This is a genomic window from Streptomyces sp. NPDC008313, assembly GCF_042956125.1.
GTDB lineage: Bacteria > Actinomycetota > Actinomycetes > Streptomycetales > Streptomycetaceae > Streptomyces.
Genome location: NZ_JBIBFR010000013.1, coordinates 1 through 57,671, shown reverse-complemented (window position 1 = coordinate 57,671; position 57,671 = coordinate 1). Strand labels below are relative to the sequence as shown.

General features: G+C 71.4%; 48 protein-coding genes (1 of these 48 running past the window's edge). 29 read left to right on the top strand and 19 right to left on the bottom strand.

Annotation, left to right across the window (positions count from 1 at the left end; all coding sequences use genetic code 11):
* Positions 1-171, bottom strand: the 5' portion of a protein-coding gene (locus tag ACFY93_RS18885; RefSeq protein ID WP_391360065.1) for an anthrone oxygenase family protein. It extends 309 nt beyond the left edge of the window; the window shows 171 of its 480 coding nt (coding positions 1-171); it begins with the start codon at positions 169-171; the stop codon falls past the left edge of the window.
* A gap of 185 nt (positions 172-356) precedes the next feature.
* Between ACFY93_RS18885 and ACFY93_RS18880 the strand changes: the two genes are divergently transcribed.
* Positions 357-998 (top strand): uridine kinase, encoded by a 642-nt coding sequence (locus tag ACFY93_RS18880; RefSeq protein WP_391360062.1) that lies wholly within the window; start codon positions 357-359, stop codon positions 996-998.
* Positions 999-1,084: 86 nt separating this feature from the next.
* On the opposite strand, the gene ACFY93_RS18875 is transcribed toward ACFY93_RS18880, so the two are convergent.
* From ACFY93_RS18875 to ACFY93_RS18865, 3 genes are all read right to left on the bottom strand, one after another.
* Positions 1,085-2,215 (bottom strand): CorA family divalent cation transporter, encoded by a 1,131-nt coding sequence (locus ACFY93_RS18875; RefSeq protein WP_391360059.1) that lies wholly within the window; start codon positions 2,213-2,215, stop codon positions 1,085-1,087.
* Between the two features lie 112 nt (positions 2,216-2,327).
* Positions 2,328-3,287 (bottom strand): PfkB family carbohydrate kinase, encoded by a 960-nt coding sequence (locus ACFY93_RS18870; protein WP_391360057.1) that lies wholly within the window; start codon positions 3,285-3,287, stop codon positions 2,328-2,330.
* Entirely contained in the window at positions 3,284-4,189 is a 906-nt protein-coding gene (locus tag ACFY93_RS18865) for a pseudouridine-5'-phosphate glycosidase (RefSeq protein ID WP_391360054.1), read from the bottom strand. Before ACFY93_RS18865 ends, ACFY93_RS18870 begins: the two co-directional genes overlap by 4 nt.
* A 103-nt stretch (positions 4,190-4,292) precedes the next feature.
* Here ACFY93_RS18865 and ACFY93_RS18860 point away from each other — a divergent pair, with 103 nt between their 5' ends.
* Complete coding sequence (locus tag ACFY93_RS18860; protein WP_391360051.1) at positions 4,293-4,721, top strand: VOC family protein; 429 nt, start codon at positions 4,293-4,295, stop codon at positions 4,719-4,721.
* Positions 4,722-4,761: 40 nt separating this feature from the next.
* Here ACFY93_RS18860 and ACFY93_RS18855 read toward each other — a convergent pair whose 3' ends face one another.
* Positions 4,762-5,322, bottom strand: a complete 561-nt coding sequence (locus ACFY93_RS18855) for a methylated-DNA--[protein]-cysteine S-methyltransferase (protein ID WP_391360049.1) — start codon at positions 5,320-5,322, stop codon at positions 4,762-4,764.
* Positions 5,323-5,417: 95 nt separating this feature from the next.
* The gene (locus tag ACFY93_RS18850; protein WP_391360045.1) at positions 5,418-6,320 is read right to left on the bottom strand and encodes a glycerophosphodiester phosphodiesterase family protein; all 903 of its coding nucleotides are present in this window, start codon (positions 6,318-6,320) and stop codon (positions 5,418-5,420) included.
* Positions 6,321-6,599: 279 nt separating this feature from the next.
* Between ACFY93_RS18850 and ACFY93_RS18845 the strand changes: the two genes are divergently transcribed.
* The 6 genes from ACFY93_RS18845 (at position 6,600) to ACFY93_RS18820 (ending at position 15,004) form a co-directional block, all read left to right on the top strand.
* Positions 6,600-7,496, top strand: coding sequence for an MHYT domain-containing protein (locus ACFY93_RS18845; RefSeq protein ID WP_391360042.1), 897 nt, complete (start codon positions 6,600-6,602; stop codon positions 7,494-7,496).
* Positions 7,497-7,555: 59 nt separating this feature from the next.
* The gene (uvrB, locus tag ACFY93_RS18840; protein ID WP_391360039.1) at positions 7,556-9,685 is read left to right on the top strand and encodes an excinuclease ABC subunit UvrB; all 2,130 of its coding nucleotides are present in this window, start codon (positions 7,556-7,558) and stop codon (positions 9,683-9,685) included.
* Positions 9,686-9,896: 211 nt separating this feature from the next.
* On the top strand, positions 9,897-10,475 hold the full coding sequence (locus tag ACFY93_RS18835; RefSeq protein ID WP_391360037.1) for a TerD family protein: 579 nt from the start codon (positions 9,897-9,899) through the stop codon (positions 10,473-10,475).
* A gap of 47 nt (positions 10,476-10,522) precedes the next feature.
* Positions 10,523-12,535, top strand: a complete 2,013-nt coding sequence (locus tag ACFY93_RS18830) for a TerD family protein (RefSeq protein ID WP_391360034.1) — start codon at positions 10,523-10,525, stop codon at positions 12,533-12,535.
* Positions 12,536-12,863: 328 nt separating this feature from the next.
* On the top strand, positions 12,864-13,856 hold the full coding sequence (locus tag ACFY93_RS18825) for a TerC/Alx family metal homeostasis membrane protein (RefSeq protein ID WP_391360031.1): 993 nt from the start codon (positions 12,864-12,866) through the stop codon (positions 13,854-13,856).
* A gap of 47 nt (positions 13,857-13,903) precedes the next feature.
* A complete protein-coding gene (locus ACFY93_RS18820) occupies positions 13,904-15,004 on the top strand; it encodes a calcium:proton antiporter (RefSeq protein ID WP_391360028.1) in 1,101 nt (366 codons plus the stop codon).
* A gap of 43 nt (positions 15,005-15,047) precedes the next feature.
* Here ACFY93_RS18820 and ACFY93_RS18815 read toward each other — a convergent pair whose 3' ends face one another.
* Positions 15,048-16,094: an LD-carboxypeptidase gene (locus ACFY93_RS18815; protein WP_391360025.1), complete on the bottom strand. Its 1,047-nt coding sequence runs from the start codon at positions 16,092-16,094 to the stop codon at positions 15,048-15,050.
* Positions 16,095-16,213: 119 nt separating this feature from the next.
* On the opposite strand from ACFY93_RS18815, the gene aroQ reads away from it, so the two are divergent.
* Positions 16,214-16,687, top strand: a complete 474-nt coding sequence (gene aroQ / locus ACFY93_RS18810; RefSeq protein ID WP_391360023.1) for a type II 3-dehydroquinate dehydratase — start codon at positions 16,214-16,216, stop codon at positions 16,685-16,687.
* A gap of 76 nt (positions 16,688-16,763) precedes the next feature.
* On the opposite strand, the gene ACFY93_RS18805 is transcribed toward aroQ, so the two are convergent.
* Both ACFY93_RS18805 and ACFY93_RS18800 read right to left on the bottom strand, forming a co-directional pair.
* Positions 16,764-17,420, bottom strand: coding sequence for an MBL fold metallo-hydrolase (locus ACFY93_RS18805; RefSeq protein ID WP_391360020.1), 657 nt, complete (start codon positions 17,418-17,420; stop codon positions 16,764-16,766).
* Between the two features lie 9 nt (positions 17,421-17,429).
* The gene (locus ACFY93_RS18800; RefSeq protein WP_391360018.1) at positions 17,430-18,119 is read right to left on the bottom strand and encodes a maleylpyruvate isomerase family mycothiol-dependent enzyme; all 690 of its coding nucleotides are present in this window, start codon (positions 18,117-18,119) and stop codon (positions 17,430-17,432) included.
* 223 nt (positions 18,120-18,342) lie between these two features.
* On the opposite strand from ACFY93_RS18800, the gene uvrA reads away from it, so the two are divergent.
* Entirely contained in the window at positions 18,343-21,327 is a 2,985-nt protein-coding gene (gene uvrA / locus ACFY93_RS18795) for an excinuclease ABC subunit UvrA (RefSeq protein WP_391360015.1), read from the top strand.
* Positions 21,328-21,445: 118 nt separating this feature from the next.
* Here the strand turns inward: uvrA and ACFY93_RS18790 are convergent, their stop codons facing one another.
* Together ACFY93_RS18790 and ACFY93_RS18785 are read right to left on the bottom strand one after the other, a co-directional pair.
* Entirely contained in the window at positions 21,446-22,363 is a 918-nt protein-coding gene (locus tag ACFY93_RS18790) for a PfkB family carbohydrate kinase (RefSeq protein WP_391360012.1), read from the bottom strand.
* The gene (locus ACFY93_RS18785) at positions 22,360-23,415 is read right to left on the bottom strand and encodes a substrate-binding domain-containing protein (RefSeq protein ID WP_391360009.1); all 1,056 of its coding nucleotides are present in this window, start codon (positions 23,413-23,415) and stop codon (positions 22,360-22,362) included. Before ACFY93_RS18785 ends, ACFY93_RS18790 begins: the two co-directional genes overlap by 4 nt.
* Positions 23,416-23,687: 272 nt before the next feature.
* Between ACFY93_RS18785 and ACFY93_RS18780 the strand changes: the two genes are divergently transcribed.
* The 13 genes from ACFY93_RS18780 to pgi all read left to right on the top strand — a co-directional run bounded on the left by ACFY93_RS18780 (position 23,688) and on the right by pgi (position 39,008).
* Positions 23,688-24,113, top strand: a complete 426-nt coding sequence (locus ACFY93_RS18780; protein ID WP_391360006.1) for a Rieske 2Fe-2S domain-containing protein — start codon at positions 23,688-23,690, stop codon at positions 24,111-24,113.
* Between the two features lie 139 nt (positions 24,114-24,252).
* Positions 24,253-26,355, top strand: coding sequence for an excinuclease ABC subunit UvrC (uvrC, locus tag ACFY93_RS18775; RefSeq protein ID WP_391360003.1), 2,103 nt, complete (start codon positions 24,253-24,255; stop codon positions 26,353-26,355).
* Positions 26,356-26,394: 39 nt separating this feature from the next.
* A complete protein-coding gene (locus ACFY93_RS18770) occupies positions 26,395-26,553 on the top strand; it encodes a hypothetical protein (protein ID WP_391360000.1) in 159 nt (52 codons plus the stop codon).
* Positions 26,550-27,455: an RNase adapter RapZ gene (gene rapZ / locus ACFY93_RS18765; RefSeq protein WP_391359997.1), complete on the top strand. Its 906-nt coding sequence runs from the start codon at positions 26,550-26,552 to the stop codon at positions 27,453-27,455. The genes ACFY93_RS18770 and rapZ overlap by 4 nt, the downstream gene beginning before the upstream one ends.
* A complete protein-coding gene (gene yvcK, locus ACFY93_RS18760) occupies positions 27,452-28,519 on the top strand; it encodes a uridine diphosphate-N-acetylglucosamine-binding protein YvcK (protein WP_391359994.1) in 1,068 nt (355 codons plus the stop codon). The genes rapZ and yvcK overlap by 4 nt, the downstream gene beginning before the upstream one ends.
* Positions 28,510-29,499, top strand: a complete 990-nt coding sequence (whiA, locus tag ACFY93_RS18755) for a DNA-binding protein WhiA (protein ID WP_391359991.1) — start codon at positions 28,510-28,512, stop codon at positions 29,497-29,499. The genes yvcK and whiA overlap by 10 nt, the downstream gene beginning before the upstream one ends.
* 348 nt (positions 29,500-29,847) lie before the next feature.
* Positions 29,848-32,802, top strand: coding sequence for a M14 family zinc carboxypeptidase (locus ACFY93_RS18750; RefSeq protein ID WP_391359989.1), 2,955 nt, complete (start codon positions 29,848-29,850; stop codon positions 32,800-32,802).
* Between the two features lie 220 nt (positions 32,803-33,022).
* The gene (gene gap, locus ACFY93_RS18745; protein WP_391359986.1) at positions 33,023-34,033 is read left to right on the top strand and encodes a type I glyceraldehyde-3-phosphate dehydrogenase; all 1,011 of its coding nucleotides are present in this window, start codon (positions 33,023-33,025) and stop codon (positions 34,031-34,033) included.
* Positions 34,034-34,157: 124 nt separating this feature from the next.
* Positions 34,158-35,369, top strand: a complete 1,212-nt coding sequence (locus ACFY93_RS18740) for a phosphoglycerate kinase (protein ID WP_391359983.1) — start codon at positions 34,158-34,160, stop codon at positions 35,367-35,369.
* Positions 35,370-35,374: 5 nt separating this feature from the next.
* Positions 35,375-36,151, top strand: coding sequence for a triose-phosphate isomerase (gene tpiA / locus ACFY93_RS18735; RefSeq protein WP_391359981.1), 777 nt, complete (start codon positions 35,375-35,377; stop codon positions 36,149-36,151).
* Between the two features lie 131 nt (positions 36,152-36,282).
* Complete coding sequence (secG, locus tag ACFY93_RS18730; RefSeq protein WP_391359978.1) at positions 36,283-36,519, top strand: preprotein translocase subunit SecG; 237 nt, start codon at positions 36,283-36,285, stop codon at positions 36,517-36,519.
* Positions 36,520-36,718: 199 nt separating this feature from the next.
* Complete coding sequence (locus ACFY93_RS18725; RefSeq protein WP_360744526.1) at positions 36,719-37,054, top strand: RNA polymerase-binding protein RbpA; 336 nt, start codon at positions 36,719-36,721, stop codon at positions 37,052-37,054.
* Between the two features lie 298 nt (positions 37,055-37,352).
* Positions 37,353-39,008 carry a glucose-6-phosphate isomerase gene (gene pgi, locus ACFY93_RS18720; protein ID WP_391359975.1) on the top strand — a complete coding sequence of 552 codons (1,656 nt, stop codon included), beginning with the start codon at positions 37,353-37,355 and terminating at the stop codon, positions 39,006-39,008.
* A gap of 83 nt (positions 39,009-39,091) precedes the next feature.
* Here pgi and ACFY93_RS18715 read toward each other — a convergent pair whose 3' ends face one another.
* Genes ACFY93_RS18715 through ACFY93_RS18705 form a run of 3 tightly spaced genes read right to left on the bottom strand, consistent with a single transcriptional unit; the run spans position 39,092 to position 42,660 of the window.
* Positions 39,092-41,383 (bottom strand): FtsX-like permease family protein, encoded by a 2,292-nt coding sequence (locus tag ACFY93_RS18715; RefSeq protein ID WP_391359972.1) that lies wholly within the window; start codon positions 41,381-41,383, stop codon positions 39,092-39,094.
* 6 nt (positions 41,384-41,389) lie between these two features.
* Positions 41,390-42,148, bottom strand: a complete 759-nt coding sequence (locus ACFY93_RS18710; RefSeq protein WP_391359970.1) for an ATP-binding cassette domain-containing protein — start codon at positions 42,146-42,148, stop codon at positions 41,390-41,392.
* Positions 42,145-42,660, bottom strand: a complete 516-nt coding sequence (locus ACFY93_RS18705) for a helix-turn-helix transcriptional regulator (protein ID WP_391359967.1) — start codon at positions 42,658-42,660, stop codon at positions 42,145-42,147. Before ACFY93_RS18705 ends, ACFY93_RS18710 begins: the two co-directional genes overlap by 4 nt.
* A 151-nt stretch (positions 42,661-42,811) precedes the next feature.
* On the opposite strand from ACFY93_RS18705, the gene ACFY93_RS18700 reads away from it, so the two are divergent.
* The 5 genes from ACFY93_RS18700 to ACFY93_RS18680 all read left to right on the top strand — a co-directional run bounded on the left by ACFY93_RS18700 (position 42,812) and on the right by ACFY93_RS18680 (position 49,543).
* Positions 42,812-44,080, top strand: a complete 1,269-nt coding sequence (locus ACFY93_RS18700) for an extracellular solute-binding protein (protein WP_391359964.1) — start codon at positions 42,812-42,814, stop codon at positions 44,078-44,080.
* Positions 44,081-44,299: 219 nt separating this feature from the next.
* A complete protein-coding gene (locus ACFY93_RS18695; protein WP_391359960.1) occupies positions 44,300-45,937 on the top strand; it encodes an alpha-amylase family glycosyl hydrolase in 1,638 nt (545 codons plus the stop codon).
* 51 nt (positions 45,938-45,988) lie between these two features.
* Entirely contained in the window at positions 45,989-47,314 is a 1,326-nt protein-coding gene (locus ACFY93_RS18690) for an extracellular solute-binding protein (RefSeq protein ID WP_391359957.1), read from the top strand.
* A gap of 34 nt (positions 47,315-47,348) precedes the next feature.
* Complete coding sequence (locus tag ACFY93_RS18685; RefSeq protein WP_391359955.1) at positions 47,349-48,707, top strand: ABC transporter permease subunit; 1,359 nt, start codon at positions 47,349-47,351, stop codon at positions 48,705-48,707.
* On the top strand, positions 48,704-49,543 hold the full coding sequence (locus ACFY93_RS18680) for an ABC transporter permease subunit (protein ID WP_391359953.1): 840 nt from the start codon (positions 48,704-48,706) through the stop codon (positions 49,541-49,543). Before ACFY93_RS18685 ends, ACFY93_RS18680 begins: the two co-directional genes overlap by 4 nt.
* Before the next feature lie 82 nt (positions 49,544-49,625).
* Here the strand turns inward: ACFY93_RS18680 and pgl are convergent, their stop codons facing one another.
* The 5 genes from pgl to tkt are packed head-to-tail and all read right to left on the bottom strand — an operon-like array spanning position 49,626 to position 56,222.
* Complete coding sequence (gene pgl, locus ACFY93_RS18675) at positions 49,626-50,411, bottom strand: 6-phosphogluconolactonase (protein WP_391359950.1); 786 nt, start codon at positions 50,409-50,411, stop codon at positions 49,626-49,628.
* The gene (opcA, locus tag ACFY93_RS18670; protein ID WP_391359947.1) at positions 50,408-51,457 is read right to left on the bottom strand and encodes a glucose-6-phosphate dehydrogenase assembly protein OpcA; all 1,050 of its coding nucleotides are present in this window, start codon (positions 51,455-51,457) and stop codon (positions 50,408-50,410) included. The genes pgl and opcA overlap by 4 nt, the downstream gene beginning before the upstream one ends.
* The gene (gene zwf / locus ACFY93_RS18665) at positions 51,454-52,977 is read right to left on the bottom strand and encodes a glucose-6-phosphate dehydrogenase (protein WP_391359945.1); all 1,524 of its coding nucleotides are present in this window, start codon (positions 52,975-52,977) and stop codon (positions 51,454-51,456) included. The genes opcA and zwf overlap by 4 nt, the downstream gene beginning before the upstream one ends.
* 4 nt (positions 52,978-52,981) lie before the next feature.
* Positions 52,982-54,100, bottom strand: a complete 1,119-nt coding sequence (tal, locus tag ACFY93_RS18660) for a transaldolase (protein ID WP_391359942.1) — start codon at positions 54,098-54,100, stop codon at positions 52,982-52,984.
* Positions 54,101-54,134: 34 nt separating this feature from the next.
* A complete protein-coding gene (tkt, locus tag ACFY93_RS18655; protein ID WP_391359939.1) occupies positions 54,135-56,222 on the bottom strand; it encodes a transketolase in 2,088 nt (695 codons plus the stop codon).
* Positions 56,223-56,576: 354 nt separating this feature from the next.
* Between tkt and ACFY93_RS18650 the strand changes: the two genes are divergently transcribed.
* On the top strand, positions 56,577-57,527 hold the full coding sequence (locus tag ACFY93_RS18650) for a heme o synthase (protein WP_391360489.1): 951 nt from the start codon (positions 56,577-56,579) through the stop codon (positions 57,525-57,527).
* The last annotated feature ends 144 nt before the right edge of the window (positions 57,528-57,671 follow it).

Here is a 57,671-nt window from a genome sequence, read left to right as displayed (position 1 = left end):
CGGACGGACCGCGGCCACGTTGACCGCCTTCATCGCCGCCACCCCCTGCGCGGGCGGCAGCGTCGCCAGTCCTCGCATCACAAAGGCCGAGAACCCGCAGAACACCCCGGCCACCAGCCCGGTTCCGAGCACCCCCAGCAGTGTGAGGACGAAGTACGGTCCCTCGATCATGCCCACCCGACTCCCGTCGTGATCAGCCGGGCCGGGGCCCGGGGCGTCTTCCGCCGTCCCACCAGTGAAGCCCGGCGCGGGGGCGGCGACCATGGCCAGGACGTGCGCCCGCATACGCGGCCGTCCAGCACCCGCCCCCTGCGACGGCCTCCGGTTTCGCGGGCCGCGCGCGGCGGCGCGGCATCATGGGCTCTGTGCGACTCGAAGCGATCACCTGGGAACGGCTCGGCGACCTGCTCGCCGAGCGGCTGCTCGCGCTGGAACCCGGCGACGGCGGCTCCTGGCCGAGGATCGCCTTCGACGGCGCTCCGGCCGCGCGCCCCGGGGACCTCGCACACCGTGTGTCCGAGGCACTCCGTGTGCACGGGAGGCCGTCGCTCGTCGTCGGGACCGAGGGCTTCCTGCGCCCCGCGTCGCTGCGGTTCGAGTACGGCCACGAGGACATCGACGCCTACTACGACGGCTGGTTCGACACCCGTGCCCTGTGGCGGGAGGTCTTCGGCCCCCTCGAACCGGGTGGCGACGGACGGGTGCTGCCCGACCTCTGGGACCCCGCCACCGACCGAGCCACCCGCAGTCCCTACGTGCGGCTGCCGCCCGGCGGGCTGCTCCTGCTGCACGGGCCCCTCCTCCTGCGCCACTGGTTCCCGTTCGACCTCAGCGTCCACGTCCGGCTCTCGCCGGGCGCCCTGCGCCGCCGTACCCCGCAGGCCGAACAGTGGAGCCTGCCCGCCTTCGAGCGCTACGAGGACGAGACGGACCCCGGCGGCACGGCCGACGTGCTGGTGCGGGCCGACGACCCGCGCCACCCGGCGTGGAACGGCTGACCGGTCCCGAACGCGGCCGAGCGGTGCCGTGCGGGCGGCCGAGCTGAGCCTGGCGTCCGGTGCGGAGCGGAGCGGGTGTCCGGTCCTCACAGCCAGTTGTTGCGCCGGAAGCCCCGGTGGAGGACGAAGCACGCGGCGGCGATCACACCGAGGACCATGGCGTAGCCGTACCGCCAGTGCAGCTCGGGCATGTGCTCGAAGTTCATGCCGTACACACCGCAGACCATCGTCGGCACGGCGATGACCGCCGCCCACGCCGTGATCTTCCGCATGTCCTCGTTCTGTGCCACCGTCACCTGGGCGAGGTGCGCCTGCAGGATCGAGTTGAGCAGTTCGTCGAAGGCGGCTATCTGCTCGGTGGCCCGCAGCAGATGGTCGGAGACGTCCCGGAAGTAGGCCTGTATCTCCGGGTCCACCACCCGGACCGGACGCGTGGCGAGATCCAGGACGGGACGCCCGAGCGGGACCACCGCCCGCTTCAGTTCGAGCAGTTCACGCTTGAGCTGATAGATGCGGCCCGGGTCGGCCCGCGCACCGTCCTGTGCGAACACGTCCGTCTCGACCTGGTCGATGTCCGCCTGCACGGCCTCCGTCACGTGCAGATACTCGTCGACCACATGATCCGCGATCGCGTGCAGCACGGCCGCCGGGCCCTTGGCGAGCTGCGCGGCGTCGGCCTCCAGTTCCTCGCGCAGCGGCCCCAGGGAGCCGTGCCGGCCGTGGCGGACCGTGATGACGAAGTCGTGGCCGACGAAGACCATGATCTCGCCGGTGTCGACCACCTCGCTGGTCGCCGTGAGCTCCTGGTGCTCGACGTAGCAGACCGTCTTGAACACCGCGAACAGCGTCTCGTCGTAGCGCTCCACCTTCGGGCGCTGGTGCGCGTGGACCGCGTCCTCCACGGCGAGGGGGTGGAGATCGAAGAGGTCCGCGATGTCCGCGAACTCCTCGTCGGTCGGCTCGTGCAGGCCCAGCCAGACGAACCCCTCGTCGCTCCGGCGGATCCGCCGCACGGTGTCGACGAGATCACGGCCGCCGGGGACCCGTTCCCCGTCCTGGTACGACACGCAGTTCACGACCGCGCTGCCGAGCGGGGACCGGGCCGGGTGACTCAGGTCGACACGGTCGCGCCGCCCGGTCAGCCGCGCGACCCCGCCGCGGAGCCGGCCGGCCTTGCCGAGCCCCGTGACCCTCCGCAGATTCCCTGCCATGGACATCTGGATCTCCTCGCCCGAGTCCTCTCGCGCCGTGCTCCGCGCCTTGGCGGGAAGTCTGCCAGTCCGCGGCGATCGCCGAACAAGCCTGTGGGAACGGAATGTTCCGTTTCGCTCATGGGCTGGTCGGACGTCCTCCCGGAGGTCTTCCGCCCACCCCTCGCACCGCCGACGCGCCCGCCTGGCATCCGTGCGCCGCCGCCTCCTCGGGTGCCGCCCCCGAGAGAAGCGCGGCCAGGAACGCCCCGGTGAACGCGTCACCGGCACCCGTGGTGTCGCGGGCCCTCGCGGGGACGGCGGGGACACGGGCCAGGACCGAGCCCGACCCGGCCACCAGAGCTCCGTCCGCACCCTGCTTGGCGACGACCAGCGGGATCCGTCGGCTCAACTCGGCCGCCGCGTCCGCCGGATCCGGCAGCCCCGTCAGAAGGGCCGCCTCGGCACGGCTCGGCAGCAGGATGTCGACGCCCTCGGCCAGGGCGAGGAACCGGTCCACGCCGAGGTCTCGGAGAAACCCCTCCGACGCCGGATCCACGCTCACCGGCACGCCGCGCGCGCGGGCCGACTCCACAGCCGCCGTCACCAGGTCCCGGCCCGGAGCGGAGAAGAACAGATAGCCGGACAGATGCAGCCGTCCGACACCGTCGAGCAGGTCCGGCGACCAGTCGTCCGGCCCCAGCCGCAACGCTGCCCCGCTGTCCGTGAGGAACGTGCGCTCGGCCGACGAACCCCCGTCGACGAGACAGATCACCGTCCCGGTCGGCATCAGCGGATCGGCGACGAGCAGGGGGCGTACGCCGCACGCCGTCAGCTGCCGCCGGTGCCAGGCCGCCGAGTCCGTGCCCACCCGGCCGAGCAGCCGCACGTCCACCGCGCCGCGATGCGCCGCCCAGCAGGCGACATTGGCGCCGGCGCCGCCCGGCACGGTCCGGATGGTCGCGACCGTGTCGGTGCCCGACGCGAGCGGCCCCCGGTGCAGAGCGACGACGTCGGTGACGACGTCACCGACGACCAGCAGTGCCCCGTCGTCCGGCCGCGTACCGGAGCCGGTCCCGCCGCGCCCCGTATCGCTCACCCCCGGGCCCACGCCGCGGAGATCCGGCCGGCGAGCCGCACGTTGCCGCGCACCGCCGCCAGATTGGCCTCCAGAGAGGCGCCGTCGGTGTGCCGCACCAGATGGTCGAGCAGGAACGGCGTCACGGCCTGCCCCGTCACGCCCTCGGCCGCGCACGCGCGCAGCGCCTCGTCGAGCACGCGCGCGTGCAGTACGGGATCGAGCTGCTCGTCCTCGGGTACGGGGTTAACGACGATCAGCGCCGACTCCGGCCCCGCCAGGGCGTCCTGGGCGCGCATCACCCGGGCCACCTGTTCCGGTGACGACAGCGTCCAGTCCACCGGATGCCCCGAGTCCGACAGATAGAAGCCGGGGAAACGTGCCGTGCCGTAACCGGCCACGGTGACGCCCAGGGTCTCCAGGCGCTGAAGGGTGGCCGGGACGTCGAGGATCGACTTCACGCCCGCGCACACCACCGTGATCCCCGTGCGCGCCAGCAGCCCCAGGTCGGCGGACTCGTCCTGGGTGGCCGTCCACTCCCGGTGCACCCCGCCGAGCCCCCCCGTCGCGAACACCCGCAGTCCCGCGCCGGCGGCGAGCCGAGCCGTGGCGGACACGGTCGTCGCCCCGCTCGCGCCCGCCGCCACCGCCGGTGCCAGGTCGCGGTGCCCGAGCTTGCGGATCCCGTCCTCGTTCGCGACCCTTTCCAGCTGCTCGCCGTCCAGACCGATGTGCGGCCGTCCGTCGAGGACGGCGATCGTCGCAGGCACGGCGCCCTCGTCCCGTACGGCCTCCTCCAGCTCGAGAGCCACCTGGAGATTGCGTGGACGTGGCAGGCCGTGAGCGATGATCGTCGATTCCAGGGCCACCACCGGGCGGCGCGCTGCGAGCGCCTCCCGTACTTCCTCGGACACCACCAGCACGTGCCTGCCTCCCGTCAGTCGCGTATCCCTGATCTCTGGCGGGCCGCGGGCCCGGCCAAACCAAACCCTTGCCCTGCGCCCTGTGGAGCACCAGCCTGGAGGCATGACGGACAACACGACACGTCTCGACCACGTCGTCCTCTGGGTGCGTGACCCGGTCGCCGCGGCGGGCTTCTACGAGAAGACGCTGGGCCTGGAGCCCCTGCGCATCACCGAGTACACGGAAGGGAAGGTGTCCTTCCCCTCCGTGCGTCTCAACGAGGAGACGATCTTCGACCTCGCGCCGCTCACCCTGGTCGAGGGCATGAACATGCTGCCCGGGGCGGGCGACAGTGCGGGTCATCCCGTCAACCACGTGTGCCTCTCGCTCGGCGAGGAGGGCTTCGACACGCTGCGGGCCCGCCTCGAGGACCAGGGCGTCCCCCTGTCGGACTTCTCCTACGACTCCTTCGGTGCCAGGGGCGAGGCCAGGCGCAGCTTCTACTTCCGTGACCCGGACGGCAACGTCTTCGAGGCCAGGCACTACGCGTAGCGGAGCGCGCGTCCGGGGAGGAACGGCGCGACGGGCGGGCTCAGAACAGCGGTTGCGGCAGCACGCCCTCCAGGGTGAGCAGCTTCCGCTTGGTCTCGAGTCCGCCCCCGAACCCGCCGATGCCGCCGTCGCTCTCGACGACCCGGTGGCACGGCACGATCACGGGCAGCGGGTTCGCGCCCATGGCCATCCCCACGGCCTGCGCCGCCCCGGGCCGGCCCACCCGGTCGGCGAGGTCGCCGTAACCGACGACCGTGCCGAACGGCACGCCGGACGCCAGCTCGCGCAGCACCTGGCGGTTGAACCCGGATATCAGCGACCAGTCCAGCGGCAGCTCGAAGGCCCGCCGCCCGCCCGCGAAGTACGCCTCCAGCTGCCGGGTTGCCTCGGCCAGCAGGGCGTGGTCCGGCGCCTCGACGGGGTGCGAGCCGAGCGAGGACGCGAGGCGGTCGAGTGCCCGTTCGCGCACTGTGCCCGCGGCGTGAAAGACCACACTGACCAGCCCGGCGGGTGTCGCGGCCGGCATCAGCGGCCCGATGTCCGTGTCGAGGACGGTGTACACGACCCGCTGCCCGTCCCGGCCCTGCCCGTGGTTGTCCATACGCCCACCGTAGGGGGCGGCACTGACATCGCCCGTGGGCCAGACGCGTCGCCGCGCCGGCGCCACGGGCGGGGGGCCGCCTTCCAGGTGCCGGGTCAGTGGCCGCGTACGGCCCCGCGGACCACGTCCGGCTTGTTCGTGATGACGCCGTCCACTCCGTAGCCGTGGACGCGCCGGGCGGTGGCCGCGTCGTTCACCGTCCAGGTGAGGACTTTCAGCGGCCTGCCGTGCGGCCCGTCGATCGCGTGGACCGCGGCAACGTAGCGGGTCGACAGCGTCGCGTAGGAGGGGTTGATCCGGTCGGCGAAGCGTGCGTACGCGGGCAGCTCCGAGGTCTTCGGCGTCCCGAGGAAGGCCGTCGTGACGCCGGGCCGCAGTGTGTGGACCGTCCGGACGGCGTCCGCGCTGAAACTCTGGACGATCAGTTTGTGTTCGACGTGGGCCCGGTCGAGCCACCCCTCGTTGCTCAGCACCTTGAGGGTCTGCTTCTCGATGCCCGGGTAGAGCTCGGGGTTCTTGATCTCCAGGACGAGTTTCTGGTGGTTGCGGGTGACACGGCGCATGTACTGCTCCAGCGTCGGCACGCGCGCGCCCGCGTACCGGGAGCCGAACCAGCTGCCCGCGTCCAGACGGGAGATCTCCGCAGCCGTGAAGTCCGCGACCCGCCAGGGGACGCGGCCCGGGTACCGCTGCTCGGCGTCGGTCGTGCGGGCCAGGGTGGCGTCGTGGATGACGACGAGTTCGCCGTCCTTGGTGCGCTGGACGTCGTTCTCGACCCAGCTGAAGCCCAGGTCGGCGGCTTTGTCGATGGAGGCCAGGGTGTTCTCGGGCGCGTAGCCGGAGGCTCCGCGGTGCGAGATGATCATTGGACCGGGGGCGGCGGCCGGAGCGGCGGGGACGTGGGGCACCGTCTCGGCCGGAGCGGCGGATACGTGGGGCACCGTCAGCGCGGTGCCCCCCATGAGCGCCGCGGTGATGGCGGCGACACGCGCGTACATGCGTTCTCCTCGCGTCGATCGATCACGGACCGCTTCAGGTTGACAGCGGACGGTCAACGCGAGGGGGGCTGGGGATGGCCGCGAATTGAATGGAGGCGCCCTAATCCGTGCACGGCCACCGCACAAGTGCGGCGAAGACGTGATTCTTTGCCGGAAAATCGTTCGACCGTTCCGGCGGGAGTCATACTCTCTGCCTCGACCCCGACCGCTGCGGCGGCCCCGAGGGTAGGGGGCATTTCAGGGATTTCCGGGAGTAACAGGGCGGAAGGGCGGCCGCAGATGCAGGGAACGGTCGACGGATTCAGCTACGGTCTCGTCACGCCGCTGGTGGCCTATCTCATGGCCTGCCTGGGTGGCGCGCTGGGACTGCGCTGCACCACCAGGTCCATGCTCGTCGCCCGCTCCTGGCGGTCCGGCTGGCTCGCCCTCGGCTCGGCGGCGATCGGCTCCGGCATCTGGACCATGCACTTCGTCGCGATGATGGGGTTCACGGTCGAGGAGACCCCCGTCCACTACGACAAGCCGCTGACCTTCGCGAGCCTGGGCGTGGCCATCGTCATGGTGGGCGTCGGGATCTTCATCGTCGGCCACCGCGGAGCGTCCGGAGCCGCCCTCTTCACCGGAGGCACCATCACCGGTCTCGGCGTCGCCTCGATGCACTACCTGGGGATGGCCGGAATGCGCCTCAACGGGGACCTCACGTACAACACCCTGACCGTCTCCGCCTCGGTCGTCATCGCGATGGCCGCCGCGACCGCCGCCCTCTGGGCTGCCGGGCAGGTCCGCGGGTTCCTGTGGAGTGTCGGCGCCAGCCTGGTCATGGGGCTCGCCGTCAGCGGAATGCACTACACGGGCATGGCGGCCCTCAGCGTCCATCTGCACGGCGCCACCGGCGCCACCCCGCCCGGTGACTCGCCGGCGACCCTCCTCGCGCCGCTGCTCGTCGGCCCGCTGGCCTTCCTGCTCCTCGCGGGCGTCGTGGTCATGTTCGATCCGCTGATGGTGATGGGCCGACCCGACTGGACCCCGGCCGAGACCAAGCCCGGCGTCCCGGCCCGCGGTGTCCCGCCGCACACCGTGCGCCACCCCGCGCCCCACCCCGGCCGGCGCCCGGGCCGCCGCGACCACCACGAGCACCACAGCCACCGTGATCACCGCACACCGCAGAGCCGCTGATCCGGCCCCGAGGCGCTGATCGCGCCCCGTTGTCAGTGCGGGGTCGTACGGTGGATTGCATGCGGCCCGTATCCAAGATCGAACGTTCGGTGGCGCCCTTCGAGGTCGTCAGTCCCTACCAGCCGAGCGGTGACCAGCCCGCGGCCATCGCCGACCTGGACAGGCGTGTCCGCGCAGGTGAGAAGGATGTCGTCCTGCTCGGCGCGACCGGCACCGGCAAGTCCGCCACCACGGCCTGGATGATCGAGAAGCTCCAGCGCCCGACGCTCGTCATGGCGCCGAACAAGACACTGGCAGCCCAGCTGGCCAACGAGTTCCGCGAGCTGCTGCCGAACAACGCGGTCGAGTACTTCGTCTCGTACTACGACTACTACCAGCCCGAGGCGTACGTTCCGCAGTCGGACACCTACATCGAGAAGGACTCCTCGATCAACGAGGAGGTCGAGCGCCTGCGCCACTCCGCGACCAACTCGCTGCTGACGCGCCGCGACGTGGTCGTGGTCGCCTCCGTCTCCTGCATCTACGGCCTGGGTACTCCCCAGGAGTACGTGGACCGGATGGTCAAGCTCAAGGTCGGCGACGAGATCGACCGCGACGACCTGCTGCGCCGCTTCGTCGACATCCAGTACACCCGCAACGACCTGGCCTTCACCCGGGGCACCTTCCGGGTCCGCGGCGACACCATCGAGATCTTCCCGGTCTACGAGGAGCTGGCCGTCCGCATCGAGATGTTCGGCGACGAGATCGAGGCCCTCTCCACGCTCCACCCCCTCACCGGCGAGGTGATCAGCGACGACAGCTCCCTGCACGTGTTCCCGGCGTCCCACTACGTGGCGGGGCCCGAGCGCATGGAGCGCGCCGTCAACGACATCGAGAAGGAGCTGGAGGGCCGGCTCGCCGAGCTGGAGAAGCAGGGCAAGCTGCTGGAGGCCCAGCGCCTGAGGATGCGGACGACCTACGACATCGAGATGCTCCGCCAGATCGGCTCCTGCTCCGGCGTGGAGAACTACTCGATGCACTTCGACGGCCGCGAGCCCGGCTCCCCGCCGAACACGCTGCTCGACTACTTTCCCGAGGACTTCCTGCTCGTCATCGACGAGTCGCACAACACCGTGCCGCAGATCGGCGCCATGTACGAGGGCGACGCCTCCCGCAAGCGCACCCTGGTCGACCACGGCTTCCGGCTGCCCTCCGCACTCGACAACCGCCCCCTGAAGTGGGAGGAGTTCCAGAAGCGGATCGGTCAGACCGTCTACCTCTCCGCGACCCCGGGCAAGTACGAGCTCTCCCGCGCCGACGGCTACGTGGAACAGATCATCCGCCCCACCGGCCTGATCGACCCCGAGGTCGTCGTCAAGCCCACCGAGGGCCAGATCGACGACCTGGTGCACGAGATCCGCACGCGCACCGAGAAGGACGAGCGCGTCCTGGTCACCACCCTCACCAAGAAGATGGCCGAGGACCTCACGGACTACTTCCTGGAGCTCGGCATCCAGGTGCGCTACCTGCACAGCGACGTCGACACGCTCCGCCGCATCGAGCTGCTGCGCGAACTGCGCGCGGGCGAGTTCGACGTCCTCGTCGGCATCAACCTCCTGCGCGAGGGCCTCGACCTGCCCGAGGTCTCCCTGGTGTCGATCCTCGACGCGGACAAGGAGGGCTTCCTGCGCTCGGGCACCTCCCTGATCCAGACGATCGGCCGCGCCGCGCGCAACGTCTCCGGGCAGGTCCACATGTACGCGGACCGGATCACCCCGGCGATGGAGAAGGCCATCGAGGAGACCAACCGCCGCCGCGAGAAGCAGATCGCGTACAACACGGAGCGGGGCATCGACCCGCAGCCCCTGCGCAAGAAGATCAACGACATCGTCGCGCAGATCGCCCGTGAGGACGTCGACACCGAGCAGCTGCTCGGCTCCGGTTACCGCAAGGCCAAGGACGGCAAGGGTGCCAAGGCCCCGGTGCCCTCGCTCGGCGGGAAGGCCGCCAAGTCCGCCAGGAGCAAGGGGAAGGAAGCGGTTCCGACCGACCGTCCGGCCGCCGCCCTGGCCGAGCAGATCGAGGAGCTGACGGAGCGGATGCGGGCCGCCGCGGCGGACCTGCAGTTCGAGGTCGCCGCCCGGCTGCGGGACGAGGTGTCCGAGATGAAGAAGGAGCTGCGGCAGATGAGAGAGGTCGGCCTCTCCTGACGAGCCTCATGAGCGCGGGACGGGCCGGTGAGCACGGCCGGGACGGGTGAGGCGTCCCGGCGGGCCCGGCCCGGCCGCCGCGGGGCGCCCCGTGTTGCAAGACCGACACAAAGTCCCTTCCAGGGTTCGGCACTGTCAGTGCCGCTGCGTAGTGTTCTGGTCATCCGCGGACTCCGCGGCAACAGGGGACAGTTCGAGAGGGGAACAGCGCGTGACGGTCAACATGACCAAGGGTCAGGCCATCAGTCTTCAGAAGAACGACGGGGGCACGCTGACCGCGGTGCGCATGGGGCTCGGCTGGCAGGCGGCCCCGCGGCGCGGGCTGTTCGGCTCGCGCACCCGGGAGATCGACCTCGACGCCTCCGCCGTGCTCTTCGCGGACAAGCAGCCCGTCGACGTCGTCTTCTTCCGTCACCTCGTCAGCGACGACGGCTCCGTGCGGCACACCGGCGACAACCTCGTCGGCGGAGTGGGCCAGGGCGGCGACGACGAGGCGATCCTCGTCGATCTGCAGCGCGTCCCGGTCCACATCGACCAGATCGTCTTCACCGTGAACTCCTTCACGGGCCAGACGTTCCAGGAGGTGCAGAACGCGTTCTGCCGCCTGGTCGACGAGACCAACGGCCAGGAACTCGCCCGTTACACGCTGGCCGGCGGCGGGCAGTACACCGCCCAGGTCATGGCCAAGGTGCACCGGGCGGGCACGGGATGGCAGATGACGGCCCTCGGCACGCCGGCCAACGGCCGCACGTTCCAGGACCTGATGCCGGCCATCCTGCCGCACCTGTAGGCGGATCCGGTCACACAGGACACGAAGCGACGTAGGGGGACAAGGCGATGACGGCCGAGCTGGTCCGGGGGCAGAACCATCCGCTCTCCCAGGTCCGACTTGAGGTCCGCGTCTCGGCCGGAAGGCCGATCGTGGCGGCGGCCGCGCTCAGCGACGAGCAGGGCAGGATCCGCGGCGTCGAGTGGGTGGCCCATCCGGGCGCGCCCACGCTGCCCGGCCTGGAGGTCTCCCGGCAGGCGGCGGCCGACCACCGCCTCGCCTTCGACCTGGACGCCCTGGCGGAGACCGTGCACCGGGTCAGCGTGCTGCTCGCGCTGCCGCCCGGTGTCGGCGGTCCGGTCCGGTTCGGCGCCGTCGCCGCCCCCTTCGTCGCGGTCACCGGCCTCGACGGCTCAGAGGTGGCCAGCTACACCATCACCGGCCTCGACACCGAGTCGGCCGTGGTCGCGCTGGAGCTCTACCGCAGGCAGAACGCCTGGAAGGTCCGCGCGGTCGGACAGGGCTACGCGGGCGGCCTGGCCGAGCTGCTCACCGACCAGGGCCTGGCCGAAGCCCCGCAGCTGGCGGGCAGCATCAACGAAGCGGTCGCGCAGGGCCTGGCCCGCTCGGTGGCGGCGCCCCCGCCCCGTTCCCCCGAGGGGGACCGCTCGCGGCAGACCGCCGCCTCGGCCGGCGGTCCCGACCAGGGCGGCCCGGCGGCCCAGGGGGCCCCCGGCGCCGTGCCGCCGCAGCAGGACCGCCCCGTCGGCCCTCCGCCCACCCACCCCTACGGCGTCGCCACCCCGCCGGGAGCCCCCGCGCCCGACGGCTCCGCCGTCCCCCAGCCGCCCGCGGCGGGCGGCCCGGTCGACTACAGCCACCCCGGCCGCCGCACCTCGGCGCCGCCTTCGCCCCCGCCGACCGCGCCTCCCGCTCCCCCCGGGCAGCCCGCCCGGCCCGTCGCCGGTGACGCGACCGGCTGGTCGCCGGAGGAGCGGCTGTACAACCAGGTGTGGGGCATGTTCGAGGACCTGGCCCGCAGCGCGGCGGCGTACCGCAGCGCCGTCGACTTCGCCGACTCGCGGATGGAGCAGGAGCTGGACAGGGTCCTGTCCGACCCTCGCAGCCGGATCGGCGGGCAGGGCGACGCCGCACGCGAGGCGGCCCGCGCCAAGCACGCCGAGCTCGTCGACCGGGCCAGGGAGGCCTTCGACCGGGACCTCGCCCAGCTCACCGCCGAGGCCGAGGTCGTGGAGCCCGCCCTGCCTCCGGCGTACGCCCGCTGGGACAACCCCGTCTGGCACGGGTACCGGGTGCCGATGGAGATGCCGATGGCCCTGCGGCTGGGCGATCTCCATCTGCCCGAGAGCGAGGGCCTGGGCATTCCCATGCTGGTCCGGCTGCCGTTGGAGCGCGGCCTGTGGATCGACAGCGGCCGTGGGTCGCTGGAGGATTCCCTCGCCGACTCGGACGAGGTGCGTCGGCTCGCCATGGTCACGGCGGTGGCGCACGCCGCCCGGCTGCTGGCGGTCCACCCCGCAGGTGAGTTCACGGTGCACGCCATCGACCCCGCCGGCTCCGGGGCCCCGGCCCTCGCTCCGCTGGTGCGGGCGGGCGTGCTGGCCGCTCAGCCCGCCGCGGGTGCCGCGGGCGTGGCCGACACCCTGGCCCGGCTCACCCAGCGCGTGGATCTCGTGCAGATGGCCGTGCGGGGCGGCGCCGCCGACTCCCTGCCGCCGGACCTCGACACCGCCGAGCAGTTGCTGATCGTCAACGACTTCCCGCACGGCTTCGACGACCGGGCCGTGACCCAGTTGCGGTATCTCGCCGACGAGGGCCCGGCCGTGGGCGTCCATCTCATGATGGTCGCCGACCGGGAGGACGCCGCGGCCTACGGACCGCTCCTGGACCCGCTCTGGCGTTCCCTGCTGCGCATCACCCCGGTGCCCGACGACCACCTCGCCGACCCCTGGGTCGGGCACGCCTGGACGTACGAGCCGTCGCTCGTCCCGGCGGGCAGCGACGTGCTCCGGCAGGTGCTCACCCAGGTCGCCGAGGCCCGCCGGGCCTGGAGGCGCTGACGGACCGCGGGCCCGGCGGTGGAGCCTCCTGGGCGTGAGCCCGCGCGGCCATGGTCAAGCAACAGTAAAGCCATCTGAGCTGGCCTTTTGGGTTTCCCTTTACCAAGCTCTTTACCTTTCCTTGGCGATTCGGGTACTGTTCTCCGTACGGAGGGGAGTACTCCCTACCTGCTGCGGCGTACCCGTCAATACGGATCAGGCCAGATCCCGGGGCGCCGGCCCGCACCGCCGGACGCATCACGCATCACGCGTCACGGCGGCGCCGGGTGGAAGAGACCTCCGGTGGCGACGACGCTGACATCTGCCGTTACCTACTGCCGGAGGCGCAATGAATGTCTCTCTGACCCTGTGGGTCCTGACCATCGTGGGTCTGGCCGCACTGATCGCGGTCGACTTCTTCATCGGGCGGAAGCCCCATGACGTGTCCATCAAGGAAGCCGGTATCTGGACGGTCGTCTGGATCGCGCTGGCGGGGCTCTTCGGCCTCGGGCTGTTCCTGTTCTCCGGGGGACAGCCCGCCGGAGAGTTCTTCGCCGGCTTCATCACCGAGAAGTCCCTGAGTGTCGACAACCTCTTCGTCTTCGTCCTGATCATGGCGAAGTTCGCGGTCCCCTCGCAGTACCAGCAGCGCGTCCTGCTCGTCGGCGTGCTCATAGCCCTGGTCCTGCGCGCGGTGTTCATCGCGGCGGGTGCGGCGATCCTCGCCAGCTTCGCGTGGGTGTTCTACATCTTCGGCGCGTTCCTGATCTACACCGCCTGGAAGCTGATCCAGGAGGCCCGTGCCGACGGGGACGACGAGGAGTTCGAGGAGAACCGGCTGCTCAAGGCCGCCGAGAAGCGCTTCGGAGTCGCCGACAGGTACCACGGCACCAAGCTGTGGATCCGGCAGAACGGCAAGCGCGTCATGACGCCGATGCTGGTCGTGATGCTCGCGATCGGCACCACGGACGTCCTCTTCGCCCTCGACTCGATCCCCGCGATCTTCGGCCTCACCCAGGACCCGTACATCGTGTTCACGGCGAACGCGTTCGCGCTGATGGGCCTGCGGCAGCTGTACTTCCTGATCGGCGGCCTGCTCAGGAAGCTCGTCCACCTCAGCTACGGCCTGTCGGTCATCCTTGGCTTCATCGGCGTCAAGCTGGTGCTGCACGCGCTGCACGAATCCGGTGTCCACGTCCCCGAGATCTCCATACCCGTCTCCCTGGGCGTGATCTGCTCGGTCCTCGTCGTCACCACGATCACCAGTCTGGCCGCGTCCCGGAAGGCGGCCCGGGACGGCTCGACGACGGACAGCGCGTCGAAGCACAGCATCGATGTCTGACGGCGTCACGGAGTGCGAGGCCGTGAGGTGACTGGGACGATCACTGCATGATCGCTCCGCTTCGGTCTCCCGTGACGCAGTGGACGGTCGTCGTGCCGGTGCTCGCGGTGGTCCTGCTCGCGTTCACCTGGGGCCGGGACCTGCCCGCGGCCGTCGTGGGGCTGGTGACGGTGGTGCTGGCGGGAGCCGTCCTCGCCGCCGTCCACCACGCCGAGGTCGTCGCACACCGCGTCGGTGAACCGTTCGGTTCCCTCGTCCTCGCGGTCGCCGTCACCGTCATCGAGGTGGCGCTCATCGTCACCCTGATGGCGGACGGCGGCGACAAGAGCGCGACCCTGGCCCGCGACACGGTGTTCGCCGCCGTGATGATCACGTGCAACGGCATCGCCGGTCTGAGCCTGCTCGTCGCCTCACTGCGCCACGGGACCGCCGTGTTCAACGCGGAGGGCACCGGCGCCGCCCTCGCCACCGTCGCGACCCTGTCCACACTCAGCCTCGTACTGCCCACCTTCACCACCAGCAAGCCCGGACCGGAGTTCTCCACGACACAGCTCACCTTCGCCGCGCTGTCCTCCCTGGTCCTCTACGGACTGTTCGTGACCACGCAGACCGTGCGGCACCGCGACTACTTCCTCCCGGTCACCCGGCAGGGCCAGGTGATCGACGCCGAGGGCCACGCGGACGCACCGTCCGCCCGGCACGCCCTCGCCAGCCTGCTGCTGCTCGGACTCGCGCTCGTCGGCGTCGTCGGCCTCGCCAAGGGCGTGTCGCCGACCATCGAGGCCGGCGTCGCGGCGGCCGACCTGCCGCACTCCGCGGTCGGTGTGGTCATCGCGCTGCTCGTGCTGCTCCCCGAGACCATCGCCGCGCTGCGCTCGGCCCGGCGCGACCGGGTGCAGACGAGCCTCAACCTCGCCCTCGGCTCGGCGATGGCCAGCATCGGCCTGACGATCCCCGCCGTGGCCCTGGCCTCCGTCTGGCTCTCCGGACCGCTCGAACTCGGGCTCGGCGCCACCCACATGGTGCTGCTCGCGCTGACCGTCGTGGTCAGCTCCCTGACGTTCGTCCCGGGGCGCGCCACTCCGCTGCAGGGTGGCGTCCACCTGGTGCTGCTGGCCGCCTACCTGGAACTGGCCGTCAACCCATAGGGCCGCGCGTCCGGGTCATGCCGGGGACCGGCCGGGGCCGCCGTCAGTAGGTGACCGTGACGCGCCGGGCCGGTCCGTCGACCCGGACGGTGCCGCCGTAGGGGATGACCAGCTGAGGATGGGTGTGCCCGAAGTCCACGTCGAGGACGACCATCATGTCCGGGGCGTACAGGGCGACGGCCCGGAGCACCGCCTCGTGCTGCTCGCGCGTGTAGCGGGCCTTCGCCCCGGCGTCGTTCGGCCGCTCGAAGGACCAGGCCTTGGGCCGGGCCATCAGCAGCGCCGGGAAGCGCCGGAGCAGTCCGCGCTCACCCATGTTGCGCAGGACGCGGAACACCTCGGTACCGCTGGGCAGCTCCTCCGAGGTCTCCAGGAAGAGCACGTGCCCGTCGTACACGGCGGGATCGCGCGCGATCTCCCGGTCCGCCATCAGCATCCAGGCGAGGATCTCGAGGTTGCCGCCCCAGGAGCGCGCCTCGACCACGCGGTCCGCGCGGTGCCAGGTCCAGCCGCCGCCCGGCTCGGTGGGCGGCTCGGACTCGAACGTCGCGGGATCGTCCCACCGGCCGCCGACGTCGCCGAAGCGGTCGGCGGGACGCAGCTCGTAGGGCCCGGAGGTGAACAGCGCGGCGCGCAGCGACTCGGCGGTCAGGGCGTCCATGGCGCCGGGGCGGCCGAGTTCGCACATCACCGACGCGCCGTGGTAGCCGACGATCCCGGTGTTCCACAGGTAGGCGAGGAGGTTCGTGTTGTCGCTGTACCCGAAGAACGGCTTCGGGTGGGCGCGGATCAGCTCCCGGTCCAGCAGCGGCAGCACCGTGATCTGGTCGTCGCCCCCGATCGACGCGATGACGGCCTTCACCGTCGGGTCGGCGAACGCCGCGTGCAGGTCGTCCGCCCGCTCCCGCGGCGTCGAGCCCATCCTGCGGGTCGCCGGATACTCGACCGGTTCCAGGCCGTACTCCTCGCGCAGCCGCCGCAGTCCCAGCTCGTAGGGGAGCGGGAAGAGCCCCGGCAGTCCCGCGGACGGTGAGAGGACGGCTATCCGGTCGCCGGGGGAGGGCTTGGCCGGGTACACGGGGATCGTCATGCCGGGAGGGTACGGGCCGTCGCCGCCGCGCCGCACCGTGATAGACCGGGTCCGGTCGCCGGTCCCGGACGGGCCCGCGGACCCGAGAGCCCCGACAGCCCCGACGGACCGGAGTAGCCGTGCCCCGCACCCTCGCCGACGCCCCCATCATGATCCTCAACGGCCCGAACCTGAACCTCCTGGGGCAGCGCCAGCCGGAGATCTACGGATCCGACACGCTCGCCGACGTGGAGGCCCTGTGCGTCAGGACGGCGGCCGCGCACGGAGCGACGGTGGACTTCCGCCAGTCCAACCACGAGGGCGAGCTGGTGGAGTGGATCCACGAGGCCCGGCTGCACCACGTCGGCATCGTGATCAACCCGGCCGCCTACTCCCACACGTCCGTCGCGATCCTGGACGCCCTCAACACCTGCGACGGCCTGCCGGTGGTGGAGGTCCACATCTCCAACATCCACCAGCGCGAGGAGTTCCGGCACCACTCGTACGTCTCCCGCCGTGCGGACGGGGTCATCGCGGGATGCGGGACGCAGGGGTACGCCTTCGGCGTGGACCGGGTCGCCGCGCTGGCCCGGCCGGGGCGGACCGAGGCCTGAGGGGAGGGCGGGCCGGGGCCGCCGGCCGGAGGACGGGGTCTCCCGGGGAGACGGTGTCCCCCCGGGGAGCCGGTGCTCACCAGCCCCGGGCGCGCCACTCCGGCAGATGCGGCCGCTCGGCGCCCAGCGAGGTGTCGTTACCGTGTCCCGGATAGACCCAGGTCTCGTCCGGCAGCTCGCCGAAGATCTTCGTCTCGACGTCGTGGAGGAGCGAGGCGAACGCCTCGGGATCCTTGAAGGTGTTGCCCACGCCGCCCGGGAACAGGCAGTCCCCGATGAACACGTGCGGGTGTCCGTGCGGGTCGTCGTAGACGAGGGCGACCGAACCGGGGGTGTGGCCCACGAGGTGGCGCGCGGTGAGCTCCACATGCCCCACCGCGACCGTGTCGCCGTCCCGCAGGCGGACGTCGGTGGGCACCGGGATGCCCTCGGCGTCGTCGTGGCCCGCGTAGGTGCGCGCGCCCGTCGCCTCCACGACCTCCGCGAGCGCCTGCCAGTGGTCGCCGTGCCGGTGCGTGGTGACCACGGAGGTGATGCCGTCGTCACCGATCAGCGTGAGCAGGGTGGAGGCGTCGCTCGCCGCGTCGATCAGCAACTGCTCGTCGGTGGCCCGGCAGCGCAGCAGATAGGCGTTGTTGTCCATGGGGCCGACGGCGACCTTCGAGATCATCAGGTCCTGCAGTTCGTGCACGTCCGCGGGTCCACCGACCCTCACCGTTCCGCTGTACGTCATGTCGGCAGCCTATAGCGGGGGGAGTGCCGGGAGCGGTCCGCCGGCACTGCTCAGGGCGGAGCCGTCGCGCCGCCCCGAGAGCCAGCCGAGCAGCGCGGGCGCGGGACCGGTCACGGTGACGTGGGGGCCGTCCTGCGACGCCCCTCCCGTGCTCCACGCGCGCGTGCCGTCCGTGATCCGGGTGTGCGGCACGTCGGAGCGCCCGGTGAAGCGGTCGGCGAGGAAGGCGATCTCCCGCTCCGTGAACTCGTCCGGCAGGTCCTCCAGCTCGTATCCGATGCCGAGGTCCACGTGGTGCAGTTCGACCTCGATCCACCGCCGGAACGGGATCCGGGAGGCGGAGTCCTTGACGCCGTTGCGCAGCTCCACCGTGCGGGACCAGTCCGCCGGCGCGGCGCCCGCCTCCTGGAAGCGGGCCGCGCTCTCGCGCAGGTCGGCGAGCTGGGCGTCGAGGGGCCGGGGCGCGTCCCGCTCGATGTCGGAGTCCCTGGCCTCGCCGGACTCGTACATGGGCCGTCCGGCGAGGACGTTCACCAGGGCGTCGGCGTTGCGGGCGAGATGGGCGAGGACGTGGCCGCGGCTCCACCCGGGAAGGCGTGACAGCCCGCCCACGGCGGCGTTGTCCAGTGCGGCGGCCGCGCTCAGCAGGCGGTCGGTCGCGTCCCGCAGGGACGCCAGGTCGCGCTCATGATCGATCATGCGGCCGACTCTAGCCGCGCCACACGTACGGGTGAAGGTGGTCGGACCCGGCCGCAAATCGAATGCACGTGCTATAAGCTCGGCACCGGCATCGGGCATTCCTGGCCGTCCGGGTTTGTTACCCCTCAAGGAATCAGACCGGCGCTGTCAGTGGCTCCCCCTAGTCTGAGAAGGACGGGGGCCCCGGCCCCTGTCACTTCTCTCAAGAAAGGTGCGGACCGGCGTGGCCGACCGTCTCATCGTCCGTGGAGCGCGCGAGCACAACCTGAAGAATGTCTCGCTCGACCTCCCGCGTGACTCGCTCATCGTCTTCACGGGCCTGTCGGGTTCGGGCAAGTCCTCCCTCGCCTTCGACACGATCTTCGCCGAGGGGCAGCGCCGGTACGTGGAGTCGCTCTCCTCGTACGCCCGGCAGTTCCTCGGTCAGATGGACAAGCCTGACGTCGACTTCATCGAGGGCCTTTCCCCCGCGGTCTCGATCGACCAGAAGTCGACCTCGCGCAACCCGCGCTCGACGGTCGGCACCATCACCGAGGTCTACGACTACCTGCGTCTCCTCTTCGCGCGCATCGGCAAGCCGCACTGTCCCGAGTGCGGCCGCCCCATCTCGCGCCAGTCGCCGCAGGCCATCGTCGACAGGGTGCTGGAGCTGCCGGAGGGCAGCCGTTTCCAGGTCCTGTCGCCGCTGGTGCGCGAGCGCAAGGGCGAGTTCGTGGACCTCTTCTCCGATCTCCAGACCAAGGGGTACAGCCGGGCGCGGGTCGACGGCGAGACGGTCCAGCTCACCGAACCGCCCAAGCTGAAGAAGCAGGAGAAGCACACCATCGAGGTGGTCGTCGACCGCCTCACGGTCAAGGAGGGCGCCAAGCGCCGCCTCACCGACTCCGTAGAGACCGCCCTCGGGCTGTCCGGCGGCATGGTCGTGCTCGACTTCGTCGACCTTCCCGAGGACGACCCGGAGCGCGAGCGCATGTTCTCCGAGCACCTCTACTGCCCGTACGACGACCTCTCCTTCGAGGAGCTGGAGCCGCGCACCTTCTCCTTCAACTCGCCCTTCGGCGCCTGCCCCGACTGCACCGGCATCGGTACGCGCATGGAGGTCGACCCCGAGCTGATCATCCCGGACGAGGAGAAGTCCCTCGACGAGGGCGCCATCCACGCCTGGTCGCACGGGCACACGAAGGACTACTTCGGGCGTCTCGTCGGCGCTCTCGCGGACGCGCTGGGCTTCCGGACCGACATCCCCTTCGCCGGGCTCCCGCAGCGCGCCCGGAAGGCCCTCCTGCACGGTCACAAGACGCAGATCGAGGTCCGCTACCGCAACCGGTACGGACGCGAGCGCGTCTACACGACCCCCTTCGAAGGCGCCGTCCCGTACGTGAAGCGGCGGCACAGCGAGGCGGAGAGCGACTCGAGCCGTGAGCGCTTCGAGGGCTACATGCGCGAGGTGCCCTGCCCCACCTGTGAGGGCACACGCCTCAAGCCGATCGTCCTGGCCGTCACGGTCATGGGGAAGTCGATCGCCGAGGTCTCGGCGATGTCCATCAGCGACTGCGCCGACTTCCTGGGCGAACTCAGGCTCAGCGCCCGTGACAAGAAGATCGCCGAGCGCGTCCTGAAGGAGGTCAACGAGCGGCTGCGGTTCCTCGTCGACGTCGGCCTCGACTACCTCTCGCTGAACCGCGCGGCCGGCACCCTCTCCGGCGGCGAGGCCCAGCGCATCCGCCTGGCGACCCAGATCGGCTCCGGTCTCGTCGGCGTGCTGTACGTCCTCGACGAGCCGTCCATCGGCCTGCACCAGCGCGACAACCACCGCCTGATCGAGACCCTGGTCCGGCTGCGCGACATGGGAAACACGCTCATCGTCGTCGAGCACGACGAGGACACCATCAAGGTCGCCGACTGGGTCGTGGACATCGGCCCCGGCGCGGGCGAGCACGGCGGCAAGGTCGTGCACAGCGGTTCCCTGAAGGAACTGATGGCGAACGACGAGTCGATGACCGGCCTGTACCTGTCCGGCAGGAGGTCGATCCCGCTCCCGGACATCCGCCGCCCCACCGACCCGGGCCGTCGCCTCACGGTGCACGGCGCCCGCGAGAACAACCTCCAGGACATCGACGTGTCCTTCCCGCTCGGTGTGCTCACGGCCGTCACCGGAGTGTCCGGATCGGGCAAGTCGACGCTGGTCAACGACATCCTGTACACCCACCTCGCCCGCGAACTGAACGGCGCGCGGAACGTGCCGGGACGCCACACGCGGGTGGACGGCGACGACCTCGTCGACAAGGTCGTGCACGTCGACCAGTCGCCCATCGGCCGCACCCCCCGCTCCAACCCGGCGACGTACACCGGGGTCTTCGACCACGTGCGCAGACTGTTCGCCGAGACGACCGAGGCGAAGGTGCGGGGCTACATGCCCGGCCGCTTCTCCTTCAACGTCAAGGGCGGCCGCTGCGAGAACTGCTCCGGCGACGGCACCATCAAGATCGAGATGAACTTCCTGCCGGACGTGTACGTCCCCTGCGAGGTCTGCCACGGGGCGCGCTACAACCGGGAGACCCTGGAGGTCTACTACAAGGGCAAGTCCATCTCCGAGGTCCTCGACATGCCGATCGAGGAGGCCCTCGACTTCTTCGAGGCCGTACCCGCGATCGCCCGTCACCTGAGGACCCTCAACGACGTCGGTCTCGGATACGTCCGGCTCGGTCAGTCCGCGCCGACGCTGTCCGGCGGTGAGGCGCAGCGCGTCAAGCTCGCCAGCGAACTGCAGAAGCGCTCCACCGGCCGCACGGTGTACGTCCTCGACGAGCCGACCACCGGTCTGCACTTCGAGGACATCAGCAAGCTGATCTCCGTGCTCTCCGGCCTGGTCGACAAGGGCAACACGGTCATCGTCATCGAGCACAACCTCGACGTCATCAAGACGGCCGACTGGGTCGTCGACATGGGCCCCGAGGGCGGCAGCGGCGGTGGCCTGGTCATCGCCGAGGGCACACCCGAGCAGGTCGCCGGGGTCCCGGCCAGCCACACCGGCAAGTTCCTGCGCGACATCCTCGGCGCCGACCGGATCAGCGACGCCGAGCCGGTGAAAGGCTCGCGCCGTGCGCCGGCCCGGAAGACGGCGGTGGCGACGAAGACGACGGCGGCGACGAAGACGGCCGTCAAGAAGGCCACCGCGGCCAGGACCACGCGGGCCCGTAAGGCCTGACCGGCAGAGCCTGATCAGGGCCCGACGGACACAGGGCCTGATCGGCACAGGGTGTGACCGCCCGCGGGCGGACGCACCGGCGCCCCACGAGCACCGCTCGTGGGGCGCCGGCGTGCTGTCAGGCGGTGAGCTCGGCCGCGTACGGAGGTTCCGCACCGGCACGGGAACAGGTGACCGCCGCCGCACGCGCCGCGAAGCGCAGCAGCGCCGTCCAGCCCGTGGCACCGAGGCCCGCCAGGGCGTCGGGGGACAGCGCGTCCCGGACGGCCAGACCGTGCAGGAGCGCGGCGTTCACGGTGTCGCCCGCGCCGATGGTGTCGACGACCGTGACCGTCTCGCCCGGCACGGAGTACTCGCCGTACCCCGCGCCGTCACGGGTGAACGCGGTCAGACCGGCGCCGCCCCGGGTGATCACGACGGCCGACGGCCCGGACGCCAGCCACTCGCGGGGCGTGCCGCCGAGCCAGTGCGCGTCCTCCTCGGAGAGCTTGAGCAGCGTCACGTACGGCAGCCAGCTCTTGAACCGGGCGCGGTAGGCGTCCGCGTCGGGGATCAGCCCGGCCCTGATGTTCGGGTCGAGCGCGGTGAAGACGCCCCGGCGGGCCGTCGCCCGCAGCAACTCCTCGTAGGCGCTCGCTCCGGGCTCCAGGACCAGCGAGCAGGTCCCGAAGGACACGGCCCTCGTACCCTTCGGAAGCAGTGCGGGAGCTGTGAACAGGCGGTCCGCGGTGCCCTCGACGTAGAAGGAGTACGTCGCCGAGCCGTCCTCGCCCACCGTGGCGGCGGCCAGCGTCGTCGGCTCCCCGCCGCGCCGCACGGACGACACGTCGACACCCGCGTCGCGCAGGCCGTCCAGGAGCGCCTCGCCGAAGGCGTCGCGGGAGACCCGGGAGCAGAAGGCGGTCGGGGAGCCGAGCCGGCCGAGCGCCACGGCCGTGTTGTACGGGCCGCCGCCGCGCGCCGGTTTCAGCGCGGCGAGCGCGCCCGTGCCCTGGGGCACCAGATCGATCAGGGCCTCACCGGCGACGACGATCACGAGACGGGTCCTTTCCGGGGGTTTCGCGCGGGCTCGGGGCAGCCGCACGAGGTGCGGTGGACGAAGGTGCTGGGCAGCCGCACGGTACGGCCGGGCCGCCCGGGTGAGGCCAGCCGCTCCAGGAGCAGCCGGACGGCCCGGGCCCCGATCTCCTTGCTGGGCTGGGAGATCGCGGTGAGGCGGGGTGAGAAGAGGTCCGCCCAGGGGAAGTCGTCGAAACAGCACAGCGCGAGATCGCCTGGCACCGACAGGCCACGTTCGCGCAGGGCGCGCAGGGCGCCGATGGTCATCGCGTTGTTGGCGGTCACCAGGGCGGTGGGCGGCACGCCGAGGGCGAGCAGGGCCCGCGTGGCGCGTTCACCGCCCTCGGCCGCGGAGTCGCCGTGCACCACGAGCCGTTCGTCGTAGGGCAGTCCGGCGGCGGCGAGCCCGTGGCGGTACCCGGTGATCCGTTCCGTGGTGGTGCTGAGGCCGGGCAGGCCGGCGACCAGGCCCACCCGCTTGTGGCCGAGCCCGGTGAGATGGCCGACCAGTCGCGTCGTCGGCTCGGTGCTCTCGGCGCAGACCTGGTCGAAACGGGCCGGATCGCCGGGGGCGGCGGCAGGGTCGACCAGCCGGTCCAGGAAGACGGCCGGCACGGCGTGCCGCAGGAGGTGGCCGACGAGTTCTCCCGGACCGGCCGAGGGGGCGATGATCACGCCGTCGACGCGGCGCTCGTGCAGCAGCCGGACGGCCTTCAGCTCGTGCACGGGGTCGTCGTGCGGATCGGCGATGAGCAGGCTGTAGCCGTGTTCCAGTGCGGCGGCCTCCACGCCCTGGAGGATCTCCGTGAAGTACGGGTTGCTGATCGCCGAGACCGCCAGGCCGATGGACCGCGTCCGCGAAGTCACCAGGGAGCGGGCCAGCGTGTTGGGCGTGTAGCCGAGCTCGTCGATGGCGTCCAGGACCGCCTGGCGGGTGCGGGGCCGCACCGGGCGGGTGTCGTTGAGCACGTGGGAGACGGTCGCCACCGACACACCGGCGTGGCGCGCCACGTCGACCATCGTCGCCAAGGCCCTGCCCCCTCTCGTTCACTCCCGTCGGGAGCGCTCCGGCGGGACCGTACCGCATGGACGGGGTGCACGTAAACGTTCGCGTAAGCGTTTACGTCTGCCGGGGTGCTCACGCCCCGGCCCGCCCCGCGTTCGCCGGCCGCGGCGCCTGAGCCCCCGCCCCCGGGGACACCCGGCGAGCCCCCGCCCCCCGAGGGCACCCGGCGAGCCCCCGCACTCGGCGGCCCCGCCGCCCGCCGGTATCGTCGACACCCCCGACCAGTGGAGATGCCATGCCCGCCCGCCCGTCCGCGAGCCGCCGTACCGTCCTGCGAGGAGCGGCCGCCGTGCCGGTGGCCGGGGCGGCACTCGCCGCCTGCTCACCCGGGGACGACGGGGAGGCGTCGGCGGGACCCACCGCGCCGGTCGAGCTCGGCCCCGAGAGCGAGGTCGCCAAGGGGGGCGCCAAGCTCTACGAGGACGAGAAGGTCGTGGTCAGCCGGGCCGAGGACGGCTCCCTGAAGGCGTACAGCTCGATCTGTACGCACGCCGGGTGCCCCATCAACAAGCTGGAGGGCACCACGCTCACGTGCCCGTGCCACGGCAGCGAGTTCGACGCCACGACCGGCAAGGTGGTGCACGCGCCGGCCACCGAGCCGCTGTTCGCGCTGTCGGTGAAGGTCGAGGGCGGCAGGATGGTGGCGTCGCCGGACGCCTGAGCGCGCTCCTCCCGGACGGACCCGCCCGCCCACGGGCAACGGCGGCGCCGGCCCGTGCACAGAGGCAGACGGCGCCCGACCGTCCACAGGGGCGGCCGGAGCCGTCACGGTGTCAGCGCTCGCCAGTAGGGTGTCTGACATGGCCGACCCCTCCAGCTACCGCCCCAGGCCGGGACAGATCCCGGACTCACCCGGGGTCTACAAATTCCGCGACGAGCACCGCCGGGTGATCTACGTCGGGAAGGCGAAAAGCCTGCGCCAGCGCCTGGCCAACTACTTCCAGGACCTGGCGGGCCTCCACCCCCGCACCCGCACCATGGTCACCACGGCCGCGTCCGTGGAGTGGACGGTGGTGTCGACGGAGGTCGAGGCGCTGCAGCTGGAGTACTCCTGGATCAAGGAGTTCGACCCCCGGTTCAACGTCAAGTACCGCGACGACAAGAGCTACCCGTACCTCGCCGTGACGATGAACGAGGAGTTCCCGCGCGTACAGGTGATGCGCGGCCACAAGCGCAAGGGCGTGCGCTACTTCGGCCCGTACGGGCACGCGTGGGCGATCCGTGACACGGTCGACCTGCTGCTGCGCGTCTTCCCCGTCCGCACCTGCTCGGCCGGAGTCTTCAAGAACGCCGCCCGCACCGGCCGCCCCTGTCTGCTGGGGTACATCGGCAAGTGCTCGGCCCCCTGCGTGGACCGGGTCTCCGCCGAGGAACACCGGGACCTGGCCGAGGAGTTCTGCGACTTCATGGCCGGCCGCACGGGGACGTACATCCGTCGCCTGGAGCGCCGGATGACGGACGCGGCCGAGGAGATGGAGTACGAGCGGGCGGCCCGTCTGCGCGATGACATCGGGGCCCTGAAGAAGGCCATGGAGAAGAGCGCCGTCGTGCTCGCGGACGCGACCGACGCCGACCTGATCGCCGTCGCCGAGGACGAGCTGGAAGCCGCCGTCCAGATCTTCCACGTGCGCGGCGGGCGCGTGCGCGGCCAGCGCGGCTGGGTGACGGACAAGGTGGAGGCGGTCACCACCGCCGGTCTCGTCGAGCACGCCCTGCAACAGCTCTACGGGGAGGAGACCGGCGACTCCGTGCCGAAGGAGGTCCTCGTCCCCGCGCTGCCCGAGCCCACGGAGCCGGTCCAGCAGTGGCTCACGGAGCGCCGGGGGTCGAACGTCTCACTGCGTATCCCGCAGCGCGGCGACAAGAAGGCCCTCATGGAGACAGTCCAGCGCAACGCCCTCCAGGCCCTCGGGCTGCACAAGACCAAGCGCGCCTCCGACCTCACCACCCGCTCGCGCGCCCTGGAGGAGATCGCCGACGCCCTCGAACTGGACAGCGCGCCCCTGCGCATCGAGTGCTACGACATCTCGCACCTCCAGGGCGACGACGTGGTGGCCTCGATGGTCGTCTTCGAGGACGGGCTGCAGCGCAAGGGCGAGTACCGGCGCTTCCAGATCAAGGGTTTCGAGGGGCAGGACGACGTCCGGTCCATGCACGAGGTGATCACGCGCCGCTTCCGGCGGTACATCGCCGAGAAGGAGAAGACAGGGGAGTGGGCCGACGGCGAGAGCCCGCTCACCGAGGAGGACGGACGCCCCAAGCGGTTCGCCTACCCGCCCCAGCTGGTCGTCGTCGACGGTGGCCGCCCCCAGGTCGCCGCCGCCAAGAGGGCCCTGGACGAGCTGGGCATCGACGACATCGCCGTCTGCGGGCTCGCCAAGCGCCTGGAGGAGGTCTGGGTGCCCCAGGACGAGGATCCGGTGGTCCTGCCGCGCAGCAGCGAGGGCCTGTATCTGCTCCAGCGCGTCCGTGACGAGGCCCACCGCTTCGCGATCACCTACCAGCGCACCAAGCGGGCGAAGCGCTTCAGGGCGAGCCCCCTCGACGAGGTGCCGGGGCTCGGGGACACCCGCAAGCAGGCGCTGATCAAGCACTTCGGTTCCCTGAAGCGGCTGCGGGCCGCGACGATCGACCAGATCTGCGAGGTGCCCGGCATAGGCCGCAAGACGGCCGAGTCGATCGCCGTCGCCCTCGCCCGGGCGGCCGCGCCCGCGCCCGCCGTGAACACGGCGACCGGAGAGATCATGGAGGACGAGGAGCGGGAGCCCGCGACGACGGGCTCGGTGACGGAGCCCTTCCCCGCGGACGAGGACTCCTCGCGGGAGCCCGGGCCGGCCGGGGACTCCACGGAGGAGCCCGTGACCGCGGGAGCCTCGGACGAGCGACGGGGGCAGGAGACATGAGCGACAGCGCAGGAAACGCACGACAAGAAGAGGCACGACGTGACGACGCACGACCCGAGGACGTGCGAACCGACGACGTACGGCGTGAAGACGCACGACAAGACGGCGCACGTCAAGACGGCGCACGTCAAGACGGCGCACGACAAGACGGCGCACGACAAGACGACGCACGAAACGGCGACGACGGAGCACAGGTGAGCAGCGGTACGCCCGGCGAGACGGCCACGACCCCGGAGCCGGCCATCCCCGAGCTGGTGATCATCTCCGGGATGTCCGGCGCGGGCAGGTCGACGGCGGCCAAGTGTCTGGAGGACCTCGGCTGGTTCGTCGTCGACAACCTGCCGCCCGCGCTGATCCCCACGATGGTGGAGCTCGGCGCCCGCTCCCAGGGCAACGTCGCCCGGATCGCGGTCGTCGTCGACGTCCGGGGGCGCCGCTTCTTCGACAACCTCCGCGAGTCCCTCGCCGACCTCGACGCCCGGCAGGTCACCCGGCGGATCGTCTTCCTGGAGTCCTCCGACGAGGCCCTGGTGCGCCGCTTCGAGTCCGTGCGCCGCCCGCACCCCCTCCAGGGCGACGGACGCATCGTCGACGGCATCGACGCGGAGCGCGAGCTGCTGCGCGAGCTGCGCGGCGACGCCGACCTCGTGATCGACACCTCCAGCCTGAACGTGCACGAGCTGCGCGCCAAGATGGACGCCCAGTTCGCGGGGGAGGAGGAGCCCGAGCTGCGGGCCACCGTCATGTCCTTCGGCTTCAAGTACGGCCTGCCGGTCGACGCCGACCTGGTCGTGGACATGCGCTTCCTGCCCAACCCGCACTGGGTCCCGGAGCTGCGCCAGTACACGGGGCTCAACGAGGACGTGGCCGCGTACGTCTTCAACCAGCCCGGGGCCAAGGAGTTCCTCGACCGGTACGCCGAGCTGCTGCACCTCATCGCCGCCGGGTACCGCCGCGAGGGCAAGCGCTACGTGACCATCGCGGTCGGCTGCACCGGAGGCAAGCACCGCTCGGTCGCCATGTCCGAGAAGCTCGCCGCCCGCCTGGCCGCCGAGGGAGTGGAGACGGTCGTCGTCCACCGGGACATGGGCCGCGAATGAGCGGACGTACTCCGCGGCTGAGCAGGCTGCGCCGGGCGAGCGCCGAGGGCCGCGGGGGCAGACCCGTCGAGGCGCGCGGCGCCAGGCCGCGCCGCCGCGGCACCCAGCCCAAAGTCGTCGCGCTCGGCGGCGGCATGGGCCTGTCCGCCTCGCTCGCCGCGCTGCGCCGGATCACCGGCGACCTGACCGCCGTCGTCACCGTGGCCGACGACGGCGGCTCCAGCGGGCGTCTGCGCGACGAGCTGGGCGTGCTGCCGCCCGGCGATCTGCGCAAGGCGCTGGCCGCCCTGTGCGGCGACGACGACTGGGGCCAGACCTGGTCCCGGGTGATCCAGCACCGCTTCCAGTCCCAGGGCGACCTGCACGAGCACGCGGTCGGCAATCTGCTGATCGTCGCCCTCTGGGAGCAGCTCGGCGACCACGTGCAGGCCCTGGACCTGGTCGGCAGGCTGCTGGGAGCGCACGGCAGGGTGCTGCCGATGTCGGCCGTGCCGCTGGAGCTCCAGGCGCTCGTCAAGGGGCACGACCCCGAGCGCCCCGACGACGTGGACACGGTCCGCGGGCAGGCCACCGTGGCCCTCACGCCGGGCGAGGTGCAGTCGGTGCATGTGGTGCCGCACGACCCGCCGGCCGTCCCCGAGGCCGTCGCGGCGGTGCTCGATGCCGACTGGGTGGTGCTGGGACCCGGTTCCTGGTTCTCCTCGGTGATCCCGCACCTGCTCGTGCCGGAACTGCTCGACGCCCTCGTCCGGACGAAGGCGCGCCGGGTGCTCTCCCTGAACCTCGCTCCGCAGCCCGGAGAAACCGAGGGCTTCTCCCCGCAGCGTCATTTGGAGGTTTTGGGACGACACGCCCCTAAACTCGCCCTGGACGTGGTGCTGGCCGACGAGGCCGCCGTGCCCGACCGTGACCTGCTCACCGACGCCGCCAAGGGGTTCGGGGCCGCGGTGGAGCTGGCGCCGGTGGCACGGACCGACGGATCTCCGCGGCACGACCCGGAGCTGTTGGCCGCCGCGTACGACCGTATTTTTCGGATGCATGGAAGGATCGGCCCATGGCGATGACGGCAGCGGTGAAGGATGAGATCTCCCGGCTTCCCGTCACCCGGACCTGCTGCAGAAAGGCGGAGGTGTCCGCCGTTCTGCGGTTCGCGGGCGGCCTCCACCTGGTGAGCGGCAGGATCGTGATCGAGGCCGAGCTGGACACCGCGATGGCGGCGCGCCGACTCAAGCGGGACATCCTGGAGATCTTCGGGCACAGCTCCGAGCTGATCGTGATGGCCCCGGGTGGTCTGCGGCGCGGCTCGCGCTATGTCGTACGCGTGGTCGCGGGCGGCGACCAGCTGGCCCGGCAGACGGGACTCGTCGACGGCCGGGGCCGGCCGATCCGCGGGCTGCCCCCGCAGGTGGTCTCGGGGGCCACCTGCGACGCCGAGGCCGCCTGGCGCGGTGCGTTCCTGGCGCACGGCTCGCTGACCGAGCCGGGACGCTCCTCCTCGCTGGAGGTGACCTGCCCCGGACCGGAGGCCGCGCTCGCGCTCGTCGGCGCCGCCCGCCGGCTGTCCATCGCGGCCAAGGCCCGCGAGGTGCGCGGCGTCGACCGGGTCGTCGTCCGTGACGGCGACGCCATCGGCGCCCTGCTCACCCGCCTCGGCGCCCACGAGTCGGTACTGGCCTGGGAGGAGCGGCGGATGCGCCGCGAGGTCCGGGCCACCGCCAACCGGCTCGCCAACTTCGACGACGCGAATCTCCGCCGCTCGGCGCGCGCGGCCGTGGCCGCCGGGGCCCGGGTGCAGCGCGCCCTGGAGATCCTCGCCGACGAGGTCCCGGAGCACCTCGCCGCCGCGGGACGGCTGCGCATGGAGCACAAGCAGGCCTCCCTGGAGGAACTGGGCGCGCTCGCCGACCCGCCGCTGACCAAGGACGCCGTCGCCGGACGGATCCGCCGGCTGCTCGCCATGGCCGACAAGCGGGCGCAGGACCTGGGCATTCCGGGCACGGAGTCGAACCTCACCGAGGAGATGGCCGACAACCTGGCCGGCTGACCTGCGGCTTCCCGGACGACCTCCCGGACGACCTGCTGGACGACCTCCCTGACGAGAGCCCGACCCCGGACCTCTCGCCGTGGCAGCCGGTGCACGGCCCGCACCGGCGGTCACCGCGGAGCCCGCACCGGCGGATTCACCCCAAGCCGCACCGGGGCGCCACCGCGGGCTCACGCCGCCGGTCCGCACCGCCGGGCCGGCACCGGCGGCTTCGCCGCATCCCGTCACCCGACCGCACGGCGTGCTCCGCCGTGCGGTCCGGCGGGAGCGGCCATATTGACATGATCATGAAGCGTGACGAGCCTGGCGTCCGCGCACAGACGTGCCTCACCACATCGAGGGGTGCTCATGAGACGAAGAGCGGGATCGATCCTCGCCGCGAGCGCGCTCCTGCTGGGTGGGCTGGGCCTCGCGCCCCAAGCCCTCGCGGCGGGAGCCGATCCGTCGGACCCGGGCGCGGACGCCGTGAAGGTGTTCCGCGCCGACGTCACGAAGGGGCAGTTACCGCTGCTCCTGGCGGAAGGGCAGGACGGCCACGAACTCAGCCGGCAGGCGTCCGGCGACGGCAGGGCCACGGTGGAGGTCTACCTCACCGACAAGCAGGCCACGCATCTGCGGAAGCAGGGCGTCCACCTGACCGAGCACCGCCTCGCGGCCAAGACCGCGGCCCGCGTGGACGCCGCCGGGGACGGCGTGTTCCGCCCGTACAGCGGGGCGGGCGGCCTGCGCGAGGAGATCGTCCGGACGGGGCAGGCCCACCCCGGACTCACCAAGGTCGAGTCCATCGGCAAGACCCTGAACGGCCAGGACATCCTCGCGCTCAAGCTGACCAGGAACGCCAGGAAGACCAGGGACGGCGCCAGACCCTCCGTGCTGTACATGTCCAACCAGCACGCCCGTGAGTGGATCACCCCCGAGATGACCCGGCGGCTGATGCACCACTACCTGGACAACTACGCGACGGACAAACGGATCAGGAAGATCGTCGACTCCACCGAGCTGTGGTTCGTCCTCTCCGCCAACCCCGACGGCTACGACTACACGTTCGAGTCGCCGGACAACCGCCAGTGGCGCAAGAACCTCCGGGACGTCAACGGCGACGGCGCCGTCACCACCGGCGACGGCGTCGACCTCAACCGCAACTTCGCCTACAAATGGGGCTACGACGACGAGGGCTCGTCCCCCAACCCCACCAGCGAGACCTACCGCGGCGCGAGCCCCGGCTCCGAACCCGAGACCAGGGCGCTCGACGCCCTGGAGAAGCGGGTCGGCTTCACCTACGGCATCAACTACCACTCCGCCGCCGAACTGCTCCTCTACGGGGTCGGCTGGCAGGTGGCGACACCGACCCCCGACGACGTGCTCTACCGGTCCCTCGCCGGCACCCCCGAGAACTCCGCGGTCCCCGGCTACCACCCCCAGGTCTCCTCCGAGCTGTACACCACCAACGGCGAGGCGGACGGGCACGCCGCCAACGTCAACGGCATGGGGATGTTCACCCCGGAGATGTCGACGTGCCAGACGGCGTCCGACCTCGACCCGGACGACGCCTGGAACGCCGCCGACTGCGAATCGGTCTTCACCTTCCCCGACGACGAGAAGCTCATCCAGCGGGAGTTCGCCAAGAACGTCCCGTTCGCGCTCTCCGTCGCCGAGACCGCCGCCCACCCCGACCGCCCGTCCTCCTCGGTCGGACTCGCGGCCCCCGACTTCACCCCGGCCGCGTTCACGGCCTCGTACGCGCGCGGCGGCGCCCAGGAGGTCTCCGTCGTCGCCCGCAGGTCGGTGCGCGACAAGGAACTCAGGTACCGCGTCGACGGCGGCCGCACGCACGCCGTGCCGCTCAGGCCCTGGAAGGGCGGGGAGACGTACGGCGGCGAGGACAACCTCTACTTCGACGAGTACCGCGCGAAGGCCGCGGGCCAGAAGCCCGGCGACAAGGTGGAGGTCTGGTTCACCGGCAGGGCCCGCAGCGGCGGGCGCACCTCCAGCGAGCACTTCACCTACACCGTGGCACAGCGGCCCCGCGCCGACGTGCTCGTCGTCGCCGAGGAGGGCGCGGCGGCCACCCAGGCGCAGGCCTACGTGGACGCACTGAAGGCGAACGGGCACCAGGCGGTCGTCTGGGACGTCGCCGCCCTCGGCGCCCCCGACGCGCTCGGCGTCCTCGGCCACTTCCGGACCGTCGTCCACTCCACCGGAGCGGCCCGGCCGGGCAACGCCACCCAGCTCCAGCTGCGCGCCTTCCTCAACGAGGGTGGCAAGCTGATCGAGGCGGGGGAGCAGGCGGGCGGCACCGTCGACCTCGGCGGCGGCAACCTCTCCAACGACTTCAGCCAGTACTACCTGGGCGCCTACTCGCGTACGTCCACACCGGGCGCCACCGGATTCACCGGATCGGGGAAGCTCGACGGGGTCACCGGGCCGCTCGGCGACGCGCCCGGCAACCCGCTGAACGCGGCGGGCACCTACGGCGTCACCTCCGACAGCCTGCCCGCCGACCAGTACCCGCGGTTCGCGAGCGCCGGGGCGGGGCAGTTCGCCGGAACCGTCAACCCGTACGGGCCCTACGAGGGCGCGTACATGGCCGCCGCCGTCCACACGGACGACTCCTGGAAGCGGCTCACCCGCACCATCGACCTCACCGGGGTGAGCGCCGCCGACCTGCCCGCGCTGCGGACGCGGCTGCTGTGGGACACCGAGCCCGGCTACGACCACGCCGTGCTGGAGATCCACACCACCGGCGCCGACGACTGGACCACGCTCCCGGAGGCCGGCGGCGCCACCACCGCCGACGTGCCCGCCGAGTGCGAGGCCGGGTTCCTGATCCAGGAGCACCCCGCCCTCAAGCGCTATCTGACCCCGGGCGCGGACGGCTGTTCCCGCACGGGGACGAGCGGCTCCTGGAACAGCTTCACCGGGGCCTCCAGCGGATGGCAGCAGGTCGCCTTCGACCTGAGCGCCTACGCCGGGAAGTCGGTCGAGGTGTCGCTGAGCTACATCACCGACCCCGGCTCCGGCGGCCACGGCGTCCTCGCCGACAACGCCTCCGTGGTCGTCGGCGGAACGGCGGCCGAGACCGAGGGCTTCGAGACGTCCCTCGGCGCCTGGAGCGTGGCCGGGCCGCCCGCGGGCAGCCCGGCGGTCCTCAAGGACTGGGCACGCACCGGACAGCTCTTCAGGACGTACGCGGCGGTCACCACCGGCGACACCGTGCTGCTCGGCTTCGGTCTGGAGCACGTCACCGCGGTCGCCGACCGCACGGCGCTGGTCGGGAAGGCGCTCGCGGCTCTGCGCGTCTGACCGGCCGGCCGGCGCCACCGGGAGCCCGGATCCCGCGTGACGGCGGGCCGGACGGCACGGCGGTCCGTACCCCTACTGGCGGGTACGGATCGCCGTGCCGTGTATGGGCGGGCTCGATGTCACCAGAGCCGCTTCCGGGAGGTAGGGTCGTAGGCGGTCGGGGACATCCCATACAACTCGCCGGCGTCGTAAGCCGGCGTACCAACGAGGAGATCGGTTCGTGACGATCCGCGTAGGCATCAACGGCTTTGGCCGCATCGGTCGTAACTACTTCCGCGCGCTGCTGGAGCAGGGTGCAGACATCGAGATCGTGGCTGTCAACGACCTGGGTGACACCGCGACCACTGCCCACCTTCTCAAGTACGACACCATCCTGGGCCGTCTCAAGGCCGAGGTGTCGCACACCGAGGACACCATCACCGTCGACAACCGCACCATCAAGGTGCTGTCGGAGCGCAACCCCGCCGACATCCCGTGGGGCGAGCTGGGCGTCGACATCGTGATCGAGTCGACCGGCATCTTCACCAAGAAGGCCGACGCCGAGAAGCACATCGCCGGCGGCGCCAAGAAGGTCCTCATCTCGGCTCCGGCCAAGGACGAGGACATCACCATCGTGATGGGCGTCAACCAGGACAAGTACGACGCGGCGAACCACCACGTCATCTCCAACGCCTCCTGCACCACCAACTGCGTGGCGCCGATGGCCAAGGTTCTCGACGAGAACTTCGGCATCGTCAAGGGCCTGATGACGACGGTCCACGCGTACACGAACGACCAGCGCATCCTGGACTTCCCGCACAAGGACCTGCGCCGCGCCCGTGCCGCCGCCGAGAACATCATCCCGACCACGACGGGTGCCGCCAAGGCCACCGCCCTGGTCCTGCCCCAGCTCAAGGGCAAGCTCGACGGCATCGCGATGCGCGTCCCGGTCCCGACCGGCTCGGCCACCGACCTGGTCGTGACCCTCCAGCGCGAAGTCACCAAGGACGAGGTCAACGCCGCGTTCAAGAAGGCCGCCGACGACGGCGACCTCAAGGGCTACCTCTTCTACACCGAGGACGAGATCGTGTCCTCGGACATCGTCAGCGACCCGGCCTCCTGCACCTTCGACTCGTCCATGACCATGGTCCAGGACGGCAACTCGGTGAAGGTCCTCGGCTGGTACGACAACGAGTGGGGCTACTCCAACCGCCTCGTCGACCTCACGGTCTTCGTCGGCGGCCAGCTCTAGGTCCCAGCAGGCACCTCGATGCAGCAGCAGGGCTCGGGCAGCGCAAGGTCGCGCTGCCCGAGCCCTGCTCTGCGTGACGATCGATCAGCCCTCCCGGATCATCAGAGCCCCTAGGAGCCCACTCATGAAGACGATCGACGAACTTCTCGCCGCGGGCGTGGACGGCCAGCGGGTCTTCGTCCGCGCCGACCTGAACGTGCCCATGGCCGACGGCCGCATCACCGACGACGGCCGCATCCGCGCCGTCCTGCCGACCGTCGAGGCACTCGCCGAGGCGGGCGCCAAGGTGATCGTCGCCTCGCACCTGGGCCGCCCCAAGGGCGCCCCGGACCCGGCGTTCTCGCTGCGGCCCGCCTCCGAGCGGCTCGGCGAACTCCTCGGCGCGCCCGTCGCCTTCGCCCAGGACACCGTCGGCCCCGCCGCCCAGGAGACCGTGGCCGGCCTCCGGTCCGGCCAGGTCGCGGTCATCGAGAACCTGCGGTTCAACGGCGGTGAGACGTCCAAGGACGACGCCGAGCGCGGCGCGTTCGCCGACCGGCTCGCGGCCCTGGCCGACGTCTACGTCGGCGACGGCTTCGGCGCCGTGCACCGCAAGCACGCCTCCGTCTACGACCTCCCGGCGCGCCTGCCGCACTACGCCGGCCACCTCATCGCCACCGAGGTCGGCGTCCTCAGGAAGCTCACCGAGGACGTGAGCCGCCCGTACGTCGTCGCGCTCGGCGGCGCCAAGGTGTCCGACAAGCTCGCCGTCATCGACCAGCTGCTCGGCAAGGCCGACCGCCTGCTGATCGGCGGCGGCATGGCCTACACCTTCCTGAAGGCCAAGGGGTACGAGGTCGGCATCTCCCTCCTCCAGGAGGACCAGGTCCCGGCCGTGAAGGAGTACATCGAGCGCGCCGAGAAGAACGGCGTGGAGCTCGTCCTCCCCGTCGACGTGCTCGTCTCCACCGAGTTCCCCGATCTGAAGACCAAGGCCCCGGCCAACCCCACCACTGTCGCCGCGGACGCCATCCCGGCCGACCAGGAGGGTCTCGACATCGGTCCTGAGACCCGCAAGCTGTACGCATCGAAGCTCGCCGACGCCGCCACCGTTTTCTGGAACGGCCCGATGGGCGTCTTCGAGCACCCGGACTACGCCGAGGGCACCAAAGCGGTCGCCCAGGCCCTTCTCGACTCCCCGGCCTTCACGGTCGTCGGCGGTGGCGACTCCGCCGCGGCCGTCCGCATCCTGGGATTCGACGAGACGGCATTCGGCCACATCTCGACCGGCGGCGGCGCCTCCCTCGAATATCTCGAGGGCAAGACGCTCCCCGGCCTCGCCGCACTGGAGGACTGACCTCAATGAGCACGCGCACGCCGCTGATGGCGGGCAACTGGAAGATGAACCTCAACCACCTCGAGGCCATCGCGCACGTCCAGAAGCTCGCCTTCGCCCTGGCCGACAAGGACTACGAGACCTGCGAGGTCGCCGTCCTGCCGCCCTTCACCGACCTGCGCTCCGTGCAGACCCTGGTCGACGGCGACAAGCTCCGGATCAAGTACGGCGCCCAGGACCTCTCGGCGCAGGACTCCGGCGCCTACACCGGAGAGATCTCCGGCTCGATGCTGGCCAAGCTCAAGTGCACGTACGTGGCCGTCGGCCACTCCGAGCGCCGCCAGTACCACGACGAGACCGACGAGGTCTGCAACGCCAAGGTCAAGGCCGCCTACAAGCACGGCCTCACCCCGATCCTGTGCGTCGGCGAGGGCCTCGACGTCCGCAAGGCCGGCAACCAGGTCGCGCACACCCTCGCGCAGGTCGACGGCGGCCTCAAGGACGTCCCGGCCGAGCAGGCCGAGTCCGTGGTGATCGCCTACGAACCGGTCTGGGCGATCGGCACCGGCGAGGTCGCCACCCCCGAGGACGCCCAGGAGGTCTGCGGGGCGATCCGCGGCCGTCTCGCCGAGCTGTACTCGCAGGAGCTGGCCGACAAGGTCCGCATCCAGTACGGCGGCTCCGTGAAGTCCGGCAACGTCGCCGCGATCATGGCCCAGCCCGACGTCGACGGCGCCCTGGTGGGCGGCGCGGCGCTCGACGCGGACGAGTTCGTCAAGATCGTCCGCTTCCGCGACCAGTGAGCCGGGGGCCGCGAAGGTGAACCGCGGGCCCGCGAGTATGCGCTAGCGGCGATCCGTCGTACTCTTGCGGGGTCCGGTGGCCTGCCACCGGACCCCGTCGTCCATCCAGTTCCGAGGAAGTTGGTCCAGCCGTGGTTTTGGGGTTCTCGATCGCCCTGATCGTCTTCAGCCTGCTGCTGATGCTGCTGGTGCTGATGCACAAGGGAAAGGGCGGCGGCCTCTCCGACATGTTCGGTGGCGGCATGCAGTCGTCCGTCGGCGGCTCCTCGGTCGCCGAGCGCAACCTCGACCGCATCACCGTGGTGCTCGGTCTGCTCTGGTTCGCGTGCATCATCGTGCTCGCCGTCCTCATGAAGATCAATCACTGACCGACGTCGGCACTTTCGCACGTAACGCCCCATGTCCGGTACGCGCCCGCCCGCGCGGCCTATCATGGGGCGTGCGTCTTGATACCGGGGTGTAACTCCCCTCACTGGACGCGCGTTGAGCCTTACGTAGACTGAGGCGCTCGCAGCGAAGCGTCACGCCGACTCGCTTCGCGGCACCATCACGCAGGGAGTTACGACCGTGGCAAGTGGCAACGCGATCCGAGGAAGCCGGGTCGGGGCGGGGCCGATGGGCGAGGCCGAGCGCGGCGAGTCCGCGCCGCGGCTGCGCGTCTCCTTCTGGTGCTCCAACGGGCACGAGACGCAGCCGAGCTTCGCCAGCGACGCGCAGGTCCCCGAAACCTGGGACTGCCCGCGCTGCGGCTTTCCGGCCGGACAGGACCAGGACAACCCCCCGGACCCACCGCGCACCGAGCCGTACAAGACGCATCTCGCGTACGTACGGGAGCGGCGCAGCGACGCGGACGGCGAGGCGATCCTCGCCGAGGCGCTCGCCAAACTCCGGGGCGAGATCTAGGACTTGCCGGCCGGCCGCGCCGTCCTGGCGTGGGTCCGGCAGGCCGTGGACCGCGGCGATGGCTGCCGCGGTTCGGCGACGCGCTGCCCGCTGCCCTCTGCGTGCAGCCTTCCCCTGTTCTCCTGTTCCTCGCGTCTTCCCACGTGTCGCTGACACCGGCGCCGCGGCCGGACGTATGCACTGACGACCCCGACGGCGGTGAGACGACAGCTCACGTCACGTCCTGATCAATTAGGTTGGGCAGGGCAGCGGGGCAAGGTACGCAGCAGGACAGGTAGGAAAGAGGGCTGAAGTCCGAATGAACGCAGACAGCCGTACCAGGCTCAATCAGACGCCCGAGTGGACCGCTCTGGCCAAGCATCGCGAGGAGCTCGGCGGGACGCATCTGCGCGAGCTGTTCGCCGCCGACCCGGGGCGTGGCACCGGATACACCCTGCGGGTCGGAGATCTGCACGTCGACTACTCCAAGCACCTGGTCACCGACGAGACGCTGCGGCTGCTGCGCGAGCTGGCCGCGGCGACCGGCGTGTTCGGCCTCAGGGACGCGATGTTCCGCGGGGAGCGGATCAACACCACGGAGGACCGCGCGGTCCTGCACACCGCGCTGCGCGCCCCGCGCGACGCCGTGATCGAGGTCGACGGCGAGAACGTCGTGCCGGGTGTGCACGCCGTGCTCGACCGGATGAGCGCCTTCGCCGACAAGGTCCGCGCCGGCGAGTGGACCGGTCACACCGGCAAGCGCATCAAGAACGTCGTCAACGTCGGCATCGGCGGCTCCGACCTCGGCCCCGCGATGGCGTACGAGGCGCTGCGCTCCTTCACCGACCGGGACCTGACGGTCCGCTTCGTGTCGAACGTGGACGGCGCCGACCTGCACGAGGCCGTGCGGGACCTGGACCCGGCCGAGACGCTGTTCGTCATCGCCTCGAAGACCTTCACCACCATCGAGACCATCACCAACGCGACGTCCGCGCGCGATTGGCTGCTCACCGGTCTGAAGGCGGGTCAGGAGGCCGTCGCCCGGCACTTCGTGGCCCTGTCGACCAACGCGGAGAAGGTGTCGGACTTCGGCATCGACACCGCCAACATGTTCGAGTTCTGGGACTGGGTCGGCGGCCGCTACTCGTACGACTCGGCGATCGGCCTGGCCCTGATGATCGCCATCGGCCCGGACCGCTTCCGCGAGATGCTCGACGGCTTCCACCTGGTCGACGAGCACTTCCGCACCGCCCCCGCCGAGGCCAACGTGCCGCTGCTGATGGGCCTGCTGGGGATCTGGTACGGCAACTTCCACGACGCGCAGTCGCACGCGGTGCTGCCGTACTCGCACTACCTGTCCCGCTTCGCCGCCTATCTGCAGCAGCTGGACATGGAGTCCAACGGCAAGTCCGTGGACCGCGACGGCAAGCAGGTCCAGTGGCAGACCGGCCCCGTGGTGTGGGGCACGCCCGGCACCAACGGGCAGCACGCCTACTACCAGCTCATCCACCAGGGCACCAAGCTGATCCCGGCCGACTTCATCGGCTTCGCGGAGCCGGTCGCCGACCTGCGGCCCGGACTGGTCGCCCAGCACGACCTGCTGATGGCGAACTTCTTCGCGCAGACGCAGGCCCTGGCCTTCGGCAAGACGCCCGACGAGGTGCGCGGCGAGGGAGTGCCCGAGGAACTGGTGCCCCACAAGACGTTCCAGGGCAACCACCCGACGACCACCATCCTCGCCAAGGAGCTGACCCCGTCCGTCCTCGGCCAGCTCGTCGCCCTCTACGAGCACAAGGTGTTCGTCCAGGGCGCGGTCTGGAACATCGACTCCTTCGATCAGTGGGGCGTCGAGCTCGGCAAGGTGCTCGCCAAGCGCGTCGAGCCCGCGCTGACCGAGGGCGCGGACGTGCCCGGCCTCGACGAGTCCACCAAGGCCCTGGTCACCACGTACCGGGAGCTGCGCGGGCGTGCGTGAGGTGACGCGCCGGACCTGACGGACGTACGGGCACGGGGGCGGGCGGCGTCCGGCCGCCCCCGCGCCCGGCCCGCGCTCCGGCGTCAGGTCACCGCGCTCAGCGTGTCCGCGAGACGCCGCCGCGCCGAGCGCGCCGCCGGGAGCGCGGCCAGCGCGGCGGCACCCGCCACCGCCGCCGTACCGGCCGCGAGCAGCAGCACCGGGGACGGCGCCCGGGCGATACCGGCGCCGATCCCGCTCGACCTGCCCTGCGCGTCGATCAGCCAGTGCGCCAGCGGCACCCCGAGCGCCCCGCCGGCGAGGACCGCGGCCAGGGCGGTGCACGCGGTGGACGTGACCGTCACCGCGGTGATCTGGCGGGGCGACAGACCGATGGCCTTCAGGGCCAGCAGATCCCGCTCGCCCTCGCGGACCGTGCCGCCGATCGCCGTCAGCAGTTCGATGAGCCCGATCAGGGCCAGCACCGCGATCAGCCCGACGACGACCCCGCGCAGCGGGGAGAGCCCGTCGGCCGGATTGGCCACGGCCTGCGCGTCCAGGCGCCCGTGCCCGGCCGCGACCAGCTCGGCGGCCACCTCGTGCGGGTCGGCGCCCGGCCGCAGCCGGAGCTGGTAGAGCGTCGCGCCGAGCCCCGGATCGTTCTCGCGCAGGGTGTCGAGCGAGGTGGAGATGACCCGGCCGGCGTTCTCCGGTTCGATACTGCGGCCCACGATGTGCAGGATCTGCGGACGCGCCCCGACGGTGACACGGACCCAGTCCCCGACACGGACGTCCAGCAGGTCGAGCAGCCCCTGACCGGCGACCGCCTCGTCGGCGCCCCTGGCCGGCCGGCCGTCGGCGATCGCGAACGGGTACGGGTGCGCGCGGGTGCCCAGTCCGCGCAGCGCGATCGTGGCCGTCTGGCCGGGCACGAGCGCCGCCACCTCGGCGCCCGGATGGACGTCCGCGACCCGCGCGTTGTCCGCGAGCAGCGCGCGTGCACCGGCGTCGCTCAGCGTGTCGTCGGCCCGTACGGTGAGCGCGGCCGCCAGACCGATCTGCTCGGGCCTGCTCTCGAAGCGGTCGATGGTGGTCCACGCGCTCATGGCCACCACGATCAGCAGCAGCGGCAGCGCGAGCCGGGCGACCGTCGCGTACCGACGGGTCCGCCGCCCGAACGCCTTGTGCCAGCCCAGCACCAGCGCGGGCGGCACCCGCAGCCCGAGCGCCCGGCGGCCCGCGCCGGTCAGCCGCCCGCCGGGCGGAGCCGCGGCCCGGGCCACGGGCACCGGAGGCACCCGGCCCGCCCGCCACGCGGCGAGAGCCGTCGTCGCCCCGATGAACAGCACCGCCCCGGCCGGTACCGCGAGCATGACCGCGGTGTGTCCGGGCAGCCCCTGCCACACACCCACCGCGTCCCCGAGGCGCCCCGGGACCCCGCTGCCCAGCACCTGGGTGAGGACGGCCGCGACGACCGCCCCCGACAGTGCGAACGCGACGTGCTGGAGGAGGAAGATCCGCACGACCTGGCCGGGCGTGAAGCCGATCGCCTTGAGCACCGAGATGTCCCGCAGATGACCGCGGATCCGGGTCGCGATGGCCCCGTGCACGGCCAGCGCCGCCGCGATCAGCGCGCCCAGGCCGAACAGGCCCAGCACCTGACCGAGCAGCCGGTCGTCGCCCTGCGCGTCGGCACGCGCCTGCCGCCAGTTGGTGACCTGGGTGACCGCGCCCGAGCCCAGAGCGGTGACGGCGCGCTGGGCCACGTAGTCCGTGTCGCCGGGATCCTTCAGCCGCAGCCCGATCACCTGCCCGGCGCGTCCGTCGCCGCGCTCCACGGCGGACGGCCGCGCCCAGACGAGCCCCGGCCGCTCACCGGGGCTGTAGCCCGGCTCGGCGGAAGCGGCGACCCCGAGGACGGTCAGTGTCCGCGTGGTGCCGGGGACGGTCAGGGTGTCCCCGGGCTCCGCCCAGAGCGCCCGGGCGAGAGTGCTCTCCAGCACGACCCCGTCCGGCCGGGCCGGGTCCAGCCAGCGGCCCGACGAGAGCAGCGGACGCGCGGTACCGGGCGGGTCGACGGCGCCGCGCAGCTCGACGGCGGCACGCGTGCCGCGGGACTCGACGGTCACGGACCTCGTGCGGTACGGGCCCGACACGGAGTCCACACCGTCGAGCTCCGCGAGGCGCCCGGCGTCGGCGGACGCGCCGGTGCGGATCCACACGTGCGCGCCGTTCGACTGGGCGAAGGCGCGCTCCCAGGGGTTCGTCGCGTACCCGAACAGGGCCGCCGCCAGCAGCAGCGAGGCGACGATGCCGGCGGTGGCGAGCACGATGAACAGCGCCTCGCCGCGATGCGTGCGCAGATCGGCGTGCGCCCAGCGCGCGGTGGCCCGCACAGCGGATCAGTCCCTCAGCTCGAGCACACCGGACAGGCCGCTGCCCCGCGCGGGCGTGCCGTCGAGCTCCGCGTCGTCGGCGATCCGCCCGTCGAAGAAGCTGATCACCCGGTCCGCGGCGCTCGCCAGCCGCGCGTCGTGCGTGACCAGGAGGATGGACTGGCCGCGCCCGTGGAAGCGGGACAGCAGCCGCATCACCTCACGCGTGCCCTTGCTGTCCAGGCTGCCCGCGGGCTCGTCGGCCAGCAGCAGCGGGGGATGGTTGACCAGGGCCCGGGCCAGCGCGACGCGCTGCTGCTCACCGCCGGACAGTTCGCCGGGCATACTGCGCTCCTTGCCCTCGAGACCCAGCTCGGACAGCAGCCGCTCCCGCTCGGCGCGGGCCTGCTTCGCGGGGGTGCCGGCGAGGAGCGCGGGCAGCTCGACGTTGTCGGCGACCGACAGGTTCGACACGAGGTTGAAGAACTGGAAGACGATGCCGATACGGCGCCTGCGCTCCACGGCCCAGCGCGCCTCGCTCCAGCCGTCCGCGCACTCGCCGTCCAGCCGGACGCTGCCGCTGTCCGGGCGCTGCAGCCCGCCCAGCAGATGCAGCAGCGTCGACTTCCCGGCTCCGGAGGGGCCCGTGACGGCCACGAACTCGCCGCGCCGCAGCGAGAGGTCCACGCCGCGCACCGCGTGCGCCGGGGCGCCCTGCCCGTAGTGCGACTTGACCAGGCCCTCGGCGCGCAGAAGCGGAACGGTGTGGCTCGTACCGGCCGTCATTGCAGCCCCTCCAGTTCCTCCTGGCAGCGCTCCAGCCAGTCGAGGTCGGCCTGAAGGTGCAGCATCGCGCCCTCTATGAGGAGCTGGGCGATGCGGTTGTCCCGGTCCTCGGCGGCGGCGAGCTTCGACAGATTGCGCATGGTGTTCAGGTACTGACGGCGCTGCTTGTTGATGAGGGTGATCTGGTCGGCGAGGCCGCTGGTGGGAGCGAGCGCGAGCTTCATGAAGAACTCGTCCCGCACCCGCGGCTCGTCCGCCGTCTCCTCGTACCAGGCGCTGAGCGCCCCGCGCCCGGCATCGGTGAGGCAGTAGATCTTCTTGTTCGGCCGGCTCGACTGCTCGACTTCCTCGCCCTCGATCAGCCCCGACTTCTCCAGCCGGCCCAGGGTGACGTAGACCTGCCCGACGTTCGGCTGAGGGTACGCGGAGCCCAGCAGTTGCTCAAGGTCCCGCTTGAGCTCGTAGCCGTGGGCGGGGCCGCGGGCCAGGAGCGCCAGGAGGGGCAGGCGCACTCGTGCTCTCCTCCTCGCGTCCTGTGGGGCTGCCGCGGTCTCGTCGGTCTTGTAATGTGCCGCAGGCCCTAGTATCGCCCATACCTAACAGGTATACATGGCCTCTGACGCCGGGCGAGGGCGCCCGGCGCCGGTGTACAGGGAGGAACCTATGCGGTGGATGCACGCCGCCGGTAGGGGCCTCCTGGTCATGATCGTCGTCCTGACCGGTTATGTGGCCTCCGGGCTGCCCGCCGACGGGGCGCACGGCGGCGGGCGGGGCCCGCTCACCCTGGCCACCGCCGGAGACCTCACCGGTTACCTGGGCCCGCTGCTGGAGGGCTGGAACCGCACCCATCCCGGCGAGCGGGTCACCCTCGTCGAACTCCCGGACTCCGCCGACGAGACCCACGCGCAGATGACCACCGACCTGCGCTCGGGCGCGGGCCGTTTCGACGTCCTCAACATCGACGTCGCCTGGACCTCAGAGTTCGCCGCGGCGGGCTGGATATCCCCGCTGTCCCGCGACCGGTTCCCGCTCGACAGCTTCCTGCCGCCGGTCGTCGGCACGGCCGAGTACGACGGGCGGCTGTACGCCGTCCCGTACGTCACCAACGCGGGACTCCTCCTGTACCGCAAGGACGTCCTCGCGAAGGAGGGGCTCGACCCGCCGCGCACCTGGGCCGAACTGGAGCGGCAGGCGCGGGACGTCGCGCCGAAGTACGGACTCGACGGGTACGCGGGCCAGTTCCTGCCCTACGAGGGGCTGACCGTGAACGCCGCGGAGGCCGTCTACTCGGCGGGCGGCTCCATCCTCGGAGACGAGGGTGAACGCGTCACCGTGAACTCCGCCGCGGCCCGCGAGGGCATCGCGTTCCTCGCCCGGGGTGTGCGCGAGGGCTGGATACCGAAGAAGGCGCTGACGTACAAGGAGGAGGAGTCCAAGCAGGCCTTCCAGGACGGCCACCTGCTCTTCCTGCGCAACTGGCCCTACGCCTACGTCGGCGCCTCCGCCCGGGGAACGGCGGTGGCCGGCAAGGTCGGCGCCGTCCCGCTGCCCGGCCCCGACGGGCCCGGCACCAGCGTGCTCGGCGGCTCGAACCTCGCCGTCAACGCCCACGCCCGCCATCCCGACTCCGCCGCCCGGCTGATCGCCTACCTGACCGGCGAGCGGGTCCAGCGGCGGGTCCTCACCCGGGGCGCGCTGCCGCCCGTGCGGGCCGCGCTCTACCAGGACCCGGAACTCATCCGGAAGTTCCCGTACCTGCCGACGCTGCGCGCGAGCGTCCTCGCCGCCGCGCCCCGGCCCAAGAGCCCGCGCTACGACCAGGTCAGCCTGGTGGTGCAGGCCGTCGTGCACGACGCGATGACCGGGCACCAGACGCCCGAGGCGGCCGTGCGGCGACTCGCCCGCGAGCTCGCGGCGCTCTCGCACCACTGAGCCCTCTAGTTACCTGTTAGGTATCCAAGCGGGGGCCTCTCTCGGTTCTCCCGCCCGAAAAGTGGGCATAAAACTCCCCAACTTCCGGCTGTTTCGCCCGCACTCGTTGACACCTCCACGACACGCCTACCTAACATGCATGCATAACCGCCGGGCCGGTCAGGCCGGCAGGCACCAACCCGGCACGCACGGGGCCGGCACGCACAGACAGGTCGACGGGTGACGCTCAACACGCACCACTGGTGGCGCGACGCGGTGATCTACCAGGTGTACGTCCGCAGCTTTCTGGACAGCACCGGGGACGGCATCGGTGACCTCGCGGGGGTCCGCGCGGGACTGCCCTATCTCAAGAAGCTCGGCGTGGACGGGATATGGCTCAGCCCCTTCTACCCGTCCCCGCAGCACGACCACGGCTACGACGTCGCCGACTACTGCGACGTGGACCCGGTCTTCGGCGACCTCGCGGAGTTCGACCTGCTGATGGCGGACGCCCGGCGGCTCGGCGTCAAGGTGCTCCTCGACATCGTCCCCAACCACTGCTCCAGCGAGCACCCGTGGTTCACCGAGGCACTGGCCGGCGCGCCCGGCGGCGAGGCCCGCGCCCGCTTCCACTTCGCCGACGGGCGCGGCCCGCGCGGCGAGGAGCCGCCCAACAACTGGCACGCCATGTTCGGCGGACCCGCCTGGACCCGGGTCGACGGGGCGGACGGCGGCCCCGGCCAGTGGTACCTGCACATGTTCACGCCCGAGCAGCCCGACCTGAACTGGCGCAACCCCGAGGTCGGCGCCCACTTCGACCACGTGCTGCGCTTCTGGCTCGACCGGGGCGTCGACGGCTTCCGCATCGACGTGGCGGCCGGCCTCTTCAAGGACGCGGGCCTTCCCGACTCGCCCGACCCCGAGGCCGACGCCCGCACCCGCGACTCGGTCAACCCGCTCGCCTGGAACCAGCCCGAGGTGCACGGCGTCTGGCGCCACTGGCGCTCGGTGTGCGAGGAGTACACGGCCCGCGACGGCCGCGAACGCCTGCTCGTCGGCGAGGTGTCGGTGCCGACCGCCCGCGAACACGCCCGGTACGTCCGTCCCGACGAGCTCCACCAGGCGTTCTTCTTCGACCTGCTGAGCGCGCCCTGGAACGCCGACGCCTTCCGCAAGGTCGTCTCCGAGGCCATGCAGGACATCGCCGGCACCGGCTCCACCGTCACCTGGGTCCTCAACAACCACGACCAGGTCCGCACCGTCACCCGCTACGGCGAGTCCGGCACAGAGGGCAGCGGACTCGGCGCCGCCCGCGCCCGCGCCGCCGCGCTGCTGATGCTGGCGCTGCCGGGAGCCGCGTACATCTACCAGGGCGAGGAACTGGGCCTGCCCGAGGTCGTCGACCTGCCCGACGACGTCCTCACCGACCCGATCTTCCGCCGCACCGGAAGCCGCGCCCGCATCCGCGACGGCTGCCGGGTGCCGCTGCCCTGGTCGGGGCACGCCTCGCCGTTCGGCTTCACCCCCGGAGCCGAGAGCGCGAAACCCTGGCTGCCGCAGCCCGCCTACTTCGCCGAGTACGCCACCGACCGCGCCCTCGCCGACACCCGCTCCCTGTGGCACCTCTACCGCGACGGCCTCCAACTGCGCGCGGGACTGCCACAACTGGGCGAGGGCACGCTGCGCTGGCTGGACACCCCGCCCGGCGTCCTCGCCTTCGTCCGCGGCGACGGCCTGGTCTGCGCCGTCAACTTCGGTACGGCCCCCACTCCCGCCCCGGTCCCCGGCACCCCGCTGCTCGCCAGCGGCCCCTGCCCGGCCGGTGTACTGCCCGGCTCGACGGCCGCCTGGTGGATCAGCGACCACGCGTCCTCCTGAGCCGCCCGGCGCTTTCCCCTCAACCCCGCCACCCCCGAGAGGACATCAACGATGACGAGACGACGTACGACCCTGCTCGCCGGCTGCACCGCCCTGGCCCTGGCACTCGGCGCGACGGCCTGCGGAGGCGACCCCGTCTCCGCGGGCGGCGGCGGGAAGTCGCTCAGCGGCCAGACGATCGACGTGGCCGGCGTCTGGTCCGGCAGCGAGCAGAAGAACTTCCAGAAGGTGCTGGACGCCTTCACCGAGAAGACCGGGGCCAAGACCCGGTTCGTCTCCACCGGCGACAACGTCTCCACCGTCGTCGGCAGCAAGATCGAGGGCGGCAACGCCCCCGACGTGGTGATGGTCCCGCAGGTCGGCGTGCTCCAGCAGTTCGCGAAGAAGGGCTGGCTGAAGCCGCTCTCGAAGACGGCCGAGCACTCCGTCGACACCAACTACGCGAGCGTCTGGAAGAAGTACGGCACCGTCGGCGACACGTTCTACGGGCTCTACTTCAAGGCCGCCCACAAGTCGACCGTCTGGTACAGCCCCGACGCCCTCGAACAGGCCGGTGTCGAGCCGCCCACCTCGTACGACGGGATGCTGAAGGCCGGCCGGACCGTCTCCGACTCGGGCCTCGCCGCGTTCTCCGTCGCCGGACAGGACGGCTGGACGCTCACCGACTGGTTCGAGAACGTCTACCTCTCCCAGGCGGGTCCCGAGAAGTACGACGCCCTGGCCGCCCACCGGATCAAGTGGACCGACCCGACCGTCGTCGAGGCGCTCACCACGCTCGGCAGGCTGTTCGAGGACAAGCAGCTGATAGCCGGCGGCCGCAAGGAGGCCCTGAACACCGACTTCCCGGGCTCCGTCGAAAAGGTCTTCGGACCGAAGCCCGCCGCGGGCATGGTCTACGAGGGCGACTTCGTCGCCGGAGTCGCCAAGGACCAGTTCGACCGGAAGATCGGGCAGGACGCCGACTTCTTCCCCTTCCCCGCCGTCGGCGACGGCAAGGCACCCGTGGTCAGCGGCGGCGACGCCGCCGTCGTCCTCAAGGACGGCAAGCACCAGAAGGCCGCCATGCGCTTCATGGAGTACCTGGCGACGCCCGAGGCCGCCGCCGTCTGGGCCGAGGCGGGCGGCTTCCTGTCGCCGAACAAGAAGCTCGACACCGCCTCCTACGGCGACGACGTCACCCGCGAGACCGCCAAGTCCCTGGTCGCCGCCGGGAACTCGGTCCGCTTCGACATGTCCGACCAGGCACCGGCCGCGTTCGGCGGCACCAAGGGCACCGGCGAGTGGAAGCTCCTCCAGGACTTCCTGCGCGACCCGTCCGATCCGAAGGGAACCGCGGCGCGCCTGGAGAAGGCCGCGGCCAAGGCGTACCGGGACTGATCGCCGTGACCGCCGCCTTCCTGAAGGGATCGCCGTGACCGCCACCCTCGTCAAGGAGACGGGCCCGCCGGCCGCGCCCACCGCCGACCGCAGACGCCGCGCGCGGCGACGCGGACGCCTCGTCGCCGCCCTGTTCGTCCTGCCCGCCCTGCTGCTGCTCGGCGCGCTCGTCGTCTACCCCGTGCTGTTCTCCGTCGGCCGCAGCTTCTTCGACGCCTCCGGGGACCGGTTCGTCGGCGGTGACAACTACACCGAGATGTTCCGGGACCCGGCCACCCTCAAGGCCGTCCGCAACAGCGTCATCTGGGTCGTCGTCGCCCCCGCCCTACTCACCGGGCTCGGGCTGATCCTGGCCGTCCTGGTCGAGAAGATCCGCTGGGCGACCGCTTTCAAGCTGCTGCTCTTCATGCCCATGGCGGTGTCGTTCCTCGCCGCCGGCATCATCTTCCGGCTCGCCTACGACGAGGACCCCGACAAGGGCGTCCTGAACGCCGCCGTCGTCGGCGTCCACGACGCCTTCGCGGGCACGTCCTCCTACCCGACCGCCCACGCCCGCGAAGGCCAGGGCCTCACCAAGGCCAAGGACGGCTCGTACCGTACGACCGCCACCGCGTCCCCCGGCGACACGGTCGGCCTCGGCCTGGTCGGCGTCCTCGCCAAGGACCTGCCCAAGGACGCCGCACCCGCCCACCCGGCCGCCGGGCGCAAGGCTGCCGCCGGTGAACTGCGCGGCGTCGCCTACCTCGACTTCACCCCCGGCGGCGGAGGCAGTCAGGGCGCGGTCGACAAGGCCGAGAGCGGTCTGCCGGGGCTGACGGTCGAGGCGGTGCGCGACGGCGAGAAGGCCGGCTCCACCACCACCGCGTCCGACGGTTCCTTCCGCTTCGGGGACCTCGCCCCCGGCGACTACACGCTGCGGCTGCCCGCGTCGAACTTCGCCCCGCCGTACGACGGTGTCTCCTGGCTCGGCCCCGCGCTCGTCACCCCGGCCATCATCGGCGCCTACCTGTGGATCTGGACCGGCTTCTCCATGGTCCTCATCGGCGCCGGCCTCTCCGCCCTGCCGCGCGACTCCCTGGAGGCGGCCCGGATGGACGGCGCGAACGAGTGGCAGATCTTCCGCCGGATCACCGTGCCGCTGCTGGCTCCCGTGCTCACCGTGGTCTTCGTGACCCTGGTGATCAACGTGATGAAGGTCTTCGACCTCGTCTACATCATCGCGCCGGGCCCCGTGCAGCAGGACGCGACCGTCCTCGCCACCCAGATGTGGCTGGTGTCCTTCGGCGGCGGCAACAACCAGGGCCTGGGCAGCGCCCTCGGCGTCCTGCTCCTGGCGATGGTCGTCCCCGCCATGGTCTTCAACGTCCGCCGCTTCCGAAGGAGTCAACGATGAACGCGCTCAGACGAGGGCTCGGCAACGGGCTGGTCCAGGCGTTCCTCGTCCTCGTCGGACTGGTCTGGGTCACCCCGCTCGCCGGACTGTTCCTGTCCTCGCTGCGCTCCGCACAGGACAACGCGGGCGGCGGCTGGTGGACGGCGCTGAAGTCGCCGGGGCAGCTTTCCTTCGAGAACTACTCGGCGCTGCTGGGCAACGCGGGCATCACCCGGGCGTTCTGGAACACCGTGCTCATCTCGGTCCCCACCACCGTCCTCGTCGTCGTCATCGCGGCGCTCGCCGGGTACGCGTTCGCCTGGATGGACTTCCCCGGGCGCGAGCCGGTCTTCCTGCTCGTGGTGGCCCTGCTCGTGGTGCCCGTGCAGATCGGGCTGCTCCCGGTCGCCAAACTCTTCGGGCAGCTGGGGCTGTTCGGGACGATCCCCGGTGTCGTCCTCTTCCACGTCTCCTACGGGCTGCCGTTCGCGATCTTCCTGCTGCGCAACTACTTCGCCGAGATGCCGAAGGAGATGCTGGAGGCGGCGCGGATGGACGGAGGCGGCGAGTGGCGGATCTTCACCCGGCTCGTGCTGCCGGTGGGACGGCCTGCCATCGCCAGCCTGGCGATCTTCCAGTTCCTGTGGGTGTGGAACGACATGCTCGTCGCGCTGCTGTTCGCGGACAGTTCCTCACAGCCGCTGACGGTCGAACTGCAGTCGCAGATCCGGCAGTTCGGCAGCAACATCGATGTGCTCGCACCCGGCGCGTTCGTGTCGCTGGTGGTCCCGGTGGCCGTCTTCTTCGCCTTCCAGCGGCACTTCGTGCAGGGGGTGATGGCGGGGTCGGTGAAGTAGGCGCACGCGACGCCGGAGGGGCTGAAGGTTCTCAGCCCCTCCGGCGTCCGGGGAACGGGGTCAGGCCCGGTGGGCGGCTTCCTCAGGGAGACGCCGGCGGGTACAGCGCCCGCGGCAGCTGGGACGCCGCCGCCGCGTCGAGCAGCCACAGGGTGCGGGCCCGGCCTCGCGCCCCCGCGGCGGGGGCCTGGACCTCACCTGCTCCCGACAGGGCCATCGCCGCCGCCTCCGCCTTGTCCTCACCCGCGGCCAGCAGCCAGACCTCCCGCGCCGCCCGGATCGCCGGCAGCGTCAGCGAGATCCGGGTCGGCGGCGGCTTCGGCGAGCCGTGCACGCCGACCACCGTCCGCTCCGTCTCCCGCACCGCGGGCAGCTCGGGGAAGAGCGAGGCCACGTGCGCGTCCGGGCCGACGCCCAGCAGCAGCACGTCGAAGGCGGGCACGGACCCGTGGTTCTCCGGGCCCGCCGCCTTCGCCAGTGCGGCCGCGTACGCCGCCGCCGCCGTGTCGGCGTCCGAGCCGTCGGGTCCGTCCGACGCGGGCATGGCATGCACGCGCGCGGGATCCAGCGGCACCGAGTCCAGCAGCGCCTCACGGGCCTGCGTGACGTTGCGCTCCGGGTCGCCCTCGGGCAGGAACCGCTCGTCGCCCCACCACAGGTCGAGGCGGCCCCAGTCGACGGCGTCCCGGGCGGGCGCGGCGGCGAGCGCGGCCAGCAGGCCGTTGCCGTTGCGCCCGCCGGTGAGGACCACGGAGGCCGAACCCCGCGAGGCCTGCGCGTCCACGATCTTCGTGATCAGCCGGGCCGCGGCGGCCTGCGCCATCAGCTCCTTGTCCCGGTGGACGACCAACTGCGCGGACGTGCTCACTTCGCCGCCGCCTTCTTCGCCGGGGCCTTGGCGGCCTTCTTCGCGGGAGCCTTGGCGGCGGCCCCGGCCGAGGCCGGCTCCGTGTCCTGGGCGCTCCCGCCGCCGGCCTCCCCGGGCCCGGACCCGCTCAGCCGGTCGACGCCGTACCGCAGCGCCGAGGCGTAGGTGTCGTCGGGGTCGAGGCGGCGCAGCTCCTCCGCGATCAGCTCCGCCGTCTCGCGGCGCTTGAGCGCCACCGCGCGGGCCGGCTGGCCCTCGATGGACAGCGTCGCGAGAGAACCGTCGGCGCGGTCCAGGACGATCGGGCCGCAGTCCGTGTCCATCCGGACCGCGGTGAGCCCGGGACCGGCGGACGAAGAGCGCTTGACGGGCACGTCGAGCCGGTCGGCGAGCCACATGGCGAGCAGCTCGCAGCTCGGGTTGAACTCCTCGCCCTCCACCTCGACGGCCTCCACCTTGCAGGTGACCTGGTCCAGGGCCGCGGCGAGCATCGAGCGCCAGGGCGTGATGCGCGTCCACGACAGGTCCGTGTCACCGGGGGTGTAGGCGTGGGCGCGGGACCCCAGCTCCCGTACCGGGGACTCGGACGCGTAGGTGTCCGTGACCCGGCGCTGGGCGAGCGCGCCGAGCGGGTCCTTGGCCGGGTCGAGCGGAGCGTTCACCGGCCACCAGACGACGACCGGGGCGTCCGGCAGCAGCAGCGGCAGGACCACCGACTGGGCGTGGTTGAGCACCTCGCCGTAGAGCCGCAGGACGACGGTCTCGCCGGTGCCCGCCTCCGCGCCCAGCCGCACCTCGGCGTCGAGCCGGGACTTCGTGCGGTCGCGGGGCGAGCGCGAGACGCGCTTGATGACCACGAGCGTGCGCGAGGGGTGCTCGCGGGAGGCGTCGTTGGCGGCCTTCAGCGCGTCGTAGGCGTTCTCCTCGTCGGTGACGATGACCAGGGTGAGCACCATGCCGACGGCGGGCGTGCCGATCGCGCGGCGGCCCTGCACCAGCGCCTTGTTGATCTTGCTGGCCGTGGTGTCCGTGAGATCGGTCTTCATGGGCGACGCCAGCTCCGTCCGTCTCGTTCGAGCATTTCGTCGGCCTCGACGGGGCCCCAGGTGCCCGACGGGTACTGGGCGGGCTTCCCGTGGCTGTCCCAGTACTCCTCGATCGGGTCGAGGATCTTCCAGGACAGCTCGACCTCCTCGGTGCGCGGGAAGAGGTTCGAGTCGCCGAGCAGCACGTCGAGGATGAGACGCTCGTACGCCTCCGGGCTCGACTCGGTGAACGACTCGCCGTAGGCGAAGTCCATCGAGACGTCCCGGATCTCCATCGACGTGCCCGGCACCTTGGAGCCGAAGCGGACGGTGATGCCCTCGTCGGGCTGGACGCGGATGACGATCGCGTTCTGCCCCAGCTCCTCGGTCGAGGTGTGGTCGAAGGGGGAGTGGGGCGCGCGCTGGAAGACGACGGCGATCTCGGTGACGCGGCGGCCGAGCCGCTTGCCGGTGCGCAGGTAGAAGGGGACGCCCGCCCAGCGGCGGTTGTCGATGCCCAGCTTGACGGCCGCGTACGTGTCGGTCTTCGACCTGGCGTCGATGCCCTCCTCCTGGAGGTAGCCGACCGCCTTCTCGCCGCCCTGCCAGCCGGGCGCGTACTGGCCGCGCACGGTGCTGAGGCCGAGGTCCTTGGGGAGCCGGACCGCGCCGAGCACCTTGGTCTTCTCGGCGGCCAGCGCGTCCGCGTCGAAGGAGGCGGGCTCCTCCATCGCGGTGAGCGCCATCAGCTGGAGCAGGTGGTTCTGGATGACGTCGCGGGCCGCGCCGATGCCGTCGTAGTAGCCGGCGCGGCCGCCGATGCCGATGTCCTCGGCCATGGTGATCTGCACGTGGTCGACGAACGACCGGTTCCAGATCGGTTCGAACATCTGGTTGGCGAAGCGCAGCGCCAGGATGTTCTGGACGGTCTCCTTGCCGAGGTAGTGGTCGATCCGGAAGACCTGGTCCGGGGCGAAGACCTCGTGCACGATGGCGTTGAGTTCCTCGGCCGACTTCAGGTTGTGGCCGAACGGCTTCTCGATGACCGCGCGCCGCCAGGAACCCTTCTCCTGGTCGGCCAGGCCGTGCTTCTTGAGCTGCTGCACGACCTTGGGGAAGAACTTCGGGGGGACGGAGAGATAGAAGGCGAAGTTGCCGCCGGTGCCCTGCGCCTTGTCCAGTTCCTGGATCGTGGCGCGCAGCTGCTCGAACGCGGCGTCGTCGTCGAAGGTGCCCTGGACGAAGCGCATCCCCTGGATGAGCTGCTGCCAGACCTCCTCGCGGAACGGCGTACGGGCGTGCTCCTTGACGGCGTCGTGGACCTCCTGGGCGAAGTCCTCGTCCTGCCATTCCCGGCGGGCGAAGCCGACGAGCGCGAAGCCCGGCGGCAGCAGACCGCGGTTGGCCAGGTCGTACACGGCAGGCATCAGTTTTTTACGTGACAAATCGCCCGTAACACCGAAGATGACCAGGCCCGACGGCCCCGCGATACGCGGGAGCCGTCGGTCTGCGGGGTCACGCAGCGGGTTGCTGCTTGACAAGATCTCAGCCCTCCGAAGGGGCGAGGCGCTTCAGCTCCGCCTCGGTCGACTTGAGCAGGTCGTTCCACGACGCCTCGAACTTCTCGACGCCCTCGTCCTCCAGGAGCTGCACGACCTCGTCGTACGAGATGCCGAGCTTCTCGACCGCGTCGAGGTCGGCCCGTGCCTGCTCGTACGTGCCCGAGATCGCGTCGCCGGTGATCTCGCCGTGGTCGGCGGCCGCCTCCAGGGTGGCCTCCGGCATGGTGTTGACCGTGTTCGGCGCGACCAGCTGCTCGACGTACATGGTGTCCTTGTACGCCTTGTCCTTGACGCCGGTCGAGGCCCACAGCGGACGCTGCTTGTTGGCCTGCGCCCGGTCGAGGACGGCCCAGCGGTCGGAGGAGAAGACCTCCTCGTACGCCTGGTAGGCGAGGCGGGCGTTGGCGACGCCGGCCTTGCCGCGGGCGGCCTTCGCCTCGTCGGTGCCCAGGGCGTCGATCCGCTTGTCGATCTCGGTGTCCACGCGGGAAACGAAGAAGGACGCCACCGAGTGGATCTTCGAGAGGTCCAGGCCGCGCTCCTTGGCCTTCTCCAGACCCGCGAGGTAGGCGTCCATGACCTTGCGGTAGCGCTCCAGGGAGAAGATCAGCGTGATGTTGACGCTGATGCCGAGGCCGATGACCTCGGTGATCGCCGGGATGCCCGCCTCGGTGGCCGGGATCTTGATCAGCGTGTTGGGGCGGTCCACCAGCCAGGCCAGCTGCTTGGCCTCGGCGACCGTGGCGTGCGTGTTGTGCGCGAGGCGGGGATCCACCTCGATGGAGACCCTGCCGTCCTGGCCGTCGGTCGCGTCGAAGACCGGGCGCATGATGTCGGCGGCGTCGCGGACGTCCGCCGTCGTGATCATGCGGATGGCCTCCTCGACGGTCACGCCGCGGACGGCGAGGTCGGAGACCTGCTGGTCGTAGCCGTCGCCGTGCGAGATGGCCTTCTGGAAGATCGACGGGTTGGTGGTGACGCCCACGACGTGCTGCTGGTCGATCAGTTCGGCGAGGTTGCCGGACGTGATCCGCTTGCGCGAAAGGTCGTCCAGCCAGATCGCGACGCCTTCCTCGGAGAGGCGCTTGAGTGCGTCTGTCATCGAAAATGCATCTCCTACGTGTCGTGTGTAAGCGTCAGCGCGTGGCCGCGGCGATCGATTCCCGGGCGGCGTCGGCGACGTTCCCGGCGGTGAAGCCGAACTTCTCGAACAGCACCTTGCCGTCGGCCGAGGCACCGAAGTGCTCCAGGGAGACGATGCGTCCGGCGTCACCCACGTAGCGGTGCCAGGTCAGACCGATACCGGCCTCCACCGCGACCCGCGCCCGCACGGAAGGCGGCAGGACGCTGTCCCGGTACCCCTGGTCCTGCTCCTCGAACCACTCCACGGACGGCATGGACACGACCCGGGTCGCGACGCCCTCCGCCTGGAGCCGCTCGCGGGCCTCGACGGCCACGTGGACCTCGGAACCGGTGGCGATCAGGACGACCTGCGGCTCGCCGCCCTCCGCCTCGAAGAGCACGTAGCCGCCCTTCGCCGCGTCCTCGTTCGCCTCGTAGGTGGGCACGCCCTGACGGGTCAGCGCGAGGCCGTGCGGGGCGCCCTTGCCGAAGACCTTCGTGTACCGGCGCAGGATCTCGCGCCAGGCGATCGCCGTCTCGTTGGCGTCCGCGGGACGGACGACGTTGAGGCCGGGGATGGCGCGCAGCGAGGCGAGGTGCTCGACGGGCTGGTGGGTCGGGCCGTCCTCGCCCAGACCGATGGAGTCGTGCGTCCACACGTACGTCACCGGCAGGTGCATCAGGGCGGAGAGGCGCACGGCGTTGCGCATGTAGTCGGAGAACACCAGGAAGGTGCCGCCGTAGATCCGTGTGTTGCCGTGCAGCGCGATGCCGTTCATCTCCGCGGCCATGGAGTGCTCGCGGATGCCGAAGTGGATCGTGCGGCCGTACGGGTCGGCCTCGGGCAGCGGGTTGCCGGCCGGCAGGAACGACGAGTGCTTGTCGATCGTGGTGTTGTTCGAACCGGCGAGGTCGGCGGAGCCGCCCCACAGCTCGGGGATCACCGCGCCCAGCGCCTGCAGCACCTTGCCGGAGGCGGCACGCGTCGCCACGCCCTTGCCCGGCTCGAACACCGGGAGCTTCTCCTCCCAGCCGGCCGGCAGCTCGCCCTTGCTGATCCGGTCGAACTCGGCGGCGCGCTCCGGGTCGGCGGTGCGCCAGGCGGCGAAGCCCTTCTCCCACTCGGCGCGGACGTCCCGGCCGCGGTCGCCGAGCGCGCGGGTGTGGGCGAGGACCGCGTCGGAGACCTCGAAGGTCTGCTCCGGGTCGAAGCCCAGGACGCGCTTGGTGGCCGCGACCTCCTCGTCGCCGAGCGCCGAGCCGTGCGCGGCCTCGGTGTTCTGGGCGTTCGGGGCGGGCCAGGCGATGATCGAGCGCATCGCGATGAACGACGGCCGGTCGGTGACCGCCCTGGCGGCCTCGATCGCGTTGTACAGGGCCTCGGGGTCCAGGTCGCCGTCCGGCTTCGGGGCGACCCGCTGGACGTGCCAGCCGTAGGCCTCGTAGCGCTTCACGGTGTCCTCGGAGACCGCGGTCTCCGTGTCGCCCTCGATCGAGATGTGGTTGTCGTCCCACAGCAGGACCAGGTTGCCCAGCTTCTGGTGCCCGGCCAGCGAGGACGCCTCCGCGGAGATGCCCTCCTGGAGGCAGCCGTCACCGGCGACGCAGTAGACGAAGTGGTCGAACGGGGAGGTGCCCTCGGCGGCCTCGGGGTCGAACAGTCCGCGCTCGTAGCGGGCGGCCATCGCCATGCCCACCGCGTTGGCGACACCCTGGCCCAGCGGGCCCGTGGTCGTCTCCACACCGGTGGTGTGCCCGTACTCCGGGTGCCCCGGGGTCTTGCTGCCCCAGGTCCTGAAGGACTTGAGGTCGTCCAGCTCCAGGCCGAACCCGGCCAGGTAGAGCTGGATGTAGAGGGTCAGGGACGAGTGGCCGGCGGACAGCACGAAGCGGTCCCGTCCGGTCCAGTCGGCGTCCGCCGGGTCGTGCCGCATCACCTTCTGGAAGAGGGTGTACGCGGCGGGCGCCAGGCTCATCGCCGTACCCGGATGGCCGTTCCCGACCTTCTGTACGGCATCGGCGGCCAGGACGCGGGCGGTGTCGACGGCCCGCTGGTCCAACTCGGTCCACTCGAGGTCTGTGGTGGTCGGCTTGGTGCTCACCCTGAGTCAGGGCTCCTCTCCACATGGTGCACATGTCGGATACCGGTGCACTGGGCGCCCACCGGCCGGTGTCGAGCCTACCCTTGTAGGAACGTCCTTTTTTCGAGTCGTTCCAGACTGCCGGGACCGATGCGCATCCGCCTCCCGACCGGTGCTTTTCCCCGTTCGTCACATGAATACGGAGCCGCTCGTCCGAGTGCTCAATCGAGCTTCCGGGTGCCCGTCGGAAGGCCCTTCCCAACACGACACCACCCCCGCGAAGTCCGGGGTCTGGGCAACGTCTACAGTGGCGTGGTACGCGCGAGCCTTTACCGGGAGTTCACACCCGGAGCTCGCTGGGTGTCTCTGTCAGGGGTGTGCGTGACGGCCGTCGAATCCCGTCCAGCAGGTTTGCTCGGGACGAGCAGCCAGGGCCATCGGCCGTTCGGTGCCCGGGTCAAGGCGTTCATCGCGCTCACCAAGCCGCGCATCATCGAGCTGCTGCTGATCACCACCGTCCCGGTGATGTTCCTGGCGCAGCAGGGTGTCCCGGACCTGAAGCTGGTCCTGCTCACCTGTCTGGGCGGTTACCTCTCGGCGGGCGGCGCGAACGCGCTGAACATGTACATCGACCGCGACATCGACGCGCTCATGGAGCGCACCTCGCAGCGTCCGCTGGTCACCGGCATGGTCAGCCCGCGCGAATGCCTCGCCTTCGGCCTGTCCCTCGCGGTCGTCTCCACCCTGCTGTTCGGCCTGACCGTCAACTGGCTCTCCGCCTGGCTCTCCCTCGGCGCGCTCCTCTTCTACGTCGTCGTCTACACGATGCTCCTCAAGCGGCGCACGTCGCAGAACATCGTCTGGGGCGGCATCGCCGGCTGCCTGCCGGTGCTCATCGGCTGGTCGTCCGTCACCAACTCCATGTCGTGGGCCCCCGTGGTCCTGTTCCTCGTCATGTTCTTCTGGACGCCGCCGCACTACTGGCCGCTCTCCATGAAGGTGAGGGAGGACTACGCCCGGGTGGGCGTGCCGATGCTGCCGGTCGTCGCCTCCAACAAGGTGGTCGCCCGCCAGATCGTCCTCTACAGCTGGGTCATGGTCGCCGTCTCCCTGCTGCTCACCCCGCTGGGTTACACCGGCTGGTTCTACACGGCGGTCGCGCTCGCGGCGGGCGGCTTCTGGCTCTGGGAGGCGCACGGACTGCAAAGCCGCGCCAAGGCCGAGACGACCGGCGCGAAGCTCAAGGAGATGCGCCTGTTCCACTGGTCCATCACCTATGTGTCGATCCTGTTCGTGGCCGTCGCGGTGGACCCCTTCCTGCGGTAGCCGGTCCGGCTCGTGACGACGGGCGGGGGGGGGGGGCCCCCCCCCCCCCCCCCCCCCCCCGCGCGGGGGGCCCCCCCCCGGGGGCGACCCGGCCCGCGCGCCCACCCCGCCGGGGGCCCGGACCCTCGCCCCCCCCGCCCCCCC

Coding starts and splice junctions, on each gene's coding strand:
- ACFY93_RS18880 (WP_391360062.1), top strand. CDS start 357: ATGGGCTCTGTGCGACTCGAAGCGATCACCTGGGAACGGCTCGGCGAC.
- ACFY93_RS18875 (WP_391360059.1), bottom strand. CDS start 2,215: ATGTCCATGGCAGGGAATCTGCGGAGGGTCACGGGGCTCGGCAAGGCC.
- ACFY93_RS18860 (WP_391360051.1), top strand. CDS start 4,293: ATGACGGACAACACGACACGTCTCGACCACGTCGTCCTCTGGGTGCGT.
- ACFY93_RS18855 (WP_391360049.1), bottom strand. CDS start 5,322: ATGGACAACCACGGGCAGGGCCGGGACGGGCAGCGGGTCGTGTACACC.
- ACFY93_RS18850 (WP_391360045.1), bottom strand. CDS start 6,320: ATGTACGCGCGTGTCGCCGCCATCACCGCGGCGCTCATGGGGGGCACC.
- ACFY93_RS18845 (WP_391360042.1), top strand. CDS start 6,600: ATGCAGGGAACGGTCGACGGATTCAGCTACGGTCTCGTCACGCCGCTG.
- uvrB (WP_391360039.1), top strand. CDS start 7,556: ATGCGGCCCGTATCCAAGATCGAACGTTCGGTGGCGCCCTTCGAGGTC.
- ACFY93_RS18830 (WP_391360034.1), top strand. CDS start 10,523: ATGACGGCCGAGCTGGTCCGGGGGCAGAACCATCCGCTCTCCCAGGTC.
- ACFY93_RS18825 (WP_391360031.1), top strand. CDS start 12,864: ATGAATGTCTCTCTGACCCTGTGGGTCCTGACCATCGTGGGTCTGGCC.
- ACFY93_RS18820 (WP_391360028.1), top strand. CDS start 13,904: ATGATCGCTCCGCTTCGGTCTCCCGTGACGCAGTGGACGGTCGTCGTG.
- ACFY93_RS18815 (WP_391360025.1), bottom strand. CDS start 16,094: ATGACGATCCCCGTGTACCCGGCCAAGCCCTCCCCCGGCGACCGGATA.
- ACFY93_RS18805 (WP_391360020.1), bottom strand. CDS start 17,420: ATGACGTACAGCGGAACGGTGAGGGTCGGTGGACCCGCGGACGTGCAC.
- ACFY93_RS18800 (WP_391360018.1), bottom strand. CDS start 18,119: ATGATCGATCATGAGCGCGACCTGGCGTCCCTGCGGGACGCGACCGAC.
- ACFY93_RS18780 (WP_391360006.1), top strand. CDS start 23,688: ATGCCCGCCCGCCCGTCCGCGAGCCGCCGTACCGTCCTGCGAGGAGCG.
- uvrC (WP_391360003.1), top strand. CDS start 24,253: ATGGCCGACCCCTCCAGCTACCGCCCCAGGCCGGGACAGATCCCGGAC.
- yvcK (WP_391359994.1), top strand. CDS start 27,452: ATGAGCGGACGTACTCCGCGGCTGAGCAGGCTGCGCCGGGCGAGCGCC.
- whiA (WP_391359991.1), top strand. CDS start 28,510: ATGGCGATGACGGCAGCGGTGAAGGATGAGATCTCCCGGCTTCCCGTC.
- ACFY93_RS18750 (WP_391359989.1), top strand. CDS start 29,848: ATGAGACGAAGAGCGGGATCGATCCTCGCCGCGAGCGCGCTCCTGCTG.
- ACFY93_RS18740 (WP_391359983.1), top strand. CDS start 34,158: ATGAAGACGATCGACGAACTTCTCGCCGCGGGCGTGGACGGCCAGCGG.
- tpiA (WP_391359981.1), top strand. CDS start 35,375: ATGAGCACGCGCACGCCGCTGATGGCGGGCAACTGGAAGATGAACCTC.
- pgi (WP_391359975.1), top strand. CDS start 37,353: ATGAACGCAGACAGCCGTACCAGGCTCAATCAGACGCCCGAGTGGACC.
- ACFY93_RS18710 (WP_391359970.1), bottom strand. CDS start 42,148: ATGACGGCCGGTACGAGCCACACCGTTCCGCTTCTGCGCGCCGAGGGC.
- ACFY93_RS18700 (WP_391359964.1), top strand. CDS start 42,812: ATGCGGTGGATGCACGCCGCCGGTAGGGGCCTCCTGGTCATGATCGTC.
- ACFY93_RS18690 (WP_391359957.1), top strand. CDS start 45,989: ATGACGAGACGACGTACGACCCTGCTCGCCGGCTGCACCGCCCTGGCC.
- ACFY93_RS18680 (WP_391359953.1), top strand. CDS start 48,704: ATGAACGCGCTCAGACGAGGGCTCGGCAACGGGCTGGTCCAGGCGTTC.
- opcA (WP_391359947.1), bottom strand. CDS start 51,457: ATGAAGACCGATCTCACGGACACCACGGCCAGCAAGATCAACAAGGCG.
- tal (WP_391359942.1), bottom strand. CDS start 54,100: ATGACAGACGCACTCAAGCGCCTCTCCGAGGAAGGCGTCGCGATCTGG.